This is a genomic window from Pseudomonas defluvii (genome assembly GCF_001695625.1).
Taxonomy (GTDB): domain Bacteria; phylum Pseudomonadota; class Gammaproteobacteria; order Pseudomonadales; family Pseudomonadaceae; genus Aquipseudomonas; species Aquipseudomonas defluvii.
In genome coordinates this window covers 1-43076 of record NZ_MBPN01000039.1, presented here as the reverse complement: position 1 = coordinate 43076, position 43076 = coordinate 1, and the positions used below count along the sequence as shown (strand labels likewise).

General features: G+C 58.9%; 34 protein-coding genes and 1 pseudogene. 18 read left to right on the top strand and 17 right to left on the bottom strand.

Going from position 1 to position 43076, the window contains the following annotated elements:
- Nucleotides 1-3051: type I secretion C-terminal target domain-containing protein (locus tag EKA13_RS13035; protein ID WP_125862932.1), on the top strand; the 3051-nt coding region annotated here is incomplete at its 5' end.
- Nucleotides 3052-3211: 160 nt separating this feature from the next.
- Nucleotides 3212-3559: a tryptophan synthase subunit beta gene (locus tag EKA13_RS13030; protein WP_065759807.1), complete on the top strand. Its 348-nt coding sequence runs from the start codon at nucleotides 3212-3214 to the stop codon at nucleotides 3557-3559.
- Nucleotides 3560-3574: 15 nt separating this feature from the next.
- Here EKA13_RS13030 and EKA13_RS13025 read toward each other — a convergent pair whose 3' ends face one another.
- From EKA13_RS13025 to EKA13_RS12965, 13 genes are all read right to left on the bottom strand, one after another.
- A complete protein-coding gene (locus EKA13_RS13025; RefSeq protein WP_065759806.1) occupies nucleotides 3575-4015 on the bottom strand; it encodes a CBS domain-containing protein in 441 nt (146 codons plus the stop codon).
- A gap of 139 nt (nucleotides 4016-4154) precedes the next feature.
- Nucleotides 4155-5444, bottom strand: a complete 1290-nt coding sequence (locus EKA13_RS13020; RefSeq protein ID WP_065759805.1) for a vWA domain-containing protein — start codon at nucleotides 5442-5444, stop codon at nucleotides 4155-4157.
- A 27-nt stretch (nucleotides 5445-5471) separates the two neighbouring features.
- Nucleotides 5472-6704, bottom strand: coding sequence for a vWA domain-containing protein (locus EKA13_RS13015; protein WP_065759804.1), 1233 nt, complete (start codon nucleotides 6702-6704; stop codon nucleotides 5472-5474).
- 47 nt (nucleotides 6705-6751) lie between these two features.
- Nucleotides 6752-7255 carry a hypothetical protein gene (locus EKA13_RS13010; protein WP_065759803.1) on the bottom strand — a complete coding sequence of 168 codons (504 nt, stop codon included), beginning with the start codon at nucleotides 7253-7255 and terminating at the stop codon, nucleotides 6752-6754.
- Between the two features lie 10 nt (nucleotides 7256-7265).
- Nucleotides 7266-7955: a hypothetical protein gene (locus EKA13_RS13005; RefSeq protein WP_099776497.1), complete on the bottom strand. Its 690-nt coding sequence runs from the start codon at nucleotides 7953-7955 to the stop codon at nucleotides 7266-7268.
- Nucleotides 7956-8026: 71 nt separating this feature from the next.
- Nucleotides 8027-9577 carry a formylglycine-generating enzyme family protein gene (locus EKA13_RS13000; RefSeq protein ID WP_065759802.1) on the bottom strand — a complete coding sequence of 517 codons (1551 nt, stop codon included), beginning with the start codon at nucleotides 9575-9577 and terminating at the stop codon, nucleotides 8027-8029.
- Nucleotides 9567-10790, bottom strand: a complete 1224-nt coding sequence (locus EKA13_RS12995) for an ABC transporter permease (RefSeq protein ID WP_065759801.1) — start codon at nucleotides 10788-10790, stop codon at nucleotides 9567-9569. Before EKA13_RS12995 ends, EKA13_RS13000 begins: the two co-directional genes overlap by 11 nt.
- Complete coding sequence (locus EKA13_RS12990; RefSeq protein WP_065759800.1) at nucleotides 10774-11472, bottom strand: ABC transporter ATP-binding protein; 699 nt, start codon at nucleotides 11470-11472, stop codon at nucleotides 10774-10776. The genes EKA13_RS12995 and EKA13_RS12990 overlap by 17 nt, the downstream gene beginning before the upstream one ends.
- A 5-nt stretch (nucleotides 11473-11477) precedes the next feature.
- On the bottom strand, nucleotides 11478-13433 hold the full coding sequence (locus EKA13_RS12985) for a vWA domain-containing protein (RefSeq protein WP_065759809.1): 1956 nt from the start codon (nucleotides 13431-13433) through the stop codon (nucleotides 11478-11480).
- 2 nt (nucleotides 13434-13435) lie between these two features.
- On the bottom strand, nucleotides 13436-14461 hold the full coding sequence (locus EKA13_RS12980) for a hypothetical protein (RefSeq protein WP_065759799.1): 1026 nt from the start codon (nucleotides 14459-14461) through the stop codon (nucleotides 13436-13438).
- Nucleotides 14462-14464: 3 nt separating this feature from the next.
- Complete coding sequence (locus EKA13_RS12975) at nucleotides 14465-17173, bottom strand: putative virulence factor (RefSeq protein WP_065759798.1); 2709 nt, start codon at nucleotides 17171-17173, stop codon at nucleotides 14465-14467.
- On the bottom strand, nucleotides 17170-20250 hold the full coding sequence (locus EKA13_RS12970) for a virulence factor SrfB (protein WP_065759797.1): 3081 nt from the start codon (nucleotides 20248-20250) through the stop codon (nucleotides 17170-17172). Before EKA13_RS12970 ends, EKA13_RS12975 begins: the two co-directional genes overlap by 4 nt.
- Nucleotides 20251-20267: 17 nt before the next feature.
- Complete coding sequence (locus EKA13_RS12965) at nucleotides 20268-21710, bottom strand: SrfA family protein (RefSeq protein ID WP_065759796.1); 1443 nt, start codon at nucleotides 21708-21710, stop codon at nucleotides 20268-20270.
- A gap of 342 nt (nucleotides 21711-22052) precedes the next feature.
- Between EKA13_RS12965 and EKA13_RS12960 the strand changes: the two genes are divergently transcribed.
- Nucleotides 22053-22964: a hypothetical protein gene (locus tag EKA13_RS12960; protein ID WP_065759795.1), complete on the top strand. Its 912-nt coding sequence runs from the start codon at nucleotides 22053-22055 to the stop codon at nucleotides 22962-22964.
- 26 nt (nucleotides 22965-22990) lie between these two features.
- Here the strand turns inward: EKA13_RS12960 and EKA13_RS12955 are convergent, their stop codons facing one another.
- Entirely contained in the window at nucleotides 22991-24385 is a 1395-nt protein-coding gene (locus EKA13_RS12955; protein WP_065759794.1) for a NorM family multidrug efflux MATE transporter, read from the bottom strand.
- 157 nt (nucleotides 24386-24542) lie between these two features.
- Between EKA13_RS12955 and EKA13_RS12950 the strand changes: the two genes are divergently transcribed.
- The gene (locus tag EKA13_RS12950; RefSeq protein ID WP_065759793.1) at nucleotides 24543-25487 is read left to right on the top strand and encodes a LysR substrate-binding domain-containing protein; all 945 of its coding nucleotides are present in this window, start codon (nucleotides 24543-24545) and stop codon (nucleotides 25485-25487) included.
- A gap of 80 nt (nucleotides 25488-25567) precedes the next feature.
- Here EKA13_RS12950 and hglS read toward each other — a convergent pair whose 3' ends face one another.
- Both hglS and EKA13_RS12940 read right to left on the bottom strand, forming a co-directional pair.
- Nucleotides 25568-26965, bottom strand: a complete 1398-nt coding sequence (gene hglS, locus EKA13_RS12945) for a 2-oxoadipate dioxygenase/decarboxylase HglS (RefSeq protein ID WP_065759792.1) — start codon at nucleotides 26963-26965, stop codon at nucleotides 25568-25570.
- 111 nt (nucleotides 26966-27076) lie between these two features.
- Nucleotides 27077-27961: a LysR family transcriptional regulator gene (locus EKA13_RS12940; protein WP_065759791.1), complete on the bottom strand. Its 885-nt coding sequence runs from the start codon at nucleotides 27959-27961 to the stop codon at nucleotides 27077-27079.
- A gap of 130 nt (nucleotides 27962-28091) precedes the next feature.
- Between EKA13_RS12940 and amaB the strand changes: the two genes are divergently transcribed.
- Nucleotides 28092-29582: an L-piperidine-6-carboxylate dehydrogenase gene (amaB, locus tag EKA13_RS12935; RefSeq protein WP_065759790.1), complete on the top strand. Its 1491-nt coding sequence runs from the start codon at nucleotides 28092-28094 to the stop codon at nucleotides 29580-29582.
- 107 nt (nucleotides 29583-29689) lie between these two features.
- The gene (amaA, locus tag EKA13_RS12930; RefSeq protein WP_065759789.1) at nucleotides 29690-30976 is read left to right on the top strand and encodes an L-pipecolate oxidase; all 1287 of its coding nucleotides are present in this window, start codon (nucleotides 29690-29692) and stop codon (nucleotides 30974-30976) included.
- Here amaA and EKA13_RS12925 read toward each other — a convergent pair.
- Nucleotides 30973-32403: a mechanosensitive ion channel family protein gene (locus tag EKA13_RS12925; protein WP_065759788.1), complete on the bottom strand. Its 1431-nt coding sequence runs from the start codon at nucleotides 32401-32403 to the stop codon at nucleotides 30973-30975. The genes amaA and EKA13_RS12925 overlap by 4 nt on opposite strands.
- Nucleotides 32404-32772: 369 nt before the next feature.
- Between EKA13_RS12925 and EKA13_RS12920 the strand changes: the two genes are divergently transcribed.
- The 12 genes and pseudogenes from EKA13_RS12920 to nhaA all read left to right on the top strand — a co-directional run.
- Nucleotides 32773-32988: a DUF6124 family protein gene (locus EKA13_RS12920; RefSeq protein WP_176717424.1), complete on the top strand. Its 216-nt coding sequence runs from the start codon at nucleotides 32773-32775 to the stop codon at nucleotides 32986-32988.
- A 470-nt stretch (nucleotides 32989-33458) separates the two neighbouring features.
- On the top strand, nucleotides 33459-34778 hold the full coding sequence (locus EKA13_RS12915) for a chloride channel protein (protein WP_065759786.1): 1320 nt from the start codon (nucleotides 33459-33461) through the stop codon (nucleotides 34776-34778).
- 258 nt (nucleotides 34779-35036) lie between these two features.
- Nucleotides 35037-36464, top strand: a complete 1428-nt coding sequence (gene atpD, locus EKA13_RS12905) for a F0F1 ATP synthase subunit beta (RefSeq protein WP_065759785.1) — start codon at nucleotides 35037-35039, stop codon at nucleotides 36462-36464.
- On the top strand, nucleotides 36439-36843 hold the full coding sequence (locus tag EKA13_RS12900; RefSeq protein ID WP_065759784.1) for a F0F1 ATP synthase subunit epsilon: 405 nt from the start codon (nucleotides 36439-36441) through the stop codon (nucleotides 36841-36843). Before atpD ends, EKA13_RS12900 begins: the two co-directional genes overlap by 26 nt.
- Nucleotides 36836-37171 carry an AtpZ/AtpI family protein gene (locus EKA13_RS12895; RefSeq protein ID WP_065759783.1) on the top strand — a complete coding sequence of 112 codons (336 nt, stop codon included), beginning with the start codon at nucleotides 36836-36838 and terminating at the stop codon, nucleotides 37169-37171. Before EKA13_RS12900 ends, EKA13_RS12895 begins: the two co-directional genes overlap by 8 nt.
- Entirely contained in the window at nucleotides 37161-37460 is a 300-nt protein-coding gene (locus EKA13_RS12890) for an ATP synthase subunit I (RefSeq protein ID WP_065759782.1), read from the top strand. Before EKA13_RS12895 ends, EKA13_RS12890 begins: the two co-directional genes overlap by 11 nt.
- Complete coding sequence (locus EKA13_RS12885; protein WP_065759781.1) at nucleotides 37450-38169, top strand: F0F1 ATP synthase subunit A; 720 nt, start codon at nucleotides 37450-37452, stop codon at nucleotides 38167-38169. Before EKA13_RS12890 ends, EKA13_RS12885 begins: the two co-directional genes overlap by 11 nt.
- A gap of 2 nt (nucleotides 38170-38171) precedes the next feature.
- Nucleotides 38172-38453 (top strand): F0F1 ATP synthase subunit C, encoded by a 282-nt coding sequence (locus EKA13_RS12880; RefSeq protein WP_065759780.1) that lies wholly within the window; start codon nucleotides 38172-38174, stop codon nucleotides 38451-38453.
- A gap of 3 nt (nucleotides 38454-38456) precedes the next feature.
- Nucleotides 38457-39260, top strand: a complete 804-nt coding sequence (locus tag EKA13_RS12875; RefSeq protein ID WP_065759779.1) for a F0F1 ATP synthase subunit delta — start codon at nucleotides 38457-38459, stop codon at nucleotides 39258-39260.
- Nucleotides 39250-40797 carry an alternate F1F0 ATPase, F1 subunit alpha gene (locus tag EKA13_RS12870; RefSeq protein WP_065759778.1) on the top strand — a complete coding sequence of 516 codons (1548 nt, stop codon included), beginning with the start codon at nucleotides 39250-39252 and terminating at the stop codon, nucleotides 40795-40797. The genes EKA13_RS12875 and EKA13_RS12870 overlap by 11 nt, the downstream gene beginning before the upstream one ends.
- The gene (locus EKA13_RS12865; protein WP_065759777.1) at nucleotides 40794-41672 is read left to right on the top strand and encodes a F0F1 ATP synthase subunit gamma; all 879 of its coding nucleotides are present in this window, start codon (nucleotides 40794-40796) and stop codon (nucleotides 41670-41672) included. Before EKA13_RS12870 ends, EKA13_RS12865 begins: the two co-directional genes overlap by 4 nt.
- Before the next feature lie 289 nt (nucleotides 41673-41961).
- Nucleotides 41962-42996: pseudogene (nhaA, locus tag EKA13_RS12860) on the top strand (Na+/H+ antiporter NhaA); the annotation flags it as partial.
- Nucleotides 42997-43076: the final 80 nt, after the last annotated feature.

Sequence of the window (43076 nt, the reverse complement as noted above, 5' to 3'; positions counted from 1 at the left end):
ACCGTGGCGGTGACCGCTGATGCTGCGAAGGAAGGCGACGCCAACGTCACTTTCAACTTCCAGCTGAGCAACCCGCCGCAGGGCACTACTACCCTGACCGTCAACGTCGGCGGCACGGACTACACCGTGAACGTGGATGCCAGCGGTAAAGGCACCTTGTCTGTTCCGAACACCAACGTTGAAGACGTCTACACCGACGCCAGCAACCTGACCGCAACCGTTACCGCGGTGAACGGCGGTAACTTCGAGGGCGTCAGCCTGGCCGGTGCTAGCACAACAGCCACCGTTGCTGACACGATCGATACAGTCTTCGCCAAGATCAGCCTTGCTGGAGCAGGCTCCGTCACCGAGGGCGGTGTGCTGACCTATAAGGTTGAGCTGGTAGACAAGGACGGTAATGCCGTAACAGTTCCAAGTGGTAAGTCGGTATCCGTGAGCCTGGATTGGAGCGGTACTGCGGACGCTGGTGATGTGAATGGCTCGCTGCCAACCAGTGTGACTATCGGCGGTGGTTCAAGTAGCGTTACGTTCCCAGTACAGACCGTTGACGACACCAAGATTGAAAACAGCGAATCGTTGACCGCCACCATTAAGGGTGTGACGGACACTAATAGCGTGTTTGAGAGTGTCGCAGTCGGCAGTCAGAATACGGCCACCGGCACCATCCTCGACAATGACCAGGGTCCAACCGTCACCGGCGATAGCGCGTCTATCCTGGAAAGCGGAACGGCTGGCGGTAGCGATGTGGTTCTGGTTCTTGACCGCTCTGGCAGTATGGGGCCTGCGCGCAATGGACAGAATGGCAGCGACCCTGACGGTTCGGGCCCATTCACCTCGCGTATGGAAATGCTAAAGGTTGCGGTTCAGAACCTCTTCGCATCTGGCGCTGTGCACTCGGTGTTCATTGTCTCGTTTTCCAGCAGCGCGACGTTCCATAGCTCGGGCAAAGATGGCGGTTGGTTCACCAATCTTGACGACGCCATGGCTGCGATCAACAAGATGCAGGCAACTGGCAGTACCGACTACAACGATGCACTGACGACTGTAATCAATAATTTCACGGCACCTCCTGCGGGTGGCGGCAAGCTGGTTAGCATCTTCATGTCGGATGGCGTGCCCAACGATGGGGCGGCGCCTGAGTCCACCTGGATCAACTTCCTTGAAAACAAAGGGTTCAGTGACTCCTTTGCGGTGGGCTTTGGTGGCTTGAGCAATAGCGACAAGAACTATCTGGAACCGATTGCCTGGCAGCCTGGCGAGAAAACCGGCACGATCACTAGTGGGGCGAATGACAACCACGTGCTGGTGGTGGACACCACACTCAGCGACTTGACTAACGCATTGGTGACCAGTGCCGGCGGCAGCGTTGCATCGGGTGATGTCACCGGTAATGACACCGGTGGTACTGCCGGTTGGGCAGCGGATGGTTGGAAGCTGGTGTCCGTTGAGTTCAATAATGTGACCTACACGTTCTCCAATGCCAACGACGTGAAGACGATTGACCTTGGTAATGTCGGTAAGGTGATCATTAAGGCAGATGGCACCTACACCTTTAGCGGGAAAGACAATTTCGATACCCCTACGTCCCTTCAGGCCGTACTGAATGTCACCTTGAAGGATGCCAATGGCGCGACAGCCTCTTCGACGTTGACGCTGACAGTCAATGATCGTAGCGATCCGATTGCCACCGATGACAATGTAACGGCTACGTTGGTATCGAAGACAGTCGCCGCAGCGGATACGACCACAACGTTGGCGAATTTCTCCAGTGGCGAATCCAATCAGTGGAAGTTCACCAATATTGTTGATCAGAACCTGACAGACCTGTCGAGCAATGATGTTCTGAAGGCGTCACTTAACAATTGGCAGTCCACGTCCATCAACAGCAACATTAGTCTGGATGCAGTACGCGACAACTATTACAGTGACTTGACACTGACGGATACTAACGGCAGTGCCCCCGGCGATGCCCAAGCGCTGACGCCAACCTACAAGACGGGCGCGGTTGCTGGCGAAACGTTGTCGTTCTCGACCAGCACCAGCTACTTCAATAACGGTGATACTGCAACATGGACGCTCTTCAAGAGTACGGATGGTGGTAACAACTGGTCCTCCGTGCAGAGCCAATCCATCTACTCCTCGACGGGAACGGTTACTACCGGTGCACTGGATGCCAACACCCTGTATCGGATACTCCTTGACGTGCATGACGGTAGTGGGAATTCCTTCAGCAAACTGGCCACGGTGATATTCGACAACTTCAAAGTCAATGTGCCGGGTGCTACGAGTATCGAGTGGTCAGCAACACCGGTCACCGGCTCGGTGCAGGCAAACGACCTTTGGGGTGCCAGCGGCGAAACCTCAACCTTGTCGGTCAAGGTCAATGGCACTTGGGTAGATGTCCCGGTAGGGGGTACCACAGTTACGGGTAGCTATGGTGATTTGGTCATAAAGAGCGATGGCTCCTATACCTATACACCGGTTAACAACAAGGACAATGTGGGGCACACGGATCAGTTCGAGTACAAACTGACCCAGGCCGATGGTGATACGGATTCGGCGCATTTGAACATCACGATTGATGCAACGGGTCCAGGGGCTCCGGTGTCGCAGGCTGCAACGCTGTCGCTGCTGGGCAGTGATAACGAGAGTATCCTCTTCACCCAGAGTGACAACCACACGGTGTCCGGAGGCTATGGTAATGATCTCCTGATGGGAAGCAGCGGCGCCGATATCTTTGTATGGAAAGCCGGCGAGACGGGCCATGATGTGGTCAAGGACTTCAAGCCTGTCGAAGGCGACCGTCTTGACCTGAGCGATCTGCTTCAGGGCGAGAAGGCCAGTACTATCGACAATTACCTGAAAATCACCACTGTCGATGGCGTTTCTACGCTGCAGGTCAGTTCCGAAGGCAAGCTCAATGACGCCGGTAACTTGGCCAACGCTGATGTCACCATCAAGCTCGATGGGGTGAACTGGTCGAATACCACGATCAACTCGTTGATCTCCGGCGCAGACCCGACCATCAAGATCGATCACTCCAACAGCTAATGCCTGTGCCAGCGGCAGCCCTACCCGGGTTGCCGCTGGCCTCGGGCCTTTCCCTATACTGTCTTCGCGGCGCATACTGGCGCGCCGGGCGCTACTGCTCGGCGGGCTTGGCCTATGCTGCTGATGGCGGATATGGACTGACACACACGAGGGGTACCCCATGTTCTACGTGCAACGCGATGCACAGGGCCAATTGCTCCGGGTAGAAGCTGCAGCTTATGCCGACGCTACGGAAACCTTGCCAGCCGACAACGCGGAAATTCAGAAGTGGTTTGCTGACGACGTGCTGGAAGGCAGCCTTCAGCAACTCAAGCAAAGCGACCTGGACATGATCCGGGTACTGGAAGACTTGATCGATGTGCTGACCCGCAAAGGGCTGATCAGCATCACCGACTTGCCAGAAGGCGCCCAAGGCAAGCTGCTTGGGCGCTCCCAGGCACGTATCGCCCTGGGAGGCCTGACCCGCCTGTTGGTCGACGATGAAGACGACGGTGCAGGGCTGATCTGAAATCAGCCCTCGGCTTCAGTCTCCGCGAATATAGTGTTCCAGTTGCTGGATGAGGTCTGCTTGTTCCGCAATGGCTGCCTTGACCAGGTCGCCAATCGACAACAGGCCCAGCAGCTCACCGTTCTCCACTACCGGCAGGTGACGCAGGTGGCCGTCGGTCATCATGCTCATGCAGGTATCGATGTTCTGATGCGGCCCTACCGTAATCACGGGCGCACTCATGATTGCGCTGACCGGTGTGCCCACCGATGAACGCCCCTTCAGTACCATCTTGCGCGCATAGTCGCGTTCACTGATTACGCCGACCACTTTGCCGCCTTCAACGACGGGCAAGGCACCGACGTTCTTTTCAGCCATCACCCGCAGCGCATCAAGCACCATCTGGTCAGGGGCAATAGTGTGAACCTGCTGATGCTGCTGGGACTTCAATTTCAGGAGCTGTGCCACGGTTTTCATAGGGAGTCCTGCCAAGTGGTGGTAGTGACGATCGATAGCTAAAGAATCGTGCAGTAATCACCACAGGGCAAGGTTGAAAGCGGCATTGGTCCGATTGAAAAGCGTCATTGGCGTAAAGTTCGGATCGTCGGCAGGGCGGTCATTCACAACGTACGCCACTCGACACTTCCAGGCTGGCTTCTTGCAGTGCTGCAGCCACGGCTGCCGCATCATTGGCTGTGTAGACACGGCCGCCGGTATTTTCGGCCGCGCAGTTCGAGCCCGTACTGGCACTGATGTTGACGACATTGATCCGCAGTCGCGGCTGTGCCTGGGCTATCTGACGGGACACCTTGCAGACGCTTTGGCCACAGCTGTCGCTGCCGTCGACAAACATCACAATCACCCCGTCGCGGTCACGACCGTTCATCTGCCGGGCTGCCGCTTCAAGGCTGATGCCCAACCCGGTACCGCCCTTGGCATCGAGTTTCTGGATCAGCTCTGTGAGTTGTGGACGTTTGTCTCGGTCGAATACGCCATGGTCCAGTGGTGCGCGGCAACCGTTGAACGTCACCAGACGCATGTCTATGTCTTTGTCCAGGTTCTCCACCAACGTGCCGAGTGAGTTCTTGGCGACCTCCATACGCGTGATCCGTTGTGGGCCTTTGGACGCAAGGTAATCCTCCAGCAGCGGGACTTTTTGCAGCAGGTCGATGTACCACGGGTCACTTTCTTGTTTGACCCGAATACGGCTGTCCATCGAGCCTGAGGTATCGAGTACCACGGAAAACTCGGCGGCCTGTGAAGGGGTACCTGGAACGCAGGCAAAGGTAGGGCGTCCTGGTGCTACCCACCATTGGTGGATTGAAGGCCACCACGCGTACATCCACCAGAGCGCTGCCAGTAGCAGTAATCCCAGTAACCAGGGCCACATGAGCCAGCGTCGAGGTGGAGACACCGTGCGTGGTGCCGGGGCCGGTTTCGGGGCCGCAGGTTTGGTCGGTGCAGTGACTGGAGCCGGTTTCGGCTTGTGAGCTACAGAGGGAGTCTGCAGCGGGGCCGGTTGCTGACCCCAGCGCACCACCAGTGGCTCGCCATTGACGCTGTAGAGATTGTCGAGGTCGGGTGCCCCGATCAGGCCGCGCAGAGCCTTGGCCGCCTGCTCCTGACCCCGCCGTTCCAGCTCCAGGGCCAGGTGACCCACTGAGGTCTGGCGTTCTTCATAACGCATCAACAGCGCTGCCTGCTGTTCACGGTTCAACGTGGCGTAGAGGTGTGGCTGCCCGGCAAGCGCTGACCACCACTCCAGCGCGCCATCCTTACCTTGGCGGGGTATGGCATAGAGGTGAGCAATAGTTGGCGGAAAGTGCTGGTGAATCAACGCTACCGTCTGATCCAGAGCCTGTGCGCTGTCCTGGCTTGCGTGGGCATCGCGGGTTACCCGCTGCATACGTTCATTCCTTACAATCAACAGGCATTAGTCACAATTGGCGCTGCCGGAAACCTCTTGGCTGGCGTCTTGCAGGGCCTTCGCCATTTCCACGGCATTGTTCGCTGAATACACCCGGCCACCGGTGCTGTCAGCGATGCAACTGGCCAGGCTGTTGTTGCTGATGTTGACCAGGTTGACCCGCAACCGTGGTTGTTCTCGGGCAATACGTTGCGCCACGTCGCAAGCGTTTTGGCCACAACCGTCTGCACCATCGACGAACATTACGATTACCCCGTCGCGGTCACGACCATTCATCGTGCGCGCTGCGCTTTCCAGGCTTGCCGTGAGTGCAGTGCCATCGTTGGCCACGAGGCCTTTAATGCCTTGGATCAAGGCCGGGCGTTGGGTAAGACTGAACTGGCCATGGTCGATTGGCGCGCGGCAGCCATCAAAGGTCACGATGCGCATGTCGATGGCCGGGTGCAGGTCGTTCACCATCTGGCTCAACGCGCTCTTGGCCACGTCCATGCGTATTGGGCCTTGGGTTATCCGGGCCAGGCGCTCAGGGTCGGCTCCGTCCTCTTGACCAAGGGTGAAAAACCATTGCTCGTCCTCGAGCGTGGCATCCACGCTCAGTTGCATTGAGCCGGAGGTATCGAGGACTACGGAAAACTCAGGGGGTTGTACCTGTGGGTCTTTAACGCAGGCGAAGTGCTGCGGCTGGGGTGTATTCAGCCAACGTTGCAGGTAAGGCCAGCCAATCCACAGCGCGAGCAGTAGCGTAAGCAGCAAGAGTAATGGCAGCAGGAACCAAGGCAACCAGATCCACGTTCGCCGACGCACAATTGGTGCGGCTGCTTGCGGAGTAGGGCCTTGTGCAGGCCTGGGTTCAGGGTCACCCCAGCGCACCAACAGCGGGTAGCCATTGATGCTGTAAAGGTTGTCGAGGTTCGGTGGCCCTACCAGTCGCCGCAGTGCGCTAGCTTCTGTGCCCTGGCCGCGACGTTCCAGTTCGTTGGCCAATTGCGTGACCGCGTCTTGGCGCTGCGCATAGATCTCCAGCAACGCCTGTTGCTCATCGGCGTTGAGTTCGCGGTACTGGCGTGGCTGTCCGGTCAGTTCCGACCACCATTCACGGGCGCCATCGGCGCCTTTTCGTGGCACCGCATAGAGGTGAGCAACGCTGGGTGGAAAATGCTTGGCGATAATCGCTACGGTGTGTTCGAGCGAGGCTAAGCCGTCCTGGCTCGTGCTGGCATCACGGATAACCCGTTGCATGAGGATGTCCTGAAAAGGACCGGCAGCCGAAGCTGCCGGTTATAGGCTTACTCGTAACCGAGGCTTAGCTGGAGGCGACTGACCTGCTGCTGCAGAGCTTTCAGCTCTTGCTTGCGGGCCTCGACCTGGGCGGCGTTGGCCGTGTTGGCAGGGGCGTTCTGCGAGGCTTTCATCCGCTGTTCAAGGCCCGCTATCTGCTGTTGCACGTCGCGCTTGTTGGCATGCCGGGCCTTGAGCGTTGCCAATAGACCATTAAGCGACTTTTCCAGGCTAGCCTGCTGACGTTGTACGGTTGCCAGGTCCTGGCGGGTCGACGTCTGCTGCGCGCTGAGCTGAGCATACACGTCGTTGAACTGACGGTTCTGCTCACGGGCATCGACCAAGGCCTGCTCGCTGTTGCGTACCTGCTCACTGTAACCACCGCCGTAGTCGCAGTTGAGCTTCTTGATCATGCTGACGTCGCTGTCGGAGGCATTGCACTGTGACGCAGTAGTAGCGCACCCGGCCACTGAGAGCAGGGCCAGAATGCAAAGGCTGAGGCGTAGGTACATAGCGTGCTCCTTAGCCCAGGGTAATTGCCGAGCGCTGGCTGTAGAGGCCGTCGACCTCCTGCTGCAGGGCAACGACCTTGTTGTTCATCTTGGCAATTTCTGCCTCGACCTTCTGCACCTCAGCCTGGTTGGCGCCGCCTTCTCGCTCAAGCTTGGCGACCTTCTCAAATTCGGTGACACGGGCTTTCATGTTGTTTACGTCTTTGCGCATCAAGGCAATGTTGCTGTCGATGGCGGCAACGTCTTGCTGAGCCTTGGCCTTGTTAACCGTCTTGGCTTGAATATCGCGTTGCAGGGCGGCGATTTGTTGCTTGTCGTCGTTGATCACGCGCTGCAGAGTGTTGGTCCGCTCGGCAACCTTGGCTGTTTCCTGTTGAACATCGGTGGTCATCATCGTCAGGCGCTGGTTGGTGTCGGAGTACTGGGCACGACGCTGATCCAGGTAGTAGTTGGCGCCCATGGCCACGCCACACGCGGCAAGGCCGGCGACGATGGCGCAGGTAGCTTTGTTGCTCGAGTTCGACAGGGTGCAGGCGAGCACGCCACCGGCTGCGGCGACAGCACAGGCCTGATAGCCCGAGGTGGTGAAAAACTTGGCATCGTTGCCGGAGGTCAGCCGTGGGTCTGCGTTGCTGCTTCCACCCAACATTGAGCTACCGGTACCAGCACAACCGCTCAGCACCAGGCTGACTACTACCATCACACTGACCCAAATCCGGGAGATGCCTGCTTTATTGGTATTCACGTTCGCGTTCCTTGACTCGTTGTTGATCAGAGGGTTACGGCCTTGCAGCTGTTGAGCCAGGCTGCAGTGTCGATTTTCTGGGTTTTGAGGAATTCGGCCTGGTTAGCCCAGTGGGTACGTAGGTAAGGCATTAGCTCCTTCAGGTTCTTGTTGGCCTTGAGCGTGCCCTCCAGCACCGGCACTTGCGCTTCCAGCAGGGGCTTGCCATAGAGCGACCCGGACTCCACCAAAGAGCTGGCGTAGTAACGGCTCAGCTTGTGCAAGCGCGTGCTCTGTTCTTCGAGCTTGGTTTTGCGCATGCCGCAGGTGGGGTCTTCTTCGCCGGCCTTGCAGTTGCTGGCATAGTTCTTCTGCAGGAAGTCGAGGTACTGGCCGTCGTCGAGCATCTTGGTACAGAGGAAAGCGCCGAGGTTGAGGCTGGCGCGGATCGCCTGATCGCGAGCTTCCTGCTGTTGCTGGTTGCTCGCACGCAGCTGGTTTTCTACGGTCTTGAGCTGGTCTTTCAGGCCTTGGTCATCAACCTTCGAGGCGAGGTCTTCCAGGGCTTTCACGGTGCCTTTGTCCTTGGCGTGTCCGGTGGGTTCATCGCCGCCCAGCTTCTTCCAGCTACTCTCAATACTGCTGACGCGTTCGCGAGAGGTCATCGTGGGCGACACTAGCACCAAGCGCATGCCTGTGGTTTTGCTGGTCACCGGGCCTTCGGCGTTGTAGTACGGCTCTTCTTCACGCAGCGCCGTGCGTAGCTCGCCCTCGGCAGTCAGGTAGTTGCCTCCGCGCACCACATAGCCACCGGCCTGCCCGTGCTGGCGATCCAGTTTGTTCAAGTGAAAGGGTTCAAACATCATCTCGCTGGCGTTGCCAAGCATGTCGTGCAGGCCCAGGGGGTTTGCTTTGAGCAGCCCGCTGAGCTGCAGCTTGCCGTTCGACGACTGGGCGCCAGCAAACCATTCGTAGGCATTCAAACCCTCGGGCATCGGGTAGCGAGCATCGCGAAACTCAGCGGTACCGACCTGCAGCCCACCGCGCGCTGCGTACTCCCATTCGACCTCGGTGGGCAAGCGCAGAAAGCCCTGGGCGCCATCCTCCTTGGGCAGTTTTGCGGCAGCGTTGGCGCGCAACCAGCGGTTGTATTTATCGGTTGCTTGCAGTGCATCGAGCCAGCTCAGCGACACCTCCGGCAGGCGCAGCTTGTTCGACGGCGTCGGGCAGGTTTCGTCCGTCAATGCACGGTATTGCAACTGCGTCATTTCATACTTGGCCATCAGGTAGTAGCGCGATTTCTCACCTTTCGCGCTGGTGAAACTACCGGCGATAAAGGCGGGTCGGGTCTGCTCGACATAACCCCACTCGGCACTGTCCTGGCCAATGTTGATTGGGTAGTCGTCTAATGGTCCGGCCAGAGGGATCAGCACCTTGCGAAACACCATCGACCCTTCGCAGGGCATGGGTAGCACTACATCGTCGGTGTCGGGCATGGGGTTATAGTGTTTCTCCTCCCAGGCCGCAGCCGAGGCTTGCATCAGGCAGCCGAAACTCAGGGGCAAGAACAGTAGACGGCCGTAGGCTTTAGAGCTCACGCAGACTCTCCGCAGGTTGAATTCGAATGGCTCGCAGGGCGCCGATCATGGCGACCAGCGCGGCGACTAGGAACGCGAGGAGCAGGGCGGTCAGGCCGTGCCCAAACGTGATGTGGCAGATGAACGTGCCAGTAGCCTGGCTGCTGCCCAGCAAGTGATCGAACAGTACGCTGCCAGCAAAATAGCCAGCGAGGCCGCCGATGTAACCCACAGCGCTGAGCAGCAGTGCCTGCAGCACCACATAGCCGGCCACGGCAAGGCTGCCGAAGCCCAGCAGGCGTAATACTGCGAGGTTACGGCGTTTGCGGTCGATATTGGCCAGGAAGGCACCGACCAGCGAGGCGATGCAACCGATCAGTGCGGCACCGGCAATCACCCCAAAGATCAGACCCAACACATGGTTGATCGCCTTGACGCTATCGATCTCAGCGAGACGACTGCTGGTTTCCACATGTTGCTCGTTGAGCCAGCGCTCCAACGCTTCGACGTTGTCGATGTCTTTGGCATAGACCCTGGCCCGGGCATAACCAACCTTCACGCTGTCCAGCAGTTGGCCGCTGGTGCTGCCCAGGATCGGCACGCGATAGCCGTCACGGAAGTACTCTAGGTCGAGCAGCAGTTCGGGGCTGACAAAGGCTGCAGGGCGGGTAAAACGTGCGGGCTCCAGCACGGCCTGCACCTGCAGTGTTTGCTCGCCGCGTTCGTTGACACCGTCCAGACGGCGGGCGACGCGAAGCCGAATGTTGTCGCCGGCCTTGGCGGCCAGGCGTTCAGCTGTACGGGCACTGAGAATGACCTGGTTGCCTTGTACTGCACTCAAAGGCGTGTTGAGTAGTGGGTCGCCGGCTTGGGTGGGAATAATCTCGATGTTATCGGCAAAGCGCCCACGCTCGCCCTGCAGGTCGGCCTGGGTGTTCAGCGAGCGAGTTTGACCAATGGCAAAACCGACTTCCGGGCGCTGGCGCAAGCGTTCCAGCCAGTCGAGGTCGTAATGGCTGCTGCTGAGCATCTTCACTTCAAGGTTGCGCGGGTCGCTCAGCAGTTCCTGTTGCAGTTGGCTGACCACGCCATGCTTGAGCCCGAACAGCAGCAACAGGGGGGCGATCACCGCCATTAGCGAGGCTGCCATGCACAGCGAGACCTTGCGGTCATGCCAGAGATCGGCCACCGAAAGCTGCATCAGCAGCCCCAGCTGTTTAAACCAGGGGTTCAAAGCGTGTTTCTCCTTCCCCATTCACTGCGCACAGTCGCGGTAGGCCGAACTGATCGATCAATGCCCAGTCATGGGACACCACCAACGCGCTGAGGCCCAGCTCGTTGACCAGGCTCAGTAGCAGCTCGAACAGGCGCTGAGCATTGTGTGGGTCCAGTGCGGCGGTGGGCTCATCGGCCAATAGCAGCTGTGGCTCGTGGGCGATGGCGCGCACACAGGCCACGCGCTGGCGCTCACCGATGGACAGGGACTGCGGGTACTTGTCGAGCAACGGCTCAAGGCGCAGGACTTCAATCGCTTTCTCGACGGCACGACTGCGGCTGGAGAGGCCGAGTAGGCGCCGTGGTAACTGGATGTTGTCGCGTACCTTGAGAAACGGCAGAAGGCCACCGTTCTGCAACACGAAACCGAGCTGTCGGGAGCGTAATGCGGCCAGCGCCGGCTGCTGGTTCTCAGCCAGCAACTGGCGTACATCCACCGCCTCACGTCCAAGGCGATAGTGGTTCAGTTGCTGAGGCGCCAGGAGCAAGCCGATGGCTTCCAGCAGGGTGCTCTTGCCGCAGCCGCTCTCGCCGGTAATGGCACGAATTTCACCGTGCTCCAGATGCAGCTCATTGAGCCGCACCCGATGAGCCTGGGCGCCTTCCCCGCGCGCTACCAACAGTCCTTTGATGTCAAGCATGGGGCTCAGGGCATCATTTCGAGCGGTACCGGATAGACGTTATCGCGGCTATCACTACCGGGTGCCAGTGCAACCCAGCGGTCCACGTCGGCGTTGTAACGCTGGTAGTGGCGCAGCTTGGTACTCAGGCTGCGGATAAACTTCTCCTGAGCAAGGCCGTCCCAGCCTTTCCAGGTTTCTTCATCCAGGTTCAGCACGTCGCTGTGGTACGGCAGGTCTTCCAGGTACTCACCCAGCACGCCCAGGTCCGCAACACGGGTGTTGGCACCCTGTTTCAGTTGGTTCGGGTCGGCACCCATGGTGGCGGCTACCGAGCGCAGGCGGGTAAACATCTCGCTGGGCGAGATCATGCCTTCGTTGGCTGCGTCCAGAATCTGCTTGAGTACATCGCTCAAGTCACTGAGCTGAGCTTTGGTCAGCAGCACACGCACATCGGTGGTCGGCAGGTTCTGCTTGATCAGGTCACGGTCGCTGATCCAGGCCTGGAACACGGGTGGTGCTTTGGTTCCGGTGGTTTTACCGAGATAGGCAAGTTGCATGGCATGGCCGATCAGCGCGGCGTCTTCGAGCATTTTCTTTTCGCTCGGATCGGCTTTGGCGTTGGTTGCACTGCCAATGGCGTCTTCGCCCATGTAGGCCGACTTTACCTGTTGGGTAATGGCGGCGGCGAGGCCGTCCACCTTGCGCCCGAATGCATCCACATCGCCAGCGTTAACCGGATAGTAGAGGGAGGTGTTGGTTCCCGGGTAATTCGACAGCGCCCGGTACTGGGCCTCGGCGCTGCTGTGGTTCTTGGCACCGCTTGGGGTTTTCAGGTGCAGGGTATAGAGGGCGACACCAGGGTTGCTGGCCTCGATCTTCACCTGCTCCGCGCCCAAACCAGTACCCGACAGTTTGTCGCTACCGTCGATGGCGCCTGCGTCGGTGATCAGCACCACATAACGGGCACCGAACTGGCTCCAGTCGACCTTGTCCACCGCGTGCATGACGCCGGAGTAGGCGTCTTCGTCGAAGGTGCTGCTGGAGACCTTGGCCTGTTTCAGGTCAGCGACCTTGGCCATGAAGTCGGCACCGTCTTTGACGGTGTTGGGGTCGGCGTACATTTTACTTACGTACTCCAGGCCTGGTACCGCCTTGGTACTGGAGCGGTAAGCGACCAGGCCAAACTTGACCTGCTGACCGAGGTTTTCCTTCTCGATCTGCTCATATACGCGCTTGATCGCCTCACGGGTGCGATCAATGTATGGGTCCATGGAGATGGTCGAGTCGATGACGAACACCACCGCCGCGCTGAAGGCCTTGAGTTGGGTCTTGGCATTGCCTGGCGTATTCGCATTCGCCGCAGCGCTACTGCTGGCGTCGGCCTTGCTCACCGAGGCGACATTGAGGATTCGTGTACGGAAACCTTCCTCGGTCATCACTTCTTCGCCACTCAACACCGGCAGCAGGTAGAAGTTCTTCTGCAGGTCGATGAAGTATTCCGGCTCCTGAGCCAACACGCCGGGCGCCTCGCTGCCTTTCTTGAGCTTGGCCCGCAGTGGTGCGACATGACTGACCGGATCGGGGGCGTCCAGAATACCCTCGAGCTGATTGCGCTCCTTGAAGAACAGCAGGCGGTCGCGGTTGGCAGGGTTGGTGAAAGCCAGCGTGAGCTGCATTTTCCACTCAACAGTACACTCGCCCGGTAACCAGCCGATGCTCTTACCCTGGGTGTCGGGGCCAACCCGCAACCATTCGCGGTTGTCGACCTGAGCCCGTTCATACACGTAAAAACGGCTGAACGCGGGTTGGGCTGCGCCGCTGGAAGCACCTGCTGCGTCGCTGAGCTGGCAGCTTGGCGTGGTCAGGACGCGTTGAAACAGGGTTTTCTTACCTGCTTGCAGCAGAGGCGTGTCCGCCGCTTGCAAGGCCGGGCTGAGACTCAAGGCCAGCAAGGCAGCCGTCAATCCGCGCAGACGCATACTCATTGTTTGAGCTCCTCAAGACGCGCCTTGGCATCGGCATTGTTCTCGTCGAAGCTAAGGATGGTCTCGTACCAGTAGGCGGCAGTGGCGTTGTCAGGTGCTTTGAAGCACTCGCTGGCCTGGTGGTATTTGGGGTCATATTCGTGGGCGTAGGCTGTAGCGATCTGGACGTCGCCGCCCTGAGCGCGGTTGGCGTACAGGCGCTGGGCGACGCCGCACGTGCTGTTGGCCTTGGCGACGTTGATCACTTCCAGCAGCGCAGTGCTGTCCGGCGCCTGCTGGATGCAGCTCTGCACGAAAGCCAGTTCCGACTGGCTCTTCATGCTTTCCAGCGTGCAAGGCTGCGCGGTTACTGCGGGCTCGACCTGTGCAGGTTTCTCCGGCTCCGCAGGTTTGGGCGCGACAGGCTCCGGTTGCTGTTTGAGCCACCACCAGGCGCCTGCCGCGATAGCTGCCAGTAGTACCAATAGCAGTACCGGCAACAGCCAGCGGTTCTTTTTCGTCGGCGTTGTGGCTGCCAGAGCTGGCGCCGGGGTAACCACTTCAGGCTCTGTCAGGGGGGCGGCCTGAGCGACCGTCGTCGCCTGGGACGGCGCCTGCTCCTCTACCGGCGCAGTTGCCGGTACCTCCAGCGTGCCGCTGTTTGCGTTTGTCGGGGTGCTCCCTTGCGACAACGAATGCTGCAGGTCCTTGGCCAGCCGCAGTACGGTTTCCTCGCTCAGGCCCGAGCCCTTCAGTTCAATGCGGAACATGGCGTTGTTGCTGAGTTCCAGCAAGGGGTCGAGTAGCTCCGGCCCAATTCGGGTCTCGAAGGCTTGTGCGTCGTCTACGGTTTCCAACTGAGTAATTTGGAACCAGTAGGGGCTGCTACTCCACTGTGCTTCCTTCTGCAGGAAATGTTGGCTTTGGCTGCTTTGTACCGAAAACTCGAGGTTGTCGGTGGTTTCGCTCCAGCCACTGACTCGAACGCGCGCGTGGCCTGGAACGTTGCTGCTCAGTGACAGCACGTCAACTCTGATACCCATGGATTAACTCGCTTCAAATGTGTTCAGCAGGACGGCCAGTTGGCGTCGCTGCTCGGTGGTAATTTCGGGGTCGGCGCCACTCTTGGCGTTTTCCTGGGTAAGCCAGGCCAGCCCCGACAACCAATCCACCAAATAAAGCTGCTCTTGATGCGAGGGCTGTTCAGGCAGCACGGGCAGTTCGCCAACAGCCACCGAGCGGTAGAAACTGAACAACGGCTCGCGAGCACCCAACAGGCTGTTGGGGCGTGCGCTTACGGGTTTGCTCAGCAGGCCGAACCAGGAGATGAAGTCGCGCATTACCAACTGCACGGCCAACACCTGACGCTGCACCATCTGATCGCGGCGGGTGCCGCTTTGGGCGCGACGGGTCACGGCTTCGTCCAATTCTGTGAGGAAGCTCGGGCTACGCACGGCGCTGATCAGCTCCTCGGTGAGGCTGTCGACCACGCTTTTGTTCAACCGCAGGCTGTTGAGCAGCAGTGTGCGTGAACCGAGCTCGCGCATATGCTTGATCCAGGCTTTTAGGGCCGCCCGGGCAAAGCGTTGCTCTGAGGTGAGTCGCCGTGTCAGCGGCTTCGCTGGCGCTGCTACTGGCTCTGCGGCGGGGTTGGCAAACAGGTTGCCAAAATTGATCGCAGGGGCCTTGTTGGCCGGGGCCTTGGCGCTATGCTCCGGCTCTTGTTCTGCATCGTCGTCCAGCCCGTCGATGTCATACACACCGCCCAGGTACAGCTCGCGCAATTCGTCGACCGGCAGTTGGAGCTCATGGATCAACTCGCCCAATACATCGGGATCAGCGCCCAACTGGTTGAGGAGCATCTGCGCCTTTTCGCGCTTCTTCTCCAGCACTTTCTCAAAGTCTTCTTCACGCCAGGCGTACAGGCCGTTTTCAAGCAGCTCTGTACGGCACTCTTCCAGTTGCTCTTCGATCCGGGTGAGCTTGAAGTCGATGTTGGCAACGCCCTTGAAGCTGCTGCTGAAACGGCTGATGCCGCCATCATTGAGCTCGAGCATGGCTTTCCAGGCGGTGCCTGGGTCTTTCACGTGACGCTGCACAGAAGGGCTGGCGGCGAAGCACTGGCCCAATTGTTCCAGGCGCTGCGTATGTCGATCAGTGAATGCGGTTTCTTCGCCGGTGCCAGCGTCACGCTCGATAAAGGCCGTGTCCAGGCGAGGCTTGCGTACCAGATAGGTGTTGTTGAACGGAGTACTTGCCCAGTCCTTCATCCACTCCTGGGTGCCGAAACGCTCGATCATCGTCAGTTTCATCATGTTCTCGCAGCCTTCGGGCAGTTGCCCTTCGCTCAGGCCGAGTGTGTTGCTGATGAAACCGTCGAGCATGGTCAGGGCCCAGATCAGGCCTGGCTCACGCTGGCCGCGCTCTTTCGGCGTGCGGCCCTGGGTGCGGTGAATCCAGCGGGTGAGCACTGGACCAACACTGACCACTTCGCTTTGCTTGAACGAGCTGGTGCAGAGCACCAGGGCATTCATTTGTTGCGAGTCGGTGTAGCGCTCAAACAGGTAGGCGACCTTGCCCCGCAGGATCAGGGTCGAGGCCGGATTGACTTGCTCGACTGCATCCGGGTCGGCCGCATCCTCGATGCGCAGCAGTTTCTGCCGGGTGCGATAGCCTGGGAAGTCGAGCAAATCGACTTCCTCTACGACCGGGTCTTGCGGACGATTGATCAGACGGAAGGTCATCTCAGCAGTCAGTGCGGCGAGTTGGGCGATGCTCAGGCCCACGCTGCTCTGCAGTTTGCCGTCGCACAATGGCAACACGTTCACCGGCAGGTCGCGATTGGTGCCCAGACGCCCGAGGATATCGACGTTCATGATGCTGTTGGCTTGGGTGTAGACGCCGTTGTCGTCTTTCACCAGTACGCTCAAGGGTGCGAACACGGTCTCGGGGAAGCCCATTTTGTGCAGGCCACCGACCAGTTGTTCGTAGACCTCGGTGAGCAGGTGTTGCTCGCCCCATAGCACAGAAAACAGCTTGGCCCGCTGACGGTAGTTCAACCGTGGTGCCAATTTCATTACGCGCGGCCAGTAAAGCTCACTGAGCTTGCGCACGGACTTTTCGTAGTTGCCTTTCAGGTAGTCCCACAGGGCCACTACATCGTCGGCGGTGACCCCAGGTTGTACCTGTTCATGCTCCTGGCCTTCGAAAGCCTTGAGCACATCCTGAATGCGGGCGTCAGTGAAGGTGTAGTCGAGCTTTTCTTGGTCAAAGTCCTCGAACCAGGCGTTAGCCAGAATCTTAGCCACTTCGATTTCACTGAACAGCTTCAGTTCTACCGGAAAATTGGCATCGGGGCTTGGTTTGGCCCAGCGACTGAAGCGTGTCACAAGCCCTGTAGCCTCTTTGCCGAGGCCAGTGGGGTTTACGTGCTCGATGAAATCAAGGGTCTTGCCGCCGAAGTCGGTTTCCAGGCGGCCACGGCTGTCGGCTGCCAAGGCGGAAATCAGGTACGACTTGCCGGCCTGAGACAGGCCGAAGAAACCGATCACCATCGGTGTGCCGGCGGCGCGCTGCAGGTCTTTGGCTCGGTTGCGTGCCTGGTGCAGCCGGAGGTTGAGGGCATCGCCCTCGGCCTCTACGCTGGCGGCGTTGCCGCGCACCTGTTGAATCCACTCCAGCGCTTCGTTCGCACCTTTGTGAACGGCACCCCAGGCACCCATCAGCTGCTGTTGCTTTGGCGTTAGATTGCTCATTTTCCTTTGACGTTCCCGCTGTCGAGCCAATAGTCACTGTCACTCAGGCTCATGGTCGGCATGGTATTGAGTGAGAGCTCAAGATCCCTTTCAAAATCGAAATCGGCATCCTGGATATTCGATTGCAGCTCAGCGATGACCAGCTTGTCGCTGATCAGGCCCTGCTCCAGCAGTTGGTCCGAAGGCTCGTCCACGGCCAGACGAATGCGCAGCACCGGCGTTTCACCGCCCTTGCCGATGGCGCTTGAGAAGTTACGACTGCCCCTGGCGGTAAAACGCAGCGTGTAGAGTGGCGATGCGGACCAGCGCTCGGCGGCCAGTTGGCGGTAACCCAGGTGCATGTCGCCGCGCATTTCCAGCCACGGCGTACCGCGTTGTTCACCTTCGCCCACGATTGGCAGTTGAATGCGGCCTTTGTCGGAGGTCAGGTTGTGGTAGAGCACGTCACCGTGTTTGATAGTGCCGGCGTTATCAATCTGGCCGAAGTGCTTGATGGTCGAGTACGGTTTGAGTGCTGCCGTGCGGAAGTAGAAGTTCGGCACACTGTGCTTGGAGCACAGCAGGCAGATCATTGCTCCCACCGAGGCGGTACTTTTCGGGTCGTCGATCAGGCCGTTTTTGTGGAACGGGTACCAACCACCAGTACGGTAGTTCTGCAGTGGCAGAATGCGCCCCGGTGGCAGTGGCAAGCGCTGGCGAATGAAGGCTTGAATGCCCGGCAGGCGCGACGGGCGGCCGGTCAGCAACAGTGCGTCACAGGGGTAGTGGAAAATCACTTCGCACAGTTCGGCGAGGATCTTGGTGATGTTGATCTGGCCACCGAGGAACGCCGTATGTACCTGTTCGAGGTCAAAAGCGATAGGGGTTTTCAGCAGGTCCAGGGTGCCGTCACGGCCAACATCACGGCGCACGGCGGCATACACGTACTCCAGCACGCTGTCGTTGACAACAGCATCGCCCAGTACTTCTTGCCATGAGCGCTCAACAACCTCCACTGGGGTTTCGGGGTCGTACTGCTCGTAGGCTTTGAGCAACGCCAGACCCAGCGGCATGAACACCTGCAGGTTGAGCTGCTGACGCAGAATCCGCTCCTGGGCGCTGGCATCGCCGTTGCCGCACAGGCGCGACATCAGGGCATCCGGGGCATATACCCCGGCGTTCTGCAGCGCCTGCTTGAAACTGGGCAGGATGAACTCTTGAATGACGTCCAGGAGGATGTCGTCGCCCGCGATCTTGAATCCGTCGCGGAAGCGCTGGCTGGGCACAATGTGTACGTTACTGCCTGTGCCGCCGTTGCTGCCACGGTCCAGGTGGTAGTCGGTGATCACCAGATCCGTGGTGCCGCCACCAATGTCGATGGTGGCCAGGGTGATCTGCTCGGTTTCACTTTTGTCCGGGCGCGCCAGGGCTGCGAAAAACTCTTCCGGGTGCCCGGCGAAGTTCTCGTTGACCTCGTTGTACAGGTACACCAGTTGCCCGCAGCTGGCCTCGTCCCATTCAACGCGAATGCTCGGCAGCGGTGTGAGCGGCTTGACCGACTTGTCCTTGAACGGGTTGCTCTCGCCCTCATGCCAGCCAAGGCTCTTCCACACCAGGCCGACGGCCTCGTTCATACGGTTGTTGAGGATGCTGCGTTCGGCCTGCGGCATGCCTGGCGGTACGGTGAGGGTGATGCTATTGAGCTGGCGCGGTACCCGCGCATGGCCCTGGCGTGAACGCTGGGCCGGGCTGTTGATCTGCGACAGCGCCTGGGTGACCACCTCGGCCAGCATGAACGTCATCAGGCTGCTGCGGGAATAGCGCGGTGTGAACACCGGCATGTCGTTCTTTGGCGGCAGGTACAGCGCCTGGCCGAGGTCATTGATCAAGTGCGAGAAAGGTGCGGCGGTCGCCAGCGGCTCCTTGTCGGTTTTGACATACGAAGCGTTGAAGCGCCAGCCATGACCATAGGCCTTCTCATCCCACAGGTAACGTTTCGGGCTGGACAGGCCGGTGGAACCTTCGGTGCCGCGACGGCGGCTGGCCAAGCGTCCGGCCTCGCCGCCGACACGGGCAATCGTGGCCCACTGGAAGGCATTGTGACGGCCGCTCTTGACCGAGAAATGGTCCTTGCCGAAATAGGCCTGGGCAAATTCGACGCGGCTCTCAAAGGCCTGGTTGTAGATCTTCTCGGGCTCACTGAGGTCGCGCAGCTCCAGCACATAGTTGTGCTTCATGCCCGAACCCGACTGGCCATGATCTTCGATCAGAATGCCGCAGGTGCGTGAGTTGCCGACGTCCAGCACCAGGTCCACCGGAATCGGGCGCACAACGCCCAAGGCGTCATTGGCGACGACCTTGATCTCGGGGATTTCGACCTTGGGCTTTTCTGTGCTCTGCTCTGCAGGTGTCGGGCGGCGCAGCAGGCTTAGCAGGTTCAGGTAATGCCCGAGGTGGCGGTTGCCCTTGAGGTCTTTGTCCAGGCGCTCGCGGGTCCAGTCTGCACGGGCTTCGGCATACAGCTCACTGAGCCACTCGCGGATCCAGCTGTGAGTCAGGAACCAGCCGTACTCGCGGGCGCTGCAGGCGATCTTGAAGGCCACACCAGAGCGCACGTCTTCTTCGTTTGGCGCCAGGTAGGCGGTGCCGCTGACGGACGGCATGATACGGCTGTCAAAGGCCAGCGTGAGACGGTGCGTATTGCCGTCAATATCGGGCTCGGCCAGTTTGATCAGGCGCATCCGCGACCAGTTGTTCGGCCCCTCGTCGAAGCGATAGGGCGGCATGAAGCGCAGAAACGGAATGGGCAGCCAGATGCCGTCAAACAGCTTCAGGCTTTCTTCCATGCTCAGTCGGAAGTGGTTGTCTTCGCTGGAGTCGAACTCTACCGGCACGACTTTGTCGGGCTCCGGTTCGTAGAAATCCTTGTATTCCTTGGACCACAACAGGCGCGTAGGTACCAGACCGTTGTTGAGCTGCACGAATTTGCCGGCTTGCTCGCCATCTGGGCCCAGGCGCAGGGCGAAGTCCATAAACTGAATGCCGGTATCGCTGATCAGCGTGACCGTTTCTTCGAACTGGGTGATTTCAGGCAACATCTTCTGCGCTTCTCGTGTTATTGGCCGGCTTGCTTCATCAGCATCGGGAACGCTTCGGTGCCGTAGCTACCGCTGCAGTCGGCGATGTGCTGGGCGCCTGGTTTGCAGTTCACTTGGGGCAGGTCATAGCTGCTGCCATCGGCACAGGCGGCCTGACCATCGCTATTGATCGACAGATTGCCGCCGTTCATTGCCGCGACCACCGGAGCGCTGCAACGCACGCCGTCAGAGCGGCTGACCGTGGCGTTACCTTTGCCGTCCTGGAAGTCATACTTCAGACGCAGCGGCTTACCGGTGCCGACTTCCTGGATGCCGGCACCGCTCCAGTCGCCGTTGAGGAAGTTGGCCGTACCGTCTGCGGCATCTGCAGGAATACTCAGTAGCGGCGAAGGCTGGGTGCCTTCCGCAAGCGCCGGTAGTTGTGTCGATGGGGCGTTGGCGGGTGCCCCTGCGTTTGCGGGCGGCGTTTGTGCCGCACTGGCAGGTGCCTCGTCCGGCGCTGCTGGTGGCGCAGTGGTGGGCTCCGGCGCGGTGTTGGCGGCGGAGCCTGTACCGGCACCTTCATTGGCTGGTGCAGCTACGCTGCCTGGCGCGGTATTTGGCATGCCCACTGTGCTGCCAGAAACGTTCAGCCCGTTACCCGCTGAGACTGCGCCGCCGGGCAGGGTGACGCCGGGTTGCCCATTCAAGGAGGGCACATTCATAGACGGTACTTCAACCTGCGGCATACCTGGCAAGCCTGGCAGCGCAGCGTTGGGCAGGCAGCCACGCAGGCCAAACAGCAGTAACAGCAGGAGCAACAGCAACAACGGCAGTAACCACCACCAGCGGCGCCACCAGGATGGCTTGGTTGCCTGGCTGAGCAATGGTGCTGCGGCGGGTGCCGCCAGCGGTGCGACCGGTGCTGGTGGTGCCGGCTCGGCAACTTTGGCTGTGCTTGGGTAGAGGCAATGCAGTGGCTGGCGGCTGCGCTCGGCACCCGCGTGGACGAAGCCCCAGAACGTCAGGACTGGCCGACCATCAACCAGGTACACGAAATTCTCGTCGGGAAATGGCACCACGCAGGTCAGCAGCTTGCCGAACACCGTCCGATCACCCTGAGCGCCTGGCTTGCTGCCGGGAAGCGGCTGACCGTCGGCATCAAGGCCCAGCAGGTCATTGCTGAGCTCATCGATCTTGCGTTGCAGCACTTCCAGTTGAGCACGGGCGGGTGCCCGTTCTTCTTCGGTTGCGCTGCTCCAGGGGATTACATCACCCGGCCGATCGCTGTACCAATCGATGGTACTGCCGCGCTCGTCGGTTTGCGGAATGGCGAGGTGCTCGACCAGTTCAGGTTGGTCGGGGTTCTTGCGGCGGATAGCCTCGCGCAATTGCAGCGCTGCCCGGTACACCGGTTGGCCTGTTTCTCCTAGTGCGGTGAAATCTTCACTTTTGCCGCTACGTAGCAGTACTCCGCGCATCATCCCTACCTTGATCACTCATCCATAAGTATTTGAGTGCCCCATTGATGGCACTCAAAAAGTGCAGCCACACTAACGGCAAACTCGACACGCCGTCAATTCAAATGGGTGGCAAAGTGCTATTGGCTTGTCTAATGGGTGATTTCACGCTGGAGGGCACGTTTTTCGCGGCCTGGCGCATCCCAGCAGTGTGCTAGCGTGATCGTGTGGCGTGGATCGCCGCGGTCCATAAGTGCCTGTAGACTGCCCGGCATACCCTCTGGTTGACGGTTACGGTTTTCCGATTGTCAGGTCGTCTGTAGATGGCCTTTTCATTGATGCAGCATTAAAAAGGGATAGACGATGAGTCTCTGGGATGAGCTGAAGCAAAAAGCTGTCAACGCCAACCCTGAATTGGCCGCCAAGGCTGCTCAGGCACTGAACAAAGCCAAGGACCTCGCCGTTGAAGCAGGGCAGAAGGCCGCGCCGGTGCTGAAAGAAGCCGGTGAAAAGGCTGCGGCCTATGCTCAGGAAAAAACACCGGTGCTGAAGGCTCAAGCACTCAAGGCCATTGATGATGCCAAGGTTCGGCGCGCCGAACTTCAGGAGCAGGCCAAGCACGACAAAGCCGCCCGCGATGAAATGATCCGGACCATGTACGACATCAGCCTGTCACCCGAAGATGTGAACTTCATCGACGAACCGTTCAACCACTATGGGCGCCAGTTCTACTTCTTCGTCGTGACCGGGCAGGTACTGGACACCCAGAAGCGTAACCAGGTGCACTTGGCCGCTGGCCACTCGCATCACTCCAGCGGTGGTTATCTCATTAATGGCTACGGCTCGACCGGGAGTAGCTCGTCATCGTCCTACGTCAGCAGCCGCAACGTACAAGAGCACGAGTTCTGGGTGAAGTTGCGCGATGGAAAAGAGGCCTGCTTCCAGTTCGCTGACAAGGCCGTGCGGATACGCGAAGGCCAGGACATTACCATGCTGTTTGTTCGAGCGGCGCAGAGCCAGACCGGGGAAATGGTTGCGCTCTACAACCACAGCTCCGCTGAAAATTTCATCATTGCTGCCCCGGCGGAGATCAATCAGATGTTCAACATCTATACGGTTGAGCCCGGTTTCTTCAACAAGAGCGAAGTACTGAGCACGCGTAATCGGCTGCTGATGGAGCTAGAGCGGCGCCTGCAGCAACTGTGCACTTATTCGGCCATACATGGCAAAGCGGCAATTCAGGCCCAGGCGATTGAAGGCGAGCACGAAGCCTGAGTATTGCCCTGCATGAGGTTGCCTGTTTATACAGCGCCTGCACCACTGGCAAGTCGGGTTTCCACTGGTACCCCCAGCATGCGTTTCATCCGCCACTCGAATGCCAGGGTCAGGCAGATTGCGGCGCATGCCAACCCCAATGCCAGGCCCCACCAGACACCGACGGCTCCGCCGTCGAGCGGGAAAGCGAAAACCCAGGCGGCAGGTGCACCAATCAGCCAATAGCAGACAAAGCCAATCAGGAAGGTGGTCTTGGCGTCCTTCAGGCCGCGGATTGAGCCCATGGCAATGGTCTGGGTGCCATCGAACAGCTCGAACCAGGCGGCAACCATCAGCAGGCTGACCGCCAATTGAATGACTTCAGCGAACGCCGGATCACCCTGGTCGAGGAACAGCCCGACCAAGGCTTCTGGCAGCAGCCAGAACAACACCGCAAACGCCAGCATCAGCGAGGCGCCAAACCCGATCCCGACTCGCCCGGCAAGCCGCGCAGCACGCAGGTTATCGGCACCAAAATGCAGGCCGACCCGCATGGTCACGGCATAGGACAGCCCTGCCGGGATCATGAACGCTGTTGAAACGATCTGCAGGGCAATCTGGTGTGCTGCCAGCTCGGTACTGCCCATGGTGCCCATGCACAGCGCCGCAAAGGCGAACAGCCCGACTTCTACCGTGTAGGTGCCGCCAATCGGCAGGCCAAGCCGCCACAACTCGCTCAAGGCAGGCCAGGATGGTCGGCTCAAGCGGTGGCGGATGGCATAGGCGTCATAGGCCGGGTGCCAATGAATATGCAGGGCCAGCGCCACCGCCATGCCGGTGGCGACGATGGCCGTGACCAGCCCGATCCCTACCAGCCCGAGTTTTGGCAGGCCGAACAGGCCTTCGATCAGCGCATAGTTGAGCAGGAAGTTGAGCACGGTGCCGACCAGGCTGATGACCATCACCGGCGCTGAACGCCCCAACGCACTGGTGAAACCCCGCAAGGCCATAAAGGTCAGGTAGCCGGGCAGGGCGAAGGGCAACAACAGCAGGAACTGGCTGGCGGCCTCGACGTTGTCGGGTGTCTGGCCAAGCAGCAACAGCACCGGCGACAGGTTCCACAGCACCAATGCGGCAACCAGTGCCATCACCCAACCCAGCCACAAGCCCGCCTGGGTCAGACGCGTGGCACCTTCGGTATCGCCAGCACCCTTGCGAATGGCAACTAACGTGCCGACAGCGGCAATCACCCCCAGGCAGAAAATCGACACGAAGGAATAGCTCGCGGCACCCAGCCCACCCCCGGCCAAGGCCTGCGGGCTGATCCTGGCCATCATCAGGGTGTCGGTCAGCAGCATCAGCATGTGTGCCAACTGAGAGGCGATCAGCGGCCCGGCCAGGCGCAGCAACGCCTTGAGTTCTTTAGATGGCACGGCTTGCATGATGATCGTCCTGTTCTCGGGCAAGGTAAGGTGAAGCCGTTGATTCTCGGGCTTTGGACGATGCTGCACAAAAGGATAATAACGATCATTGGCATGATTAAAACTCATGCGAGTAAGATCGCTCATCACGTATCGGGGTGTTGTCGGGAGCAGGGTCATGTCACGTCGTTTACCGCCGCTGTATGCACTACGGGCATTCGAGGCAGCCGCCCGGCATAGCTCGTTCACCCGGGCGGCACAGGAACTCTCTATCACCCAGAGTGCCGTCAGCCGGCACATTCGTACGCTGGAGGATCACTTCGCTTGTCGACTGTTTTTACGTAATGGCCGAACGTTGCAGCTGAGTGAAGCCGCCCGCTTGTTGTTGCCCGGCGTGCGTGAGGGTTTCGCTGCACTGGAGCGGGCTTGCAACACGCTGCGCAGTGAAGACGACATCCTGCGCATGAAAGCGCCATCAACCCTCACCATGCGTTGGCTACTGGCCCGTCTGAGCCGCTTCCGCCATTTACAGCCCGGCAACGAGGTGCAACTGACCAGCGCCTGGATGGATGTCGATCATGTGGATTTCAATCAGGAGCCGTTCGATTGTGCGGTGCTGTTGAGTGATGGTCATTTTCCCCCGGACTGGGAGGTCAACCGTCTGTTCTCCGAGCTGCTGGTACCGGTCGGTTCGCCAGAGCTGCTCAATGACGGCCCTTGGGACGCTGAACGGCTGGCCTCGGTCGAGCTGTTGCACCCGACCCCGGACAAACGCGACTGGCGCAGTTGGCTGGCCTGCATGCACCTCACCGAGCAGATCTCGCTCAAGGGCGGTCAGGTGTTCGACACGCTGGAGTTGGGCATGATCGCTGCGGCGCGTGGTTATGGCGTATCGATGGGCGACCTGCTGATGGTGGCCGAGGATGTGGCCCAAGGGCGTTTGAGCCTGCCCTGGCCGACGGCGGTGGCCAGTGGTCTGGATTACTACCTGGTATGGCCGAAGACCCGTCCCGGTAGCGAGCGGCTGCGGCGGCTCAGCGACTTTCTGCAACATGAAGCCCAGGTCATGAACCTGCCGGATGTGCAGGTACTGAATGCGCTTGAGGCCACGCATCCAGGCTGACCCGCATCGCTGGCAAGCCTGCCCCCACGAAGGGTGCACGTAGGCGATCTTCGTGGGGGTAGGCAAAGCCGCTCAGCGGTTTACAACGAGGCCAGGTTCAACGCCTCGGCGCAGGCTTGCAGCGAGCGACGCTCACTCTGCGCGTACAGCGCCAATTCATCCTGGACCGACTTGCCCAGTGCCTGCTCGAACGCCTCGCGGTTGGCGTTGCTGCCGTACTGGCTATGGCTGTCATCACCCAGGTTGGACTGGAAGATGCCTGCGGCACTGACCGGCAGGAAGTCCTCGTAGACCAGCGCTTCAAAGTGAATGTGCCCAGCGTCGATCAACGCGTCCAGCGAGGTCGGTCGTTGCGCGGCATCACGTGCGGCCATGCCCTTTTCAGTCGGGAAGTAGCGGAAGTAGGCCAGGCCTTGTTGACGCATTTGCCCTAGGTCGTCCGGGAAGGCCTGGAACTGCTCAGCCAACAGGCTCATGTAGCGCTCAGCGTTCGCTTCTGCGGGGACACCACCCAGGCTTTCGCGTGTGGCATCGAGCAGGCGGTCATACAGTGCGCGCCCTTTGGGCGTCAGTGCGGCGCCGCGTTGTTCAATCTCACCGAAGCGGGCGGTATGGCTGCCTCCTGCCGTGGCGTCCTGGTCACTGAAGGCAACCTGCTCCTGAAGTGCCTTGAAGCTGGTCTGGCGCAGCAGGATCGGGCAACGCCGGCGTGGTGGGCCTTCGATGACTGCCTTGGGTGGAATGCCCTTGGCCGGCATGCCGACCTGAATGGCGTCGATGTCCAGTGTGCGCGGCGTCAGGTGGTTGATGTGCGGGCCTTTGAAGGCCACCACATCAGCGATCAAACGGTGTTGATCATGCAACTGACGGTACTGCTCGGCGGTGACCGTGGCGGTGTTGTGCCAACGGAAGGTATGCAGCGCCTGCTCGACGAACTCACGGGCATCGACGTCGTTCAGGCCGCCATCACGCTCGAACTGCTCGATCAGGCTCAGCGCCCGCGGGGTGAAGATCTGCCGTTTGGCGAGGATGCCACGGGCCAGTTCGCGCAACTGCGGGTTGTCGATCAGTTCCAGGCGCAGCAGCGAGGTAAAGACGCGGAACGGGCTGATATGCAGCGACTGTTCGTGGACGGCCCGAAAGGCTGTGGAATGCACCGGCACACCGGCAGGGCTGAGGTCGTAGTAGCCCACCGGCTGCATGCCCATGACTGCGAACAGGCGACCAATGGTAGCCAGCTCTTCAGCCGTGCCCACGCGGATGGCGCCGTGGCGCTCCTGGTCGAGGCGTTCGATTTCGCCGGTCCAGCGCAGGGCTTCGGCGATGTCGGGATGCTGTTGCATCACCTGGTGATTGGTCTCGCTCACCAACTCCAGCAGTGTGCCGTACAGCGGCACCTCCTGTTTGTACATCTGCGACATGGCGGCCGAGAACTGTGCGCGAATACTATCCGGGCTGACGAAATCTTGAGCGGTCATCGAAAGCTTCCTGGTGAAAAGTGCAGGCTTACATGAAAGCGAGGAATGCTGTTCCGACACAAGCGAAAAAAAGTCGAGCCATCATTCCTGAAATTCAGAAAGCGTCGGCGCTCACACGTGTTCGCGAATCCACTCCACCAGGCTGCGTACCTTGGGCACTTCTGCAGCATGTTCGGAGAACGCCAGGAAATACGCGCCGTTGCTTTTCATCGCGTGCTGCCAAGGAACGACCAGCTTGCCTTCGGCCAGCTCTTGAGCCACCAGATAGCGTGGCACCAACGCCACGCCACAACCGGCCTGGGCGGCACTCAGGCACATGTAGAACGTGTCAAAGCGCGGCCCGTGATAGCTGTTCGCCGAATGCAGGTCCTGTTCAAGGAACCACTCGTGCCAGGCTTCGGGGCGCGAAGTGGCTTGCAGCAGCACCAGGTCGGCCACTTCACTGGCATCGTTCAGGGTGCGCCCTTGCAACAGCTCCGGCGAGCAGACCGGCACCATCTCTTCGCCGAACAGTTCGATGCAGGTTGCGCCGGGCCATGTGCCCTGGCCAAAGAAAAACACCACATCGGCATTACCCTGGAGCAGGGCGAAGGGCTCCATCTCGTTGCGGATATCCAGGTGAATGTTCGGGTGGCGTTTGCCGAAGCCCTTCAGGTTCGGGATCAGCCAGCGCACGCCGAAACTTGGCTGGGTGGCGACCTTGAGCACCTCGGTCTGTTCGCCATAGGAGAGGATGTAGCGGCTCGACATGTCGACCTGGGTGAGGATCTTGTTCACTTCGGCCAGGTACAGCGCGCCGGCCGGCGTCAATTGCAGACGTCGCCGTATACGCAGGAACAGGTGATGGCGCAGCATGTCCTCCAACTGCGCCACCTGTTTGCTGACGGCGCTTTGGGTCAGGTGCAGCTCTTCGGCCGCGCGGGTAAAGCTCAAATGACGGGCGGCAGCTTCGAAGCATTGCAGGGCGGCCATCGAGGGCACGAGGCGTTTGGACATGGTGTTCTCGTTAATCATTACCTGGCGGAATGATGTGCTGAGTAAAGGTCGTTTGTTGTGCCAGAGTAATCGGATTAATACTGACCTCCGTCATTGAAATCAACTACTCATCGTATGCAGGAGAACAAAAATGGTTGATGGACTGCTTGATCGCCTGGGTGTACCGGCCAGTGCCTACACCAACGGCAACCATCCCATTCACACCCCCATCGATGGCAGCGTCATTGCCTCGGTCCACCTGGAGAGCAAAGCCCAGGTCGTGGGCAAGATCGACCAGGCTGAAAAAGCCTTCCAGGCCTGGCGCAATGTCCCAGCGCCACGCCGTGGCGAGTTGATTCGTCTGTTCGGCGAAGTGCTGCGTGAGCACAAGGCGCAGCTCGGCGAACTGGTGTCTGTCGAAGCGGGCAAGATCACCCAGGAAGGTCTGGGTGAAGTACAGGAAATGATCGACATCTGCGACTTCGCTGTTGGCCTGTCGCGTCAGCTGTACGGTTTGACCATCGCATCCGAACGCCCAGGCCACCACATGCGTGAAACCTGGCACCCGCTGGGTGTGGTCGGCGTGATCAGCGCGTTCAACTTCCCGGTTGCAGTCTGGGCGTGGAACACCGCGCTGGCCCTGGTCTGCGGTAACGCCGTAGTCTGGAAACCGTCGGAGAAGACGCCGCTGACGGCCCTGGCTTGCCAGGCCCTGTTCGAGAAAGCCCTGAAAGCCTTCGGCGATGCACCGGAAGGCCTCAGCCAGTTGATCGTCGGTGACCGTGAAGCGGGCCAGGTACTGGTCGACGACCCACGCGTACCCTTGGTCAGCGCTACCGGCAGCACCCGCATGGGCCGCGAAGTCGGCCCACGTGTGGCCGCACGCTTCGGTCGCAGCATCCTCGAACTGGGCGGCAACAACGCCATGATCCTGGCACCAAGCGCCGACCTGGACCTGGCTGTGCGCGGCATCCTGTTCAGTGCCGTTGGTACTGCTGGCCAGCGTTGCACCACCCTGCGCCGCCTGATTGTGCACCGCTCGATCAAGGACGAGGTGGTCGCACGCGTCAAAGCTGCCTACGGCAAGGTACGTATCGGTGACCCACGCAAGGACAACCTGGTCGGCCCACTGATCGACAAGCAATCCTTCCAGGCCATGCAGGACGCCCTGGCCCGTGCCCGCGACGAAGGCGGCACGGTATTTGGCGGCGAGCGCCAACTGCAGCAGGACTACCCGAACGCCTACTACGTGGCCCCGGCAATTGTCGAAATGCCAGCCCAGAGTGAAGTCGTGCGTCACGAAACGTTTGCGCCGATTCTGTACGTGCTGGCCTACGACGAGTTCGAAGAAGCCCTGCGCCTGAACAACGAAGTGCCACAAGGCCTGTCCTCGTGCATCTTCACCACCGACCTGCGTGAAGCCGAGCGCTTCCAGAGTGCAGCCGGCAGTGACTGCGGCATCGCCAACGTCAACATCGGCACCAGCGGTGCAGAGATCGGTGGCGCTTTCGGTGGCGAAAAGGAAACGGGCGGTGGCCGTGAGTCGGGCTCCGATTCCTGGAAGGCCTACATGCGTCGTCAGACCAACACCGTGAACTACTCGCGTGAGCTTCCGCTGGCGCAGGGTATTGTGTTCGACTGATAGCCACTCAGGCCCCCATCGCCGGTAACGCCAGCCTCTAATGGGCGCAGGCCTTGCCGGCGATGGGGTTTCCACCGACTAAAAAGATCAATAAAGCGGAGCCGACCATGACCGACCTGCGTCAAGAGTGTCTATGGGAGTTCGTTACACCGGCGGCGGCCCCGTCTGCCGAGTTGAGCGCGGACATCAAGGCCGATGTGTGCATCATCGGCGGCGGTATTACAGGTTTGTCCGCTGCGATCCATTTGCTTGAACAAGGCAAGCGCGTGGTGCTGCTGGAGGCCTGGAAGATCGGCCACGGCGGCTCGGGACGCAACGTTGGCCTGGTCAACGCAGGCACCTGGATTCGTCCGGATGACGTTGAAGCGACCCTTGGCCTGCAACAAGGCAGCCGCCTGAACAAGGTACTTGGCGAAGCACCGGCCGAGGTGTTTGCCACCATCAAGCGTCTGGGCATCGATTGCCAGGCCCGTAACGAAGGCACGCTGCACATGGCGCACAATGCCAACGGTGTGGCCGATCTCGAGGCACGGCATGCCCAATGGAGCCGCCGTGGTGCCGACGTCGAGCTGCTCACCGGGGCTCGTTGCCAGGAGTACTGCGGTACCGACAAGATTTCCGCCGCGCTGCTCGACCGCCGCGCCGGCACCATCAACCCGATGGGTTACACCCGTGGCCTGGCTGCTGCCGTGGCGCGCCTGGGCGGGCAGATTCATCAGCAGTCCGCAGTTCAGGGGCTGGAGCGCGAAGGCAGCGCCTGGCGGGTCAAGACCGCCAAGGGTTCGGTCTGCGCCGACAAGGTCATCATCTCCACCGGCGCCTACACCGAAGGTGACTGGACCGACCTGCAGCGCAACTTCTTCCGTGGTTACTACTATCAGGTAGCCTCGGTACCGCTGACCGGTGCTGCAGCGGACAACGTGCTCAAGCATGGTCAGGGGTCCTGGGATACCCGCACTGTGCTCAGCAGCATTCGTCGTGACGATCAGGGCCGTCTGCTACTGGGCAGCCTGGGGCGGGTCGACAACAAACCGACCTGGTTCATCCGCAGTTGGGCCGACCGCATCCAGAGCCATTACTTCCCGCAACTGGGCAAGGTTGAATGGGAAATGCACTGGACCGGTTGCATCGACTTCACCCCCGACCACCTGATGCGGCTGTTCGAGCCGGCACCGGGCATTGTGGCGGTAACCGGCTACAACGGGCGTGGCAACACCACCGGCACAGTGATTGGCAAGGCGTTCGCCGAGTACCTGCTCAAGGACAACCCGGACGAGCTGCCGATTCCATTCTCGCCGATGAAACCGGTGACGGGCGCTTCGCTGCGTACCGGCTTCTACGAGACCGGTTTCTCGCTGTACCACGCCGGCCAGTGCCTGCGAGTCGTGCTTTAGTGCGGCTTTAGCCAGCTCAGGAAGCCGCCTTTCTTGACCGCAGCCGGTCGCTGTAACAACAGCGACTGGCTGGCTTGCTGACGATGGCGCTGCAACTTGCTCAGCGCGCTTTTCACCTCTTCGCGTTGTTCCAGGCAACTGCGTACGGCGGTTTTCTCGATCCGGTAAAGCAGGCAGTTGGTCAGGCTGCGGAACTCCGCATTGGAGTCGTTACCGTCCAGCAGACCCTCGGCACCGAGAATTTCCCCCGGCCCCATCCGTCCTGCTTCGACACTGCGCTCCCCGTCGCGAATTGACGCCGAGACCACCCCCGTACCGATCACCAGCAGGTAATCAGAGGCCTCATTGAGCCCCAGAATCACCTGATCGGCCAGGTACTCAACCGGCATCATGCGTTGGCTCAGGCTGTCCTTTTCCTCATCACTCAGCGAGCGAAAAATACGCACATCTTCCAGCAAACTGCGCTGACGGCTCCAGGGCTTGGGCACGGTGTCCGGGTTCCAGTTGACCCCGGCGGCTTCCAGGTGGCGGTGGGCGAGGTCGAACAGGTAATTGCGCACGTCGGTTTTCTTGTCCATGGCCGCGACGAAACCACTGGCCTCGTACTCCACCGACTCCAGGCTGACGCTCTTCACCGTGGCCTTGGCTTTGGGCATGGCGAGCAGGGCGCTGGTGCCCTGCAGGGCCTTTTCCAAGGCATCGAGGACGCGTCGCGGGCGAATCTGCGAGGGCACCACGACACTGATCGATACCCCATGAACATCGTTCGGGCGGCTGAAGTTCAACAGCTTGGCCTTGGCCGCCACCGAGTTCGGAATCACCGCCATACTGCCGTTGGCCGTGAGCAAACGGGTTGCGCGCCAGTCGATATCCAGCACCTTGCCTTCGGTGCCGTCGATCGAGATCCAGTCATCGATTTGATAGGGCCGTGTGGTGTTCAGCACAATGCCGGAGAACACATCGCTCAGGGTGCTCTGCAAGGCCAGGCCGACGATGATCGCCATGGCGCCCGAGGTGGCCAGCAGGCCCTTGACCGGCAACTGCATGACGTAGGCCGCCGCCGCAACGATAGCGATCAGGAAAATGACCGCCCCCAGCACATCCTGCAACAGCCGGCCGGTATGCCCGCTGCGAGCAATCAACATCAACCCGAGCACCACCGTCAACGTACGCGCGGCGAACAGCCACCAGACGATCTCCAGCACGGTTGCCAGTAAATTGCGCGGTACATCCTCAACCCAAGGGGCTGGTTGCAGTGGGCTCATCCCTGCACTGATCAACACCCAGCTGAACAACAGAAAGGCCAGCAAACGTGCCGCCGTACGCGCATTGCGCCGCTCCGCCGGAATCGCGCGCCAAAGCAGCAGATCGATCAGCAGCAGGGTCGTGCCGATCAGCAAGGGCCAGTTGTGGATAAGTTCAAACATGCGTGTCTCGGCTCGGTGAGCTGCTGAAAGTAAAGAGCAGAATCCGGGGAAATCCAGAGCGATCTGGGGGAAGCCATCTTGCTTGCGAGGGTATCAGTGAAGTGGGCGGTGGTGCGTGGTGGCTGTACGCTGGCCTTTATCGGTGCTTCTATCACCGTGTTATGGCGGCTGTACGTGGGGCACCTTCGGGTGCGCCGGTTCCTATGCCCGGTCTGCGAACCCGCGTACAGCTGCCACCCATTTCGTTTCGCAGCGAACGTGGCCGCTCCCTCCGCATAGGAGTTTTCCCATGAAGAAGCCTGTTCCTGATCCCCCTGCATTTGACCTCGCCAACACCGTCACCGTCGCCAAGCCTTTCGGGCGATGGACGTGAACATCAAACAAATGTTCTCAGTGCGTGAAGGCATCTGCAGCGAAGACGCATTGATGCATGCCAGTGTGCTGCTCAGCTTTGTCGAGGCCACCGCCAGCGACGCCGCCGACCACTTGAGTTTGAACGATAAGGCGTTGGTGTTGAGCATTGCCCAACACGCGGAAATGGCGCGGGCGCTGGTGAATGCAGTGTTGGAGGGGCGGGCTCGGTAGGGGGGTAGTACGGTCGCTGGCAAGGCTGGCTCTCCACGATCTATGAGGTGAGCAGGCTTGCCTGCGAGGAAGTCCGTGAGGTGTCAGGTGCTCCAGGTTTTGAAACTGCGGCAGGGTATTTTAGAACGTCCAGTTTCACGCACACGTACATCGGAATGTGACGCTACCAATTTTGGCAATTTCTTTGATTACTCTGAATGCGGATTTGTTTGGCACCGCTATGCCGCTATGCCGATATGCCGCTCTGAGGCTTAGGGTAAAGGTATGGTGCTGTTTGGTCATCAGGTACCTCTCTTTGGTAAGCACTCTCGCCTAGAGGGGTGTACAGAGTCATTGGACCACTACATCGTACAGATCCAGTCTTCCGACGATGATGCCCGCAGAAATTGGCGGGCTCTGGTTGGAGTACATGACTTATCCGGTTAGTCTTGCTCTCACTACAGTGACGAAACTCAACTGGGACCGCTCGGGTGATAAAACCGCTATTGCTGTTACGCCGTCGTTTTGCCTCGATCCGCTGGCGTACACGAGTGACCCTCTGGGCAGCCGCAACGGTCGCCGGCCTTCTTGTGGTGATGTTCGCCCGACTGGCCGACCTAGCGTTGACGCAATTCGCCCAACAGACTGCTGAGCGGCCGTGGTTGCCTTTCGTTTACACGCCTCTGATCGGTATGCTGGTGGTGTGGATGACCACTCGTTTTTTTCTGGGCTCACAGGGTAGTGGAATCCCTCAAGTCATTGCCGCCACGCGCTTGGCTCACCAAGGGAAGCCCGTCGAAAAACTGGTATCGCTGCGAATAGCCTTCGCAAAGATAGGCCTTGGCACCCTAGCGCTGACCGGAGGATTTTCTGCTGGGCGCGAAGGCCCTTCGGTTCAAGTCGCCGCCTCGATCATGCATTTCTTTCACCGCTATTTGCCCAATGCCCGAATCATCCGCAGTGAAGACCTCATCCTCGCCGGTGGCGCTGCGGGCATTGCTGCCGCGTTCAACACACCGCTAGCCGGCGTAGCCTTTGCTGTCGAAGAGTTGGGCCGCAAGTTGGAAACCCGTACCAGTGGAGTTTTGCTCAGTACGATCATATTGTCAGGGATGGTCGCGATAGCTTTGCAGGGTAACTACAACTATTTCGGTCATTTTGATGTTCAAGACATTCATCTCGACATTATTGCCCCGGTGCTGTTCTCCGGTATTGGCTGCGGCCTCCTGGGTGGGTTGTTCAGCCGGATGTTGCTGTGGCCACAACGACATCATCGATTTGTTGTCTGGGAATGGCGACGTATGCACCCCGTCTGGTTCGCTGGTGCTTGCGGATTGATCGTGGCAGTGCTCGGTTGGCTCAGCGCAGGGACGTCATTTGGCAGCGGTTACGGCATCACTTCCCAAGTCATTGTGTCCGAAGTCAGCCTGCCATGGCATGCTCCGATCACACGCTTTCTGGCGACCGTGGTGACTTACTTTTCCGGAATCCCCGGCGGCATTTTTGCCCCGTCTCTGGCGGTAGGCGCTGCGGTTGGGGCAAATGCCGCCGAACTCTTCGGTCTGGCTGCTCAGCCGTTCATCGCCTTGTGCATGGCCGGTTTCTTGGCTGCGGTTACTCAGTCGCCCATCACGTCCGCAATTATTGTGATGGAGATGATCGACAGCCACGGAATGGTGATAAGTCTCATGGCTGTCGCGCTCATCGCCAAAGCGGTCAGTGCCAGGATGGGCCCCGAGTTGTATCAACAGTTGGCCCTTGGGTTTTTGCAGGCCCCGGACAGAGGTGCAACCTCGCGAAAGTCAGGGTGATCCGGCGCATCAGTTGTCGAGCCATTGCGCCAAGCGTCTGTTTGTCCTCCTCTAATGTCAGTGCAAGGTTTGCGTGCTTGATTAGTAGATCTGCGCGCTTGGACCACAAGCCGGATACCCCTCACAAGAAATCAGGTATTTCGAGCGTTTGATTCACTGCCCTCCAAGTACTTAAGCCGTTCCACCTTAAATAACGGCACAACACTGCTGCACTGAACTAGGCTGTTTCTGTATCGAAAAAATACAGAAGGGAGGTCTATGAAAAATGTTGCCGACTTCTCGAACATCGGGGCCATCGTTTCAGTACGTGGCAGCGTAGTCGACGTTCGCTTCGATACCTTGCTTCCTCCAATCCACTCGCTCTTGCGCACAGGGAGTGATTGCGAGGTATTTATTGAAGTTTTTGCCCAGCTCAATGCGCAATGTGTGCGTGGCATTGCCTTGACTCCAACCCAAGGACTCACCCGAGGTATGCAGGTTGTGGACAGTGGCGGACCGCTGTTGGCACCGATTGGCAAAGCAATTCTGTCACGGATGTTCGATGTCTTCGGCAACGCCATCGACCGTCTGCCTGCGCCAGAAGTTCGTTGGCGCAGCGTGCATCATCCGCCACCCACACTGGAGCACCGTACGACCCAATCCGAAGTTTTCGAGACCGGCGTCAAGATCATTGATGTCCTGATGCCGCTGGAGCGCGGCGGTAAGGCCGGTTTGTTTGGTGGTGCCGGAGTGGGCAAGACGGTGTTGCTGACTGAGATGATCCACAACATGGTTGGCCAGCGAGAGGGGGTCAGTATCTTCTGCGGCATTGGCGAGCGATGTCGTGAAGGCGAAGAGCTTTATCGCGACATGAAGGCGGCCGGCGTGCTCGACAACATGGTGATGATATTCGGGCAAATGAACGAGCCACCGGGTGCCCGCTTCCGGGTCGGCCACGCGGCGCTGACCATGGCTGAATATTTCCGTGACGACGAACATCGTGATGTACTGTTGCTGGTCGATAACATCTTCCGCTTCATACAAGCTGGTATGGAGATTTCCGGGCTGATGGGGCAAATGCCGGCCCGCTTGGGCTATCAGCCGACCATGGGCACCGAGCTGGCGCAACTGGAGGATCGTATCGCCAATACAGACACTGGTGCCATCACCTCTATTCAGGCTGTTTATGTACCGGCAGATGATTTTACCGATCCCGCCGCGATGCACACTTTCTCGCACCTTTCGGCGTCCATTGTGCTATCTCGCAAGCGGGCAAGCGAAGGGCTCTACCCTGCAATTGACCCGCTACAGTCAAACTCGAAAATGGCAACGCCTGGCGTCATCGGCACGCGACATTACATATTGGCCCAGGAAATTCGCCGCACGCTTGCGCAATATGCTGATCTGAAGGACATCATCGCCATGCTCGGTCTTGAGCAATTGTCGAGCGAAGACCGCAATGTGGTGGCGCGTGCCCGCCGGCTGGAGCGTTTTCTTACCCAGCCGTTTTTCACCACAGAACAATTCACTGGCATGAAGGGCAAGCTGGTCAGTCTCAAGGACGCTCTTGACGGATGTGAGCGCATCCTGCGAGACGAGTTCAAGGATGTGCCAGAGTCAGCGTTGTACATGATTGGCACGATCGACGAGGCAATGAATAAGAAGGTCGTGGGAGGGGGGAATGCCGTCAAACAGCATGCACCTTAAAATCTTGCTGCCTTTCAAGGTCTTTGCCGAGGAGCGTGATGTGTTGCGTATCGTTGCCGAATCGCGCAGTGGTTCCTTCGGCCTGCTACCTAACCGACTTGACTGTGCCGCTGCCTTGGTGCCGGGCATCCTGATATATGAAACGATGGATGGCGGCGAGGTCTGCCTTGCGGTCGATGAAGGCGTACTGGTTAAAGCTGGCCGTGAGGTCCTGATATCTGTGCGCGATGCTATTGGCAACATGGACCTTGGGGAACTCCACATGGTGATCGAACGGGAGTTCTTGAGTCGGCACGAGGAAGAGAAAAACGCTCGCTCGGCTCTCGTAAAACTGGAAAGCAGCTTCCTTCGTCGTTTTGCGGCCCTGCATCATGAATAATGAAGATAAAAGACCAGCTCCCGGAAAGAAGGATTTCAGCGAGCAAGTCGGCATCAAGGCTGCGCGTAAACTCAAAGCTCAACGCCATGCGACGCGAACGGTTTGGTCGGGGCTGGGCATGATGGGTCTAGTCGGCTGGTCGGTAGCTATTCCAACCCTGCTCGGCGCAGCAATAGGTCTATGGTTGGATGACCGCTATCCAGGCGGACGTTCGTGGACGTTGGCGCTCATGGCCGCCGGTTTGGTGCTGGGTTGTTTTAATGCCTGGCACTGGGTGGCCAAGGAGGAGCAGGAAATACGCAAACAGGAGGCTGACGATGATGAATGACCTGAGTCTTCTGGCGCCATTACTGGCGGGTATGGTTCTCGGTGTCGTGTTCTTTGGTGGCCTGTGGTGGACTGTTCAGCGGGCGATGTCGTCGCATTGGGTGGGGCTGTGGTTTTTTGGCAGTCTGCTGTTGCGTGTGGTGATCGTACTGGTAGGTCTGTATTTATCCTGCGGCGACGCCTGGCAGCGCTGGCTGGCTGCCTTGCTTGGCTTTACCGTGGCGCGTCTGGTCATAACGCGAATCTCCCGTCCGACTGTCGTGAATCTGGAGGGTGATCATGCACCTTAGCCCTGATGACACCATCTTGTGGCAATACGGCTTGTTCAAGATCAACGCCACCATCATCTTCACCTGGGGGCTGATGCTTGTGCTGACGCTGGGTTCCTATCTGGTCACACGTCGCCTATCTAAAGGGCTGGAGCGCAGCCGCTGGCAGAACCTTCTGGAAATTGTTGTGACTGTCATCGTCACGCAGATTGGAGAAGTTGGCCTGGTCCAGCCGCGCAAGTATCTGGGCTTTCTTGGCACCCTGTTCCTTTTCGTGGGAACGGCCAGTCTGTTCACCATCGTTCCGGGCTATGAACCACCGACCGGCTCCTTGTCGACGACTACCGCGCTGGCTATTTGTGTCTTCATTGCCGTGCCGTTGTTCGGTATCGCTGAATGCGGCCTGCGCGAATACCTGAACGCTTACCTGAAGCCGACTGTGATCATGCTGCCTTTCAATATCGTCAGCGAATTGTCGCGCACGTTGGCGCTGGCAGCCCGCCTGTTCGGCAATATGATGAGTGGCACGATGATTCTTGCAATCTTGCTAACCATTACCCCCTTCATTTTCCCTGTCCTCCTGAGCGCATTAGGACTGTTGACCGGCATGGTGCAGGCCTACATTTTCAGCATTCTGGCGGCGGTCTATATCGCTGCCGCGACACGATCACGCAAGTTGCACACGGAAAAACTGAACCAGCCAGAGCATCATGACACCCGGAGGGAGTGACAATGGACAGCACGACAATTATTGCGGTGGCCTCGATCATTACCTCTGGCCTGACCATCGCCATCGGCAGTATCGGTCCGGCGCTCGGAGAGGGTCGCGCGGTAGCCACCGCGCTCAGCTCTCTGGCTCAACAGCCGGACGCATCGGCAACGATTACTCGTACCCTGTTTGTCGGCTTGGCCATGGTCGAGTCGGTGGCAATCTATTGCTTCGTGGTATCGATGATTCTGATTTTCGCCAATCCATTCTGGAGTCACGCCATAACCCAGGTCGCTGGAAAGTAGATCATGCTCATCGACTGGTTCACTGTCGGCGCGCAGATCCTCAACTTCTTGATTTTGGTCTGGTTGCTGAAGCGATTTCTCTATCATCCTATACTCGATGCCATCGACGCCCGCGAGCAGCGCATTGCCAAGGAACTGGCTAGCGCCGACGCTAAAAAAGCTGAAGCTGGACAGGAGCGCGAGGAATTCAAGCGCAAGAATGCTGTTTTCGATAGGGAGCGGGCCGTATTGCTCAGCCAGGCAACAGCTGCGGCGAATACCGAGCGCCAGCGCCTGCTTGATACCGCACGCCAGGAAGCCATTACCCTAAGAGCCAGACAGCAGGAGAGTCTGCGCAGTGAAACCGAGCAATTGCATCAGGAAATCTTCCGTCGTACACGACACGAGGTCTTTGCCATTGCCCGCAAGGCATTGACCGATTTGGCAAGTGCGACACTGGAAGAGCAAATGGTCTCTACTTTTGTCGACCGACTGCTGGGTTTGGACGCCGACGAGAAACAAAAGCTGACCCGCGCATTGCAGGAAAAGGCCCTGCCGATTGTCGTCCGTACCACCTTTGATTTATCGGCAGCGCATCACTCCCGCATCGAGACGGAACTCCAGAAACTGCTTGGGGCTAGCACTCAGGTCTGTTTCGAAACTGCTCCGGAATTGGTCAGCGGCATCGAGCTGTGTACCGACGGGCAAAAGGTAGAGTGGAGCATCGCGCAGTATCTGACGGCGATGGAAAGCTCTATCGGCGAACTACTCAATGTCAAGGCGTCGGCGAATGTCGTCTCTGGAAAGGAGGACGCCGATGTCCGTTGAGCGGCTGGAGAACGTTCTGGAACAGGCCTTTACCCGTATAGGTGAGGCGACAGAGGCGTTTATGCCGCAATTGGAGCCTCGTGAGGTCGGGCGGATTCGCAGTGTTTCCCCTGGTATCGCCAAGGTTTCTGGCCTCCCCGGTGTTGGTTTCGAGGAGGTACTGTTGTTTCCAGGAGATATCAAGGGCATAGCCTTCAATATCGATGAAGATGAAATCGGCGTTGTCCTGCTCGGTAACTATTGGAAACTGCAAGCCGGTGACCCTGTCGAGCGTAGTGGGCATGTCGTCGACGTGCCAGTCGGTGACGCTCTGCTCGGGCGAACGGTCGATCCGACAGGACGCCCCCTAGATGGCTTGGCGCCGCTATTTTCAGGACCCCGTTTGCCCTTGGAACGACCCGCCGCACACATCATGGACCGGGCGCCGGTCACTGTTCCGCTGCAAACTGGCATCAAAGTGATCGATGCGCTGATTCCGGTCGGACGAGGTCAACGCGAGCTGATTCTTGGCGATCGGCAGACCGGTAAGACCACGATTGCGCTTGATACCATTATCAATCAGCGCGACAAGAACGTCGTTTGCGTCTATTGCGCCATTGGGCAGCGCGCCTCCGGCGTTGCCAAGGTCATCGATACGCTACGTGAAAAAGATGCAATGCCTTACACCGTGGTGATTGTTAGCGAGGGCAACAACCCGCCCGGACTGGCCTACATTGCGCCTTACGCAGCGACCAGCATTGCCGAGTACTTTATGGAGCAAGGTCGCGACGTACTGGTGGTATTCGATGACTTGACCCACCATGCGCGAGCTTATCGAGAACTGTCACTGCTGCTGCGTCGTCCACCTGGGCGTGAAGCCTTTCCCGGTGACATTTTCTACATCCATTCGCGCTTGCTAGAGCGGAGCACTCATTTGCGCCCGGAACTCGGCGGTGGTTCGCTCACTGCCCTGCCGATTATTGAAACTGCAGCCCAAGACATTTCCGCTTACATTCCGACCAATTTGATTTCCATTACAGACGGCCAGATATATCTGTCACCCTCGCTCTTTGAGCTCGGAGTGCTTCCAGCAGTTGATGTCAGCAAGTCGGTTTCACGTGTCGGCGGTAAGGCGCAATGCGCCGCCTATCGGGCGGTAGCCGGTGACCTGAAGTTAACCTACGCCCAGTTCGAGGAACTCGAAACCTTCGCGCGCTTTGGTGCCCGCCTTGATGAAGCAACTCGCCAACTTATCGAGCATGGTCGGCGTATTCGCGCCTGCCTCAAGCAGCAGGAGTTTTCGCCACTGCCGGTATCCGTGCAAATCACCGTTTTATTGGCATTGACTGCGGGATTGTTCGACCGTGTGCCGCTGGCCCAGATGGCTGAAGCCGAGCAGGCCGTTTGCACCGCTGCTGGCAATATTCCCGCCGAGCTGACGGCGAGTCTAGAAACAACCGATAAACTGAGTGATGCGGACAGAAAACTGATTACTGAACTGGCCCGGCAGGCAGTGACGCGTTTCCTGCTAGAGCCCGATAACAAGGCTCCGTCATGAGCGACACCGCCGCCAGTTTGCGTCGCAAGATCGCAAGTGCAGAAGATCTCGAGTCAGTAGTGCGCACGATGAAAGCGATGGCGGCTTCAAGTATCAGTCAGTACGAAAGCGCCGTGCGCTCGCTGGAAGACTATGACCGAACCGTGCAGCTCTGCTTGCTCGCATATTTCCGCCAGAGCCAGCCAGACATCGTTGGCCTGCGAACACACGAGAACAAAGGTAAGGTATGCGCGGTGGTTTTTGGCTCTGATCAGGGATTGGTTGGTCAGTTCAATGATCTTCTCGCCGACTTCGTCATTAATACGCTGGGCGCACTGCCGGGCAGGAAAATGGTCTGGACAGTCGGCGAACGAATCCGCTTGTGCCTTGCCGGCAGCCAGTTAGGCGCCGCAACCAGCTTTACACTGCCGAATTCAATAGGCGAGATCACGCCTCTGGTTGGCCAGGTTCTGCTTGAGATTGAACGCCAGCGTGAGCGGGGCGAAATCGGACAGGTTTACTTGTTTCACAACCGCCCCAAGTCAGGTGCACTCTATGAACCGGCCAGCCAGCGCATGTTGCCGTTGGACGATGCGTGGCAACGCGAGTTGGCCAGCAGACGCTGGCCAACCAATAATCTTCCGGAATTGCAGTGTGTTGGCGAACAGACATTGTTCGCCTTTATTCGCGAATATCTATTTGTCTCATTATTTCGTACCAGCGCTGAATCATTGGCCAGCGAAAATGCCAGTCGTCTGGCTGCCATGCAACGTGCCGAAAAAAATATTGGCGAACTGTTGGAGAATCTTGGCGGCGATTTTCATCGGCTGCGCCAGACTACCATCGATGAAGAGTTGTTCGATGTTGTTTCCGGTTTTGCGGCCTATGACCGGTAACCCATTCGACATCATGGCTAAATCAAATATTGGATTCAGTTCACCCAGCATCTCGAGCTAACGCCAGGAGATGAGCTGAAACTGAAAGACCCGGCCGAGCGCTATCTGACGACCGTCTTCACCATTTGGTGCAATGTAGGTTGGGTAGCCGAAGGTTAACTCACTAATTTGGCTTGGTCATTTACATCGTGCTTGTTAGCTCCTTATCATCCGCTTGGGTGCGTTGCTGCATACGGCATAACGCAGGTTAAAGCTCAAACGTTGGTCGGGCCGCCAGCGGAGAGTCAATGTGTCTGATAAAAACTCGGCGTCCTCATCTATTCCCCGTCCCCAGGTTTTGACCACTCGCGCACTGGCCGCAATAGAACGGTTTTCACATATTGAAGCGGTTAGCGGCATCGTCCTGCTACTCGCAGCGATGGTTGCACTCATCTGGGCCAACAGTCCACTTGCTGATTCTTATGAGCAGTTCTGGAACACTCAGCTTACCTTGGGTCTAGGGGGATTCACGGTCTCGTGTTCGCTGCATTTTTTGGTCAATGATGGGCTGATGGCTATTTTTTTTCTCGTGGTCGGAGCCGAGATACGCCAGGAAATCAATGACGGCGCGCTTGCAAATCTTAAGTTGGCGACGCTACCCCTTGGTGCTGCGTTAGGGGGCGTCATGATACCGGCGATTATCTATTTGGCATTCAACCAAGGTACCGAAGCCAGTACAGGGTGGGCTGTACCCACCGCCACCGACATTGCGTTTGCTATCGGGGTTCTTGCACTGTTAGGGAAATCGATTCCAGGTGGTATTCGCGTGCTGCTGTTGGCACTCGCCATCATCGACGACATTGTTGCTATCTTGATCATTGCCGTTTTCTATACCGAGAGCCTGGATTACCTTGGACTAGTGGTTGCGATGAGCGGATTGGCACTGGTGCTGCTTTTTCAGAGAATGGGTATTGGCAAGGCCTACGTGTACATACTGCCTGGCGCCATTGTTTGGATTGGCTTCCTGAAAACCGGAGTACATCCCACACTGGCAGGCGTCATTCTCGGTCTGATGACACCGGTAAACTCAAAGCCCGCAATGGAACGACCATTGGATACAATCGGGCGGACTTTCCATGAGCTAATGGATCGCTTCTCTCACTCATCTAACAGCCCACAGGAGGTCACCAGGCCGCTGAAGCAACTTCAGCAAGCACAGAGGGAAATTTTGCCTCCGGTGCAACGGGTCCAGATAGGGCTGCACCCATGGGTAGCGTTTGGTGTCATGCCACTGTTTGCTTTGGCCAATGCGGGTGTAGGTCTTGAAGGCATAAATCTGGACGATGATTAAAGTGGACCCATCGGTCAAGACAGTTTTTCAGCGAGTTTAAGCTGCGTCGCTTACTGCCACTGCAGCTGGTCGGC

Coding starts and splice junctions, on each gene's coding strand:
- EKA13_RS13030 (WP_065759807.1), top strand. CDS start 3,212: ATGTTCTACGTGCAACGCGATGCACAGGGCCAATTGCTCCGGGTAGAA.
- EKA13_RS13025 (WP_065759806.1), bottom strand. CDS start 4,015: ATGAAAACCGTGGCACAGCTCCTGAAATTGAAGTCCCAGCAGCATCAG.
- EKA13_RS13020 (WP_065759805.1), bottom strand. CDS start 5,444: ATGCAGCGGGTAACCCGCGATGCCCACGCAAGCCAGGACAGCGCACAG.
- EKA13_RS13015 (WP_065759804.1), bottom strand. CDS start 6,704: ATGCAACGGGTTATCCGTGATGCCAGCACGAGCCAGGACGGCTTAGCC.
- EKA13_RS13010 (WP_065759803.1), bottom strand. CDS start 7,255: ATGTACCTACGCCTCAGCCTTTGCATTCTGGCCCTGCTCTCAGTGGCC.
- EKA13_RS13005 (WP_099776497.1), bottom strand. CDS start 7,955: ATGGTAGTAGTCAGCCTGGTGCTGAGCGGTTGTGCTGGTACCGGTAGC.
- EKA13_RS12990 (WP_065759800.1), bottom strand. CDS start 11,472: ATGCTTGACATCAAAGGACTGTTGGTAGCGCGCGGGGAAGGCGCCCAG.
- EKA13_RS12985 (WP_065759809.1), bottom strand. CDS start 13,433: ATGCGTCTGCGCGGATTGACGGCTGCCTTGCTGGCCTTGAGTCTCAGC.
- EKA13_RS12980 (WP_065759799.1), bottom strand. CDS start 14,461: ATGGGTATCAGAGTTGACGTGCTGTCACTGAGCAGCAACGTTCCAGGC.
- EKA13_RS12975 (WP_065759798.1), bottom strand. CDS start 17,173: ATGAGCAATCTAACGCCAAAGCAACAGCAGCTGATGGGTGCCTGGGGT.
- EKA13_RS12970 (WP_065759797.1), bottom strand. CDS start 20,250: ATGTTGCCTGAAATCACCCAGTTCGAAGAAACGGTCACGCTGATCAGC.
- EKA13_RS12965 (WP_065759796.1), bottom strand. CDS start 21,710: ATGCGCGGAGTACTGCTACGTAGCGGCAAAAGTGAAGATTTCACCGCA.
- EKA13_RS12960 (WP_065759795.1), top strand. CDS start 22,053: ATGAGTCTCTGGGATGAGCTGAAGCAAAAAGCTGTCAACGCCAACCCT.
- EKA13_RS12955 (WP_065759794.1), bottom strand. CDS start 24,385: ATGCAAGCCGTGCCATCTAAAGAACTCAAGGCGTTGCTGCGCCTGGCC.
- EKA13_RS12950 (WP_065759793.1), top strand. CDS start 24,543: ATGTCACGTCGTTTACCGCCGCTGTATGCACTACGGGCATTCGAGGCA.
- hglS (WP_065759792.1), bottom strand. CDS start 26,965: ATGACCGCTCAAGATTTCGTCAGCCCGGATAGTATTCGCGCACAGTTC.
- EKA13_RS12940 (WP_065759791.1), bottom strand. CDS start 27,961: ATGTCCAAACGCCTCGTGCCCTCGATGGCCGCCCTGCAATGCTTCGAA.
- amaB (WP_065759790.1), top strand. CDS start 28,092: ATGGTTGATGGACTGCTTGATCGCCTGGGTGTACCGGCCAGTGCCTAC.
- amaA (WP_065759789.1), top strand. CDS start 29,690: ATGACCGACCTGCGTCAAGAGTGTCTATGGGAGTTCGTTACACCGGCG.
- EKA13_RS12925 (WP_065759788.1), bottom strand. CDS start 32,403: ATGTTTGAACTTATCCACAACTGGCCCTTGCTGATCGGCACGACCCTG.
- atpD (WP_065759785.1), top strand. CDS start 35,037: ATGAAAAATGTTGCCGACTTCTCGAACATCGGGGCCATCGTTTCAGTA.
- EKA13_RS12900 (WP_065759784.1), top strand. CDS start 36,439: ATGCCGTCAAACAGCATGCACCTTAAAATCTTGCTGCCTTTCAAGGTC.
- EKA13_RS12895 (WP_065759783.1), top strand. CDS start 36,836: ATGAATAATGAAGATAAAAGACCAGCTCCCGGAAAGAAGGATTTCAGC.
- EKA13_RS12890 (WP_065759782.1), top strand. CDS start 37,161: ATGATGAATGACCTGAGTCTTCTGGCGCCATTACTGGCGGGTATGGTT.
- EKA13_RS12885 (WP_065759781.1), top strand. CDS start 37,450: ATGCACCTTAGCCCTGATGACACCATCTTGTGGCAATACGGCTTGTTC.
- EKA13_RS12880 (WP_065759780.1), top strand. CDS start 38,172: ATGGACAGCACGACAATTATTGCGGTGGCCTCGATCATTACCTCTGGC.
- EKA13_RS12875 (WP_065759779.1), top strand. CDS start 38,457: ATGCTCATCGACTGGTTCACTGTCGGCGCGCAGATCCTCAACTTCTTG.
- EKA13_RS12870 (WP_065759778.1), top strand. CDS start 39,250: ATGTCCGTTGAGCGGCTGGAGAACGTTCTGGAACAGGCCTTTACCCGT.
- EKA13_RS12865 (WP_065759777.1), top strand. CDS start 40,794: ATGAGCGACACCGCCGCCAGTTTGCGTCGCAAGATCGCAAGTGCAGAA.